The organism is Pseudomonas sp. TH34, assembly GCF_016650865.1.
GTDB classification, from domain to species: Bacteria; Pseudomonadota; Gammaproteobacteria; order Pseudomonadales; family Pseudomonadaceae; genus Aquipseudomonas; species Aquipseudomonas yamanorum.
Genome location: NZ_JAEKFB010000018.1, coordinates 1 through 57,671 on the forward strand (window position 1 = coordinate 1; position 57,671 = coordinate 57,671).

General features: G+C 59.2%; 49 protein-coding genes, 2 tRNA genes, 3 rRNA genes and 1 pseudogene (1 of these 55 running past the window's edge). 32 read left to right on the forward strand and 23 right to left on the reverse strand.

What is annotated here, in order from left to right:
• Positions 1–47: 47 nt before the first annotated feature.
• The 7 genes from rrf to JFU58_RS10755 form a co-directional block, all read right to left on the reverse strand.
• Positions 48–163, reverse strand: a 5S ribosomal RNA gene (gene rrf, locus JFU58_RS10725).
• A gap of 153 nt (positions 164–316) precedes the next feature.
• Positions 317–3,210: ribosomal RNA gene (locus JFU58_RS10730) — 23S ribosomal RNA — on the reverse strand.
• A gap of 234 nt (positions 3,211–3,444) precedes the next feature.
• Positions 3,445–3,520, reverse strand: a tRNA-Ala gene (locus JFU58_RS10735).
• Positions 3,521–3,550: 30 nt separating this feature from the next.
• Positions 3,551–3,627 (reverse strand) — tRNA-Ile (locus JFU58_RS10740).
• A gap of 82 nt (positions 3,628–3,709) precedes the next feature.
• Positions 3,710–5,246 (reverse strand): 16S ribosomal RNA (locus JFU58_RS10745).
• Together the 16S, 23S and 5S rRNA genes with 2 tRNA genes alongside form the textbook arrangement of a ribosomal RNA operon.
• A 639-nt stretch (positions 5,247–5,885) precedes the next feature.
• Positions 5,886–7,106 (reverse strand): CaiB/BaiF CoA transferase family protein, encoded by a 1,221-nt coding sequence (locus JFU58_RS10750; RefSeq protein ID WP_017478005.1) that lies wholly within the window; start codon positions 7,104–7,106, stop codon positions 5,886–5,888.
• Positions 7,107–7,119: 13 nt separating this feature from the next.
• Positions 7,120–8,301, reverse strand: coding sequence for an acyl-CoA dehydrogenase (locus JFU58_RS10755; RefSeq protein ID WP_010168706.1), 1,182 nt, complete (start codon positions 8,299–8,301; stop codon positions 7,120–7,122).
• 157 nt (positions 8,302–8,458) lie between these two features.
• Here JFU58_RS10755 and JFU58_RS10760 point away from each other — a divergent pair, with 157 nt between their 5' ends.
• From JFU58_RS10760 to JFU58_RS10810, 11 genes are all read left to right on the forward strand, one after another.
• Entirely contained in the window at positions 8,459–9,358 is a 900-nt protein-coding gene (locus JFU58_RS10760) for a LysR family transcriptional regulator (RefSeq protein WP_017478004.1), read from the forward strand.
• A 446-nt stretch (positions 9,359–9,804) separates the two neighbouring features.
• The gene (locus tag JFU58_RS10765) at positions 9,805–10,926 is read left to right on the forward strand and encodes a Re/Si-specific NAD(P)(+) transhydrogenase subunit alpha (RefSeq protein ID WP_017478003.1); all 1,122 of its coding nucleotides are present in this window, start codon (positions 9,805–9,807) and stop codon (positions 10,924–10,926) included.
• 15 nt (positions 10,927–10,941) lie between these two features.
• On the forward strand, positions 10,942–11,262 hold the full coding sequence (locus JFU58_RS10770; RefSeq protein WP_003187417.1) for an NAD(P) transhydrogenase subunit alpha: 321 nt from the start codon (positions 10,942–10,944) through the stop codon (positions 11,260–11,262).
• A complete protein-coding gene (locus tag JFU58_RS10775; RefSeq protein ID WP_201140640.1) occupies positions 11,262–12,698 on the forward strand; it encodes an NAD(P)(+) transhydrogenase (Re/Si-specific) subunit beta in 1,437 nt (478 codons plus the stop codon). Before JFU58_RS10770 ends, JFU58_RS10775 begins: the two co-directional genes overlap by 1 nt.
• Before the next feature lie 180 nt (positions 12,699–12,878).
• Positions 12,879–14,372, forward strand: a complete 1,494-nt coding sequence (locus tag JFU58_RS10780) for an acetyl-CoA hydrolase/transferase family protein (protein ID WP_177069799.1) — start codon at positions 12,879–12,881, stop codon at positions 14,370–14,372.
• 318 nt (positions 14,373–14,690) lie between these two features.
• The gene (locus JFU58_RS10785) at positions 14,691–14,906 is read left to right on the forward strand and encodes a DUF1127 domain-containing protein (RefSeq protein WP_003214752.1); all 216 of its coding nucleotides are present in this window, start codon (positions 14,691–14,693) and stop codon (positions 14,904–14,906) included.
• A 264-nt stretch (positions 14,907–15,170) separates the two neighbouring features.
• On the forward strand, positions 15,171–15,365 hold the full coding sequence (locus JFU58_RS10790; RefSeq protein ID WP_201140641.1) for a DUF1127 domain-containing protein: 195 nt from the start codon (positions 15,171–15,173) through the stop codon (positions 15,363–15,365).
• Positions 15,366–15,519: 154 nt separating this feature from the next.
• Complete coding sequence (locus JFU58_RS10795; RefSeq protein WP_017478000.1) at positions 15,520–15,840, forward strand: DUF2388 domain-containing protein; 321 nt, start codon at positions 15,520–15,522, stop codon at positions 15,838–15,840.
• Positions 15,841–15,947: 107 nt separating this feature from the next.
• On the forward strand, positions 15,948–16,256 hold the full coding sequence (locus JFU58_RS10800) for a DUF2388 domain-containing protein (protein WP_017477999.1): 309 nt from the start codon (positions 15,948–15,950) through the stop codon (positions 16,254–16,256).
• Between the two features lie 26 nt (positions 16,257–16,282).
• Positions 16,283–16,603, forward strand: a complete 321-nt coding sequence (locus tag JFU58_RS10805) for a DUF2388 domain-containing protein (RefSeq protein WP_003214760.1) — start codon at positions 16,283–16,285, stop codon at positions 16,601–16,603.
• Entirely contained in the window at positions 16,600–18,561 is a 1,962-nt protein-coding gene (locus tag JFU58_RS10810; protein WP_201140643.1) for a DUF7844 domain-containing protein, read from the forward strand. Before JFU58_RS10805 ends, JFU58_RS10810 begins: the two co-directional genes overlap by 4 nt.
• On the opposite strand, the gene JFU58_RS10815 is transcribed toward JFU58_RS10810, so the two are convergent.
• Positions 18,558–18,959 carry a GFA family protein gene (locus JFU58_RS10815; RefSeq protein WP_093203234.1) on the reverse strand — a complete coding sequence of 134 codons (402 nt, stop codon included), beginning with the start codon at positions 18,957–18,959 and terminating at the stop codon, positions 18,558–18,560. The two genes, JFU58_RS10810 and JFU58_RS10815, sit on opposite strands and share 4 nt — an antisense overlap.
• Before the next feature lie 272 nt (positions 18,960–19,231).
• On the opposite strand from JFU58_RS10815, the gene JFU58_RS10820 reads away from it, so the two are divergent.
• The 9 genes and pseudogenes from JFU58_RS10820 to JFU58_RS10860 all read left to right on the forward strand — a co-directional run bounded on the left by JFU58_RS10820 (position 19,232) and on the right by JFU58_RS10860 (position 29,353).
• Positions 19,232–20,539 (forward strand): CitMHS family transporter, encoded by a 1,308-nt coding sequence (locus tag JFU58_RS10820; RefSeq protein WP_017477996.1) that lies wholly within the window; start codon positions 19,232–19,234, stop codon positions 20,537–20,539.
• A gap of 65 nt (positions 20,540–20,604) precedes the next feature.
• Complete coding sequence (locus JFU58_RS10825) at positions 20,605–21,372, forward strand: TerC family protein (RefSeq protein ID WP_003214768.1); 768 nt, start codon at positions 20,605–20,607, stop codon at positions 21,370–21,372.
• 214 nt (positions 21,373–21,586) lie between these two features.
• Positions 21,587–23,244 (forward strand): annotated as a pseudogene (locus JFU58_RS10830) (Na/Pi cotransporter family protein).
• A 58-nt stretch (positions 23,245–23,302) separates the two neighbouring features.
• Positions 23,303–24,685: a M16 family metallopeptidase gene (locus JFU58_RS10835; RefSeq protein ID WP_201140645.1), complete on the forward strand. Its 1,383-nt coding sequence runs from the start codon at positions 23,303–23,305 to the stop codon at positions 24,683–24,685.
• A 72-nt stretch (positions 24,686–24,757) separates the two neighbouring features.
• Positions 24,758–25,801 carry a DUF5924 family protein gene (locus JFU58_RS10840; protein WP_017477993.1) on the forward strand — a complete coding sequence of 348 codons (1,044 nt, stop codon included), beginning with the start codon at positions 24,758–24,760 and terminating at the stop codon, positions 25,799–25,801.
• Between the two features lie 55 nt (positions 25,802–25,856).
• On the forward strand, positions 25,857–27,005 hold the full coding sequence (locus JFU58_RS10845; protein ID WP_201140647.1) for an ABC transporter permease: 1,149 nt from the start codon (positions 25,857–25,859) through the stop codon (positions 27,003–27,005).
• Positions 27,002–27,805 carry an ABC transporter ATP-binding protein gene (locus JFU58_RS10850; protein WP_017477991.1) on the forward strand — a complete coding sequence of 268 codons (804 nt, stop codon included), beginning with the start codon at positions 27,002–27,004 and terminating at the stop codon, positions 27,803–27,805. Before JFU58_RS10845 ends, JFU58_RS10850 begins: the two co-directional genes overlap by 4 nt.
• Before the next feature lies 1 nt (position 27,806).
• Positions 27,807–28,745, forward strand: a complete 939-nt coding sequence (locus JFU58_RS10855; RefSeq protein WP_063033691.1) for an MlaD family protein — start codon at positions 27,807–27,809, stop codon at positions 28,743–28,745.
• A complete protein-coding gene (locus JFU58_RS10860) occupies positions 28,742–29,353 on the forward strand; it encodes an ABC-type transport auxiliary lipoprotein family protein (protein ID WP_201140649.1) in 612 nt (203 codons plus the stop codon). The genes JFU58_RS10855 and JFU58_RS10860 overlap by 4 nt, the downstream gene beginning before the upstream one ends.
• Positions 29,354–29,445: 92 nt before the next feature.
• On the opposite strand, the gene JFU58_RS10865 is transcribed toward JFU58_RS10860, so the two are convergent.
• The 5 genes from JFU58_RS10865 to JFU58_RS10885 form a co-directional block, all read right to left on the reverse strand.
• Positions 29,446–30,675, reverse strand: a complete 1,230-nt coding sequence (locus JFU58_RS10865; RefSeq protein WP_003214785.1) for a nucleoside recognition domain-containing protein — start codon at positions 30,673–30,675, stop codon at positions 29,446–29,448.
• 100 nt (positions 30,676–30,775) lie between these two features.
• Complete coding sequence (gene gltP / locus JFU58_RS10870) at positions 30,776–32,107, reverse strand: glutamate/aspartate:proton symporter GltP (protein ID WP_063033694.1); 1,332 nt, start codon at positions 32,105–32,107, stop codon at positions 30,776–30,778.
• A 726-nt stretch (positions 32,108–32,833) separates the two neighbouring features.
• The gene (locus tag JFU58_RS10875) at positions 32,834–33,301 is read right to left on the reverse strand and encodes an inhibitor of vertebrate lysozyme family protein (RefSeq protein ID WP_177025291.1); all 468 of its coding nucleotides are present in this window, start codon (positions 33,299–33,301) and stop codon (positions 32,834–32,836) included.
• 2 nt (positions 33,302–33,303) lie between these two features.
• Complete coding sequence (locus tag JFU58_RS10880; RefSeq protein WP_003170804.1) at positions 33,304–33,468, reverse strand: DUF1328 domain-containing protein; 165 nt, start codon at positions 33,466–33,468, stop codon at positions 33,304–33,306.
• Between the two features lie 77 nt (positions 33,469–33,545).
• The gene (locus JFU58_RS10885; RefSeq protein ID WP_063033696.1) at positions 33,546–33,830 is read right to left on the reverse strand and encodes a hypothetical protein; all 285 of its coding nucleotides are present in this window, start codon (positions 33,828–33,830) and stop codon (positions 33,546–33,548) included.
• 409 nt (positions 33,831–34,239) lie between these two features.
• Here JFU58_RS10885 and algB point away from each other — a divergent pair, with 409 nt between their 5' ends.
• A complete protein-coding gene (algB, locus tag JFU58_RS10890) occupies positions 34,240–35,586 on the forward strand; it encodes a sigma-54-dependent response regulator transcription factor AlgB (RefSeq protein WP_003214793.1) in 1,347 nt (448 codons plus the stop codon).
• A gap of 10 nt (positions 35,587–35,596) precedes the next feature.
• A complete protein-coding gene (locus JFU58_RS10895; protein WP_063033697.1) occupies positions 35,597–37,384 on the forward strand; it encodes a KinB sensor domain-containing domain in 1,788 nt (595 codons plus the stop codon).
• 16 nt (positions 37,385–37,400) lie between these two features.
• Here JFU58_RS10895 and JFU58_RS10900 read toward each other — a convergent pair whose 3' ends face one another.
• The 6 genes from JFU58_RS10900 to JFU58_RS10925 form a co-directional block, all read right to left on the reverse strand.
• Positions 37,401–38,177 (reverse strand): N-acetylmuramoyl-L-alanine amidase, encoded by a 777-nt coding sequence (locus JFU58_RS10900; protein WP_093203252.1) that lies wholly within the window; start codon positions 38,175–38,177, stop codon positions 37,401–37,403.
• A gap of 98 nt (positions 38,178–38,275) precedes the next feature.
• Entirely contained in the window at positions 38,276–40,387 is a 2,112-nt protein-coding gene (locus JFU58_RS10905) for a GGDEF domain-containing protein (RefSeq protein WP_201140651.1), read from the reverse strand.
• On the reverse strand, positions 40,384–41,262 hold the full coding sequence (locus tag JFU58_RS10910; protein ID WP_003214803.1) for an endonuclease/exonuclease/phosphatase family protein: 879 nt from the start codon (positions 41,260–41,262) through the stop codon (positions 40,384–40,386). The genes JFU58_RS10905 and JFU58_RS10910 overlap by 4 nt, the downstream gene beginning before the upstream one ends.
• A gap of 10 nt (positions 41,263–41,272) precedes the next feature.
• Positions 41,273–41,911 (reverse strand): thiol:disulfide interchange protein DsbA/DsbL, encoded by a 639-nt coding sequence (locus JFU58_RS10915; protein ID WP_063033700.1) that lies wholly within the window; start codon positions 41,909–41,911, stop codon positions 41,273–41,275.
• Between the two features lie 169 nt (positions 41,912–42,080).
• Positions 42,081–42,686 carry a c-type cytochrome gene (locus JFU58_RS10920; protein WP_010168648.1) on the reverse strand — a complete coding sequence of 202 codons (606 nt, stop codon included), beginning with the start codon at positions 42,684–42,686 and terminating at the stop codon, positions 42,081–42,083.
• A 33-nt stretch (positions 42,687–42,719) separates the two neighbouring features.
• Positions 42,720–43,022, reverse strand: coding sequence for a c-type cytochrome (locus tag JFU58_RS10925; RefSeq protein WP_063033701.1), 303 nt, complete (start codon positions 43,020–43,022; stop codon positions 42,720–42,722).
• Positions 43,023–43,214: 192 nt separating this feature from the next.
• On the opposite strand from JFU58_RS10925, the gene yihA reads away from it, so the two are divergent.
• Positions 43,215–43,856: a ribosome biogenesis GTP-binding protein YihA/YsxC gene (gene yihA / locus JFU58_RS10930; protein ID WP_003214811.1), complete on the forward strand. Its 642-nt coding sequence runs from the start codon at positions 43,215–43,217 to the stop codon at positions 43,854–43,856.
• A 266-nt stretch (positions 43,857–44,122) separates the two neighbouring features.
• Here the strand turns inward: yihA and polA are convergent, their stop codons facing one another.
• Positions 44,123–46,915, reverse strand: coding sequence for a DNA polymerase I (polA, locus tag JFU58_RS10935; RefSeq protein WP_201140653.1), 2,793 nt, complete (start codon positions 46,913–46,915; stop codon positions 44,123–44,125).
• Between the two features lie 74 nt (positions 46,916–46,989).
• Between polA and JFU58_RS10940 the strand changes: the two genes are divergently transcribed.
• Together JFU58_RS10940 and JFU58_RS10945 are read left to right on the forward strand one after the other, a co-directional pair.
• Positions 46,990–47,280, forward strand: a complete 291-nt coding sequence (locus tag JFU58_RS10940; protein ID WP_017477978.1) for a DUF2782 domain-containing protein — start codon at positions 46,990–46,992, stop codon at positions 47,278–47,280.
• Positions 47,281–47,336: 56 nt separating this feature from the next.
• The gene (locus JFU58_RS10945) at positions 47,337–48,290 is read left to right on the forward strand and encodes a homoserine kinase (protein ID WP_177069817.1); all 954 of its coding nucleotides are present in this window, start codon (positions 47,337–47,339) and stop codon (positions 48,288–48,290) included.
• Between the two features lie 128 nt (positions 48,291–48,418).
• Here JFU58_RS10945 and JFU58_RS10950 read toward each other — a convergent pair whose 3' ends face one another.
• A complete protein-coding gene (locus JFU58_RS10950) occupies positions 48,419–49,348 on the reverse strand; it encodes a zinc ABC transporter substrate-binding protein (protein WP_342215248.1) in 930 nt (309 codons plus the stop codon).
• Positions 49,349–49,406: 58 nt separating this feature from the next.
• On the opposite strand from JFU58_RS10950, the gene zur reads away from it, so the two are divergent.
• Genes zur through JFU58_RS10970 form a run of 4 tightly spaced genes read left to right on the forward strand, consistent with a single transcriptional unit; the run spans position 49,407 to position 52,212 of the window.
• The gene (gene zur / locus JFU58_RS10955; RefSeq protein ID WP_026078035.1) at positions 49,407–49,889 is read left to right on the forward strand and encodes a zinc uptake transcriptional repressor Zur; all 483 of its coding nucleotides are present in this window, start codon (positions 49,407–49,409) and stop codon (positions 49,887–49,889) included.
• Positions 49,889–50,674 (forward strand): zinc ABC transporter ATP-binding protein ZnuC, encoded by a 786-nt coding sequence (gene znuC / locus JFU58_RS10960; RefSeq protein ID WP_017477974.1) that lies wholly within the window; start codon positions 49,889–49,891, stop codon positions 50,672–50,674. Before zur ends, znuC begins: the two co-directional genes overlap by 1 nt.
• Positions 50,667–51,455 (forward strand): zinc ABC transporter permease subunit ZnuB, encoded by a 789-nt coding sequence (gene znuB, locus JFU58_RS10965; RefSeq protein ID WP_017477973.1) that lies wholly within the window; start codon positions 50,667–50,669, stop codon positions 51,453–51,455. The genes znuC and znuB overlap by 8 nt, the downstream gene beginning before the upstream one ends.
• A 37-nt stretch (positions 51,456–51,492) precedes the next feature.
• The gene (locus tag JFU58_RS10970) at positions 51,493–52,212 is read left to right on the forward strand and encodes a PA5502 family lipoprotein (protein ID WP_003214825.1); all 720 of its coding nucleotides are present in this window, start codon (positions 51,493–51,495) and stop codon (positions 52,210–52,212) included.
• 112 nt (positions 52,213–52,324) lie between these two features.
• Here the strand turns inward: JFU58_RS10970 and katE are convergent, their stop codons facing one another.
• On the reverse strand, positions 52,325–54,466 hold the full coding sequence (gene katE / locus JFU58_RS10975; RefSeq protein WP_201140657.1) for a catalase HPII: 2,142 nt from the start codon (positions 54,464–54,466) through the stop codon (positions 52,325–52,327).
• Between the two features lie 268 nt (positions 54,467–54,734).
• Between katE and JFU58_RS10980 the strand changes: the two genes are divergently transcribed.
• Genes JFU58_RS10980 through JFU58_RS10990 form a run of 3 tightly spaced genes read left to right on the forward strand, consistent with a single transcriptional unit; the run spans position 54,735 to position 57,241 of the window.
• A complete protein-coding gene (locus JFU58_RS10980; RefSeq protein ID WP_201140659.1) occupies positions 54,735–55,742 on the forward strand; it encodes an ATP-binding cassette domain-containing protein in 1,008 nt (335 codons plus the stop codon).
• Entirely contained in the window at positions 55,742–56,416 is a 675-nt protein-coding gene (locus JFU58_RS10985; RefSeq protein WP_063033708.1) for a methionine ABC transporter permease, read from the forward strand. Before JFU58_RS10980 ends, JFU58_RS10985 begins: the two co-directional genes overlap by 1 nt.
• 51 nt (positions 56,417–56,467) lie before the next feature.
• Positions 56,468–57,241: a MetQ/NlpA family ABC transporter substrate-binding protein gene (locus JFU58_RS10990; RefSeq protein WP_017477968.1), complete on the forward strand. Its 774-nt coding sequence runs from the start codon at positions 56,468–56,470 to the stop codon at positions 57,239–57,241.
• A gap of 201 nt (positions 57,242–57,442) precedes the next feature.
• Here the strand turns inward: JFU58_RS10990 and JFU58_RS10995 are convergent, their stop codons facing one another.
• Positions 57,443–57,671: the 3' end of an SCO family protein gene (locus tag JFU58_RS10995; RefSeq protein ID WP_201140661.1), read on the reverse strand. 407 nt of this gene lie beyond the right edge of the window; only the last 229 of its 636 coding nucleotides appear in the window; its start codon lies off the right edge, out of view — the gene reads right to left on this strand; it ends in the stop codon at positions 57,443–57,445.

Here is a 57,671-nt window from a genome sequence, read left to right on the forward strand (position 1 = left end):
AAACAAAACCCCTGATTGCGTTAGCAATCAGGGGTTTCAGAATTTAATCTTGACGATGACCTACTCTCACATGGGGAAACCCCACACTACCATCGGCGATGCATCGTTTCACTGCTGAGTTCGGGATGGGATCAGGTGGTTCCAATGCTCTATGGTCGTCAAGAAATTCGGGTACTGAGTCGTGACCAGTTGGCCTCGCTTCAGCAAATTGGGTATGTGATAGCTTCGGTGTTTTGTGAGTTTCTCGAACTTTCGGTTCGTTTCGTCTTCACACACCGCAATCTGGTCTCTTCGACTCAAATTGCTTGGGTGTTATATGGTCAAGCCTCACGGGCAATTAGTATTGGTTAGCTCAACGCCTCACAGCGCTTACACACCCAACCTATCAACGTCGTAGTCTTCGACGGCCCTTCAGGGAACTCAAGGTTCCAGTGAGATCTCATCTTGAGGCTAGTTTCCCGCTTAGATGCTTTCAGCGGTTATCTATTCCGAACATAGCTACCCGGCAATGCCACTGGCGTGACAACCGGAACACCAGAGGTTCGTCCACTCCGGTCCTCTCGTACTAGGAGCAGCCCCTCTCAAATCTCAAACGTCCACGGCAGATAGGGACCGAACTGTCTCACGACGTTCTAAACCCAGCTCGCGTACCACTTTAAATGGCGAACAGCCATACCCTTGGGACCGGCTTCAGCCCCAGGATGTGATGAGCCGACATCGAGGTGCCAAACACCGCCGTCGATATGAACTCTTGGGCGGTATCAGCCTGTTATCCCCGGAGTACCTTTTATCCGTTGAGCGATGGCCCTTCCATACAGAACCACCGGATCACTAAGACCTACTTTCGTACCTGCTCGACGTGTCTGTCTCGCAGTCAAGCGCGCTTTTGCCTTTATACTCTACGACCGATTTCCGACCGGTCTGAGCGCACCTTCGTACTCCTCCGTTACTCTTTAGGAGGAGACCGCCCCAGTCAAACTACCCACCATACACTGTCCTCGATCCGGATAACGGACCTGAGTTAGAACCTCAAAGTTGCCAGGGTGGTATTTCAAGGTTGGCTCCACGCGAACTGGCGTCCACGCTTCAAAGCCTCCCACCTATCCTACACAAGCAAATTCAAAGTCCAGTGCAAAGCTATAGTAAAGGTTCACGGGGTCTTTCCGTCTAGCCGCGGATACACTGCATCTTCACAGCGATTTCAATTTCACTGAGTCTCGGGTGGAGACAGCGCCGCCATCGTTACGCCATTCGTGCAGGTCGGAACTTACCCGACAAGGAATTTCGCTACCTTAGGACCGTTATAGTTACGGCCGCCGTTTACCGGGGCTTCGATCAAGAGCTTCGCGTTAGCTAACCCCATCAATTAACCTTCCGGCACCGGGCAGGCGTCACACCCTATACGTCCACTTTCGTGTTTGCAGAGTGCTGTGTTTTTAATAAACAGTCGCAGCGGCCTGGTATCTTCGACCGGCATGAGCTTACGGAGCAAGTCCTTCACCCTCACCGGCGCACCTTCTCCCGAAGTTACGGTGCCATTTTGCCTAGTTCCTTCACCCGAGTTCTCTCAAGCGCCTTGGTATTCTCTACCCAACCACCTGTGTCGGTTTGGGGTACGGTTCCTGGTTACCTGAAGCTTAGAAGCTTTTCTTGGAAGCATGGCATCAACCACTTCGTCATCTAAAAGATAACTCGTCATCAGCTCTCGGCCTTAGAATCCCGGATTTACCTAAGATTCCAGCCTACCACCTTAAACTTGGACAACCAACGCCAAGCTGGCCTAGCCTTCTCCGTCCCTCCATCGCAATAACCAGAAGTACAGGAATATTAACCTGTTTTCCATCGACTACGCTTTTCAGCCTCGCCTTAGGGACCGACTAACCCTGCGTCGATTAACGTTGCGCAGGAAACCTTGGTCTTTCGGCGTGGGTGTTTTTCACACCCATTATCGTTACTCATGTCAGCATTCGCACTTCTGATACCTCCAGCAAGCTTCTCAACTCACCTTCACAGGCTTACAGAACGCTCCTCTACCGCATCATCCGAAGATGATACCCGTAGCTTCGGTGTATGGTTTGAGCCCCGTTACATCTTCCGCGCAGGCCGACTCGACTAGTGAGCTATTACGCTTTCTTTAAAGGGTGGCTGCTTCTAAGCCAACCTCCTAGCTGTCTAAGCCTTCCCACATCGTTTCCCACTTAACCATAACTTTGGGACCTTAGCTGACGGTCTGGGTTGTTTCCCTTTTCACGACGGACGTTAGCACCCGCCGTGTGTCTCCCATGCTCGGCACTTGTAGGTATTCGGAGTTTGCATCGGTTTGGTAAGTCGGGATGACCCCCTAGCCGAAACAGTGCTCTACCCCCTACAGTGATACATGAGGCGCTACCTAAATAGCTTTCGAGGAGAACCAGCTATCTCCGAGCTTGATTAGCCTTTCACTCCGATCCACAGGTCATCCGCTAACTTTTCAACGGTAGTCGGTTCGGTCCTCCAGTTAGTGTTACCCAACCTTCAACCTGCCCATGGATAGATCGCCCGGTTTCGGGTCTATTCCCAGCGACTAGACGCCCTATTAAGACTCGCTTTCGCTACGCCTCCCCTATTCGGTTAAGCTCGCCACTGAAAATAAGTCGCTGACCCATTATACAAAAGGTACGCAGTCACAGAACAAAGTCTGCTCCCACTGCTTGTACGCATACGGTTTCAGGATCTATTTCACTCCCCTCTCCGGGGTTCTTTTCGCCTTTCCCTCACGGTACTAGTTCACTATCGGTCAGTCAGTAGTATTTAGCCTTGGAGGATGGTCCCCCCATATTCAGACAAAGTTTCTCGTGCTCCGTCCTACTCGATTTCATGACTAAGAGATTTTCGCGTACAGGGCTATCACCCACTATGGCCGCACTTTCCAGAGCGTTCCGCTAATCTCAAAGCCACTTAAGGGCTAGTCCCCGTTCGCTCGCCACTACTAAGGGAATCTCGGTTGATTTCTTTTCCTCAGGGTACTTAGATGTTTCAGTTCCCCTGGTTCGCTCCATACACCTATGTATTCAGTGTAAGGTAACCATCTTATGATGGCTGGGTTCCCCCATTCAGACATCTCCGGATCAAAGTCTGTTTGCCGACTCCCCGAAGCTTTTCGCAGGCTACCACGTCTTTCATCGCCTCTGACTGCCAAGGCATCCACCGTATGCGCTTCTTCACTTGACCATATAACCCCAAGCAATCTGGTTATACTGTGAAGACGACATTCGCCGAAAATTCGCAATTACTCACAAATTTTACCTTAGCCTGATCCGTTACCAGTGAAAGTAACGTTCAGTCTATCTTTCTATCACATACCCAAATTTTTAAAGAACGATCTAATCAAAGACTAGAAATCAACATTCACCATCACAACGATGGAATGCTCATTTCTAAGCTTTCATAACGTAGAAGCAGTAGTGGTGGAGCCAAACGGGATCGAACCGTTGACCTCCTGCGTGCAAGGCAGGCGCTCTCCCAGCTGAGCTATGGCCCCGTATTTCTACAGGCGTTTCCCACACAAAATTGGTGGGTCTGGGCAGATTCGAACTGCCGACCTCACCCTTATCAGGGGTGCGCTCTAACCAACTGAGCTACAGACCCAATTTCGGGCTGCTTCTTATCGTCTTCTTCAATGAATCAAGCAATTCGTGTGGGAACTTATGGAGCAGCTGATGTCGTCGATTAAGGAGGTGATCCAGCCGCAGGTTCCCCTACGGCTACCTTGTTACGACTTCACCCCAGTCATGAATCACACCGTGGTAACCGTCCTCCCGAAGGTTAGACTAGCTACTTCTGGTGCAACCCACTCCCATGGTGTGACGGGCGGTGTGTACAAGGCCCGGGAACGTATTCACCGCGACATTCTGATTCGCGATTACTAGCGATTCCGACTTCACGCAGTCGAGTTGCAGACTGCGATCCGGACTACGATCGGTTTTCTGGGATTAGCTCCACCTCGCGGCTTGGCAACCCTCTGTACCGACCATTGTAGCACGTGTGTAGCCCAGGCCGTAAGGGCCATGATGACTTGACGTCATCCCCACCTTCCTCCGGTTTGTCACCGGCAGTCTCCTTAGAGTGCCCACCATGACGTGCTGGTAACTAAGGACAAGGGTTGCGCTCGTTACGGGACTTAACCCAACATCTCACGACACGAGCTGACGACAGCCATGCAGCACCTGTCTCAATGTTCCCGAAGGCACCAATCTATCTCTAGAAAGTTCATTGGATGTCAAGGCCTGGTAAGGTTCTTCGCGTTGCTTCGAATTAAACCACATGCTCCACCGCTTGTGCGGGCCCCCGTCAATTCATTTGAGTTTTAACCTTGCGGCCGTACTCCCCAGGCGGTCAACTTAATGCGTTAGCTGCGCCACTAAGAGCTCAAGGCTCCCAACGGCTAGTTGACATCGTTTACGGCGTGGACTACCAGGGTATCTAATCCTGTTTGCTCCCCACGCTTTCGCACCTCAGTGTCAGTATCAGTCCAGGTGGTCGCCTTCGCCACTGGTGTTCCTTCCTATATCTACGCATTTCACCGCTACACAGGAAATTCCACCACCCTCTACCATACTCTAGCTCGTCAGTTTTGAATGCAGTTCCCAGGTTGAGCCCGGGGATTTCACATCCAACTTAACGAACCACCTACGCGCGCTTTACGCCCAGTAATTCCGATTAACGCTTGCACCCTCTGTATTACCGCGGCTGCTGGCACAGAGTTAGCCGGTGCTTATTCTGTCGGTAACGTCAAAACAGCAAAGTATTAATTTACTGCCCTTCCTCCCAACTTAAAGTGCTTTACAATCCGAAGACCTTCTTCACACACGCGGCATGGCTGGATCAGGCTTTCGCCCATTGTCCAATATTCCCCACTGCTGCCTCCCGTAGGAGTCTGGACCGTGTCTCAGTTCCAGTGTGACTGATCATCCTCTCAGACCAGTTACGGATCGTCGCCTTGGTGAGCCATTACCCCACCAACTAGCTAATCCGACCTAGGCTCATCTGATAGCGCAAGGCCCGAAGGTCCCCTGCTTTCTCCCGTAGGACGTATGCGGTATTAGCGTCCGTTTCCGAACGTTATCCCCCACTACCAGGCAGATTCCTAGGCATTACTCACCCGTCCGCCGCTCTCAAGAGAAGCAAGCTTCTCTCTACCGCTCGACTTGCATGTGTTAGGCCTGCCGCCAGCGTTCAATCTGAGCCATGATCAAACTCTTCAGTTCAAACATCTTTGGGTTTTTAAGAAACCCTAAACTTGGCTCAGCAATCGTTGGTTACATCTTTGATTTCTCGCGGAGTAACTTGTGATGCTGATAATCTTGTTGACTATCAGTCTGACTCCACAAGCACCCACACGAATTGCTTGATTCAGTTGTTAAAGAGCGGTTGGTTAAGATCTTTCGTCTCAACCGAGGCGCGCATTCTACAGCAGCCTCTGTTGCTGTCAAGCGGTTTTTTAAGAAGTTTTCAAAGTTTCCTTTGTAACTTCAACCACTTGCGCTTCCGATCTCTCGTTAGCGGGAGGCGAATTCTACAGCGTTACACGCTGCTGTCAACACCTCTTTTTCTCCGCTTTCGACCGAGAAGATCGAACCGTTAATAGGGCTAAACAACACTGCCTTACTAACTCCTTCTGGGCTTCGATGATCTGAAGCAGCTCGCTGTCGAAACCTACATAACTCTTTGTTTACCAAGGAGTTTTCCGTTTCGACTGCGCCGGAAGTGGGGCGAATTATAGACTTCCAGAATCTGCCGTCAACCCTTAATTCAGGATTTCTATCAAATAGGCACTTCTGACTAAAATTCGACCAACTCTCTTCTCTATAGAGAGCCTAAACAGCCCTCTATATAGAAGAGGGCCCTCAGATGACTCCAGCCTCCTTTAGAGCCGATACACTCGCAGGCGTCAAACCCAGCACTTGCTGCAGCACCTGATGGGTATGCTCACCCAATAGGGGCGGCGCACTACGATATTCAACGGGCGTCTTGGACAAGCGCATAGGACTGGCCACTTGGGGCACCATCCCAGCCAACGCATGAGGCAACTGCATCGCCAACCCACGCGCCTTTACCTGAGGATCGGCAAACACCTGCGCCAAATCATTGATCGGCCCACAAGGCACGCCCACCCGCTCCAGCTGAGCGACCCATTCAGCAGTGGTCTTGAACACAGTAGCCTGACGAATCAACGGGATCAGCGTCGCTCTATTGGCCACTCGCAGCTTATTAGTGGCAAACCGAGGATCATCCGCCCACTGGGGCTGCCCAGCCACCTCGGCGAACTTGCGGAACTGCCCGTCGTTACCCACAGTAAGAATGAAGTCGCCATCCGCCGTAGGAAAATCCTGATACGGCACAATATTCGGATGAGCGTTACCCAAACGCTTGGGAGAGACTCCCGTCGTCAGGTAGTTCATTGCCTGATTGGCCAGACAAGCCACCTGCACATCCAGCAGCGCCATATCGATATGCTGACCACCGCCGTCATGATCTCGGTGAGCCATGGCCGCCAGAATCGCAACCGTTGAATAGAGTCCCGTAAGAATATCCGTCAGCGCTACACCCACCTTGACCGGCCCGGCGCCGTCTTCACCCTCAGGGCGGCCAGTCAGACTCATCAGCCCGCCAAGCCCCTGGATCATGAAGTCGTAGCCCGCCCTCGTCGCATAGGGCCCAGTCTGGCCAAATCCGGTAATAGAGCAGTAGATCAACTCCGGATTGATCTCCTTGAGCGACTCATAGTCCAGCCCATAGGCCGCCAAGCCCCCAACCTTGAAGTTCTCGATCAGAATGTCGGACTTCGCCGCTAGGTCACGCACCAGCTTCTGACCCTCCGGCCGCGTGAAGTCGATCGTCACCGATTCCTTGTTGCGATTGGCCGACAAGTAATACGCCGCCTCAGTGGTGTTCTCCCCATAGGCATCCTTGAGGAAGGGCGGCCCCCAGGCACGAGTGTCGTCGCCGTTGCCGGGCCGCTCGACCTTGATCACTTCAGCGCCGAGGTCCGCCAGTATCTGCCCGGCCCAAGGGCCCGCCAGCACTCGCGACAAATCCAGTACCCGCAGGTGCGATAGCGCGCCCATGGTCGTCCTCCTATTAATAGAACGCCTGAATACCGGTTTGCGCGCGCCCCAGGATCAACGCATGCACGTCGTGGGTACCCTCATAGGTGTTTACCACCTCAAGGTTGACCAGGTGACGGGCAATGCCGAACTCATCGGAGATGCCGTTCCCACCAAGCATGTCACGCGCCATCCGGGCAATGTCGAGGGACTTGCCACAGGAGTTGCGCTTCATGATCGAGGTGATTTCCACAGCCGCAGTGCCTTCATCTTTCATGCGACCCAACCGCAGGCAACCTTGCAGGGCGAGGGTGATCTCAGTCTGCATGTCTGCGAGCTTCTTCTGGATCAACTGGGTAGCCGCCAATGGGCGCCCGAACTGTTGACGATCAAGGGTGTACTGACGCGCGGTATGCCAGCAGAACTCTGCAGCCCCCAACGCCCCCCACGAGATCCCGTAGCGTGCCGAGTTAAGGCAAGTGAACGGTCCTTTCAGGCCACGCACATCCGGGAAGATGTTCTCCTCAGGAACAAACACGTTATCCATGACGATTTCACCGGTGATCGAAGCGCGCAATCCGACCTTGCCGTGGATCGCCGGAGCACTCAGGCCTTTCCAACCCTTTTCCAGGACGAAGCCGCGGATGTCGCCCGCATCGTCCTTGCCCCACACGACGAACACATCGGCAATCGGGCTGTTGGTGATCCACATCTTGCTGCCAGTGAGGCTGTAGCCGCCATCCACCTTACGCGCACGAGTAATCATCGCTCCCGGGTCGGAACCATGGTTAGGTTCTGTCAGACCAAAGCAGCCAATCCATTCGCCAGAGGCCAGCTTCGGCAGGTATTTCTGCTTTTGCGCTTCGGTGCCGAACTCATTGATAGGCACCATCACCAACGAGGACTGCACACTCATCATCGAACGGTAGCCGGAGTCCACACGCTCGACCTCACGTGCGATCAGGCCATAGCTGACGTAGTTCAGACCGCTGCCACCGTACTGCTCCGGAATCATCGCCCCCAGCAAGCCGGTCTCGCCCATTTCGCGGAAGATCGCAGGGTCAGTCTTTTCATGGCGGAAAGCTTCGAGCACACGCGGCGCCAGCTTGTCCTGGGCGAACTGCTCGGCACTGTCGCGCACCATGCGCTCTTCTTCGGTGAGCTGTGAATCCAGCAGCAGTGGATCGATCCAGTTGAAGCTTGCCTTACCGCCCATGAGTGAGTCCTCGCGAAGTAAATCAAAAGTCGTGCATGGAGCCTAGGCCGGCCAGGCGAGGAGGGCAAACGAGGTTTTTGCATAGCCTTGTGCTAATTTCTCACTCCGTAACATCCAGAACCGCCATGGATGACTTTTACTTGTGAGGCTACGGTATATGCGCAGAAAGATTCCCAGCACCACGGCGCTGGTCAGTTTTGAGGCAGCAGCCCGCCACGAGAGCTTTACCAAGGCTGCGCAGGAGCTTTCGATCACTCAGGGCGCAATCTGCCGACAGATCGCCAGCCTCGAGGACTTTTTGAGTGTCGAGCTGTTTCGACGCTCGCGCCGAGGCGTAAAACTGACGGAAGCCGGGCTTTCCTACAGCCGCCGAGTGGCTACGCAGCTGGACGCGGTCGAGCGCGACACCTTATCGGTCATGGGCCAGCAGGGCACCAACGTTATCGAACTGGCGGTGGTACCGACCTTCGGCACCCAATGGCTGATTCCGCGCCTCAAGGACTTCCAGCGCAAACACCCCGAAGTCACCGTCAACCTCACCAACCGCACACGGCCTTTCCTGTTCGCCGATACCGAATTTGATGCCGCGATCTACTTTGGCGATGCCGACTGGTCCGGTACCGAATCCCACAAACTGATGGGAGAAAACCCGCTTCCGGTATGTAGCCCACGCTTGCTGGGTGAGCGAACGCACTTCTCCGCGCAGGAAATTGCCGAACTGCCTCTCCTGCAGCAAACCACACGACCCTACGCCTGGCGCCAATGGTTCAACGCGCAACAGCTGGACATACCCCGCGACATGACAGGCCCGCGTTACGAGCTATTCTCCATGTTGTCCCAGGCAGCCATGCACGACATGGGCGTCGCACTGATCCCGCCGTTCCTTATTCAGAGGGAATTGAAGGAAGGGCACCTGGTGGTCGCCAGCCCTCAGGTATTGGCGAGCTCGAAGGCTTACTACCTGATGATTCCCGAGAGAAAAGTCGAATCTGCCTCTCTCCACGCATTCAGAGACTGGCTGATCGACCAGTCACAACGCTATAACCTCAATATTTAAAGGGGAAACCCAACAAGCTGACCCTGTAGTCAAATATTGTAAATACCTACATATGTATATATATGTCGCAATTTAGAAGACCGTAGTTTTTGCCTCTAAACAAGCCTTAAAGCCATGCATATATTGGCCTGTAGCCATAAAGTCCCAGCGATACACAGCCATTCACATCGGCGATGGAAAACAGCTCACATTTCAGCTATAAGCCTTTAACCACCTGTATTTTAAAGATTTATTAGTAAGTATTGCGACAATCAGTCACAGGGTGACTTGTAGTTAATTTTTCGTCACCCGTCATAATCTCTTGAAGGCCGTAAAGTTCGCCTGCAAAATGCCGCGCCCCGCTGTATTTCAGCGGGATCGTGCTGATCGGCCGCCCAGATGCACCTCTTGCGGTGCACTGGCCTTTTTACAAAATCAAAGCAAAAAGATCATGCAGGAGATTTGACGTGCACATTGGTGTTCCTCTCGAAACCCAGACCGGTGAAACGCGGGTGGCTGCCACCCCGGAAACCATCAAGAAGCTGATCGGCCAGGGCCACAAGGTCACTGTGCAAAGCGGAGCAGGCGTCAATGCCAGTGTCGTCGACAGTGCTTATGAAGCGGCAGGCGCAACCATTGGCAGCGCCAGTGATGCATTCGGCGCCGAGTTGATCCTCAAGGTGGTCGCCCCCAATGACAGCGAACTGACGCTGATCAAAAGCGGCGCCGTGCTGGTGGGCATGCTCAATCCGTTCAGCAACGAAACCATCACCCGCTTGGCCGAGCATGGCGTTACGGCCTTTGCCCTTGAGGCAGCGCCGCGCACCTCCCGCGCGCAGAGCTTGGATGTGCTGTCTTCCCAAGCCAACATCGCCGGCTACAAGGCCGTGTTGCTCGCCGCCCATCATTACCCTCGCTTCATGCCAATGCTGATGACTGCCGCCGGCACAGTGAAAGCCGCCCGCGTGCTGATTCTCGGCGCGGGCGTAGCAGGGCTGCAGGCGATCGCTACCGCGAAACGTCTGGGTGCGGTCATCGAAGCGTCCGACGTGCGTCCGGCCGTAAAGGAACAGATCGAATCCCTGGGCGCCAAGTTCGTCGACGTGCCCTACGAAACCGACGAAGAGCGTGAGTGCGCCGTCGGTGTCGGCGGCTACGCACGCCCGATGCCAACAAGCTGGATGCAGCGTCAGGCCCTGGCCGTGCATGAGCGTGCCAAGCAAGCCGACATCGTCATCACCACCGCATTGATCCCGGGCCGCAAGGCACCGACCTTGCTCAGCGCCGAGACCGTGGCACAGATGAAGCCAGGCTCAGTGGTCATCGACCTCGCTGCTGCCCAAGGCGGCAACTGCCCGCTGACCGTGGCAGACCAGGTGGTGGTGGAACACGGCGTGACCATCTGTGGCCCGACCAACCTGGCGGGCGCCGTCGCAGCCGACGCCTCGGCGCTGTATGCGCGCAACCTGCTGGACTTCCTGAAGCTGGTCTTCACCAAGGAAGGGCAGTTTGAAATCAACCTCGAAGACGACATCGTCGCCGCGTGCCTGATGTGCCGCGACGGCCAAGTCATCCGCAAAAACGCCTAAGCAGGGATTCAGACGATGGAAGAGCTTATCTCCCCCGGTATCTACAACCTGATCATCTTCGTGCTGGCAATTTATGTCGGTTATCACGTGGTCTGGAACGTTACCCCGGCCCTGCATACCCCGCTGATGGCCGTGACCAACGCGATTTCGGCGATCGTGATCGTCGGCGCCATGCTGGCAGCCGCACTCACCGTAACGCCGCTGGGCAAGACCATGGGCACCCTGGCCGTAGCCCTCGCCGCGGTCAATGTGTTCGGTGGCTTCCTAGTTACCCGCAGGATGCTTGAGATGTTCAAGAAGAAAGCCCCGAAAGTAAAAGAAGAGGCGCCCAAGTAATGAGCATGAATCTGGTCACGACGCTCTACCTGATCGCGTCGATCTGCTTTATCCAAGCCCTCAAAGGCTTGTCACACCCAACCACTTCACGGCGCGGCAACCTGTTCGGCATGCTCGGCATGGCGCTGGCGGTCCTTACCACTGTGGGCCTCATCTATAAGCTCGGCGCCGAACTGGCGACTGCCGGCATCGGCTACGTCATCGTTGGCCTATTGGTCGGTGGTACCGCTGGCTCAATCATGGCCAAGCGCGTGGAAATGACCAAGATGCCGGAGCTGGTAGCGTTCATGCACAGCATGATTGGCTTGGCAGCGGTGTTTATTGCGATTGCCGCCGTAGTCGAGCCGCAATCCTTGGGCATCGTCAAACACCTGGGGGATTCGATCCCCGCCGGCAACCGCCTGGAGTTGTTCCTCGGTGCAGCCATCGGTGCAATTACCTTCTCCGGCTCGGTCATCGCCTTCGGCAAGCTGTCGGGCAAGTACAAGTTCCGCCTGTTCCAGGGCGCACCGGTACAGTTCGGCGGTCAGCACAAACTGAATCTGGTGCTGGGTCTGTTGACGCTGGGCCTGGGCCTGGCCTTCATGTTCACCGGCAACCTCAGCGCTTTCGCATTGATGCTGGCCCTGGCATTCGTGCTGGGCGTGCTGATCATCATCCCGATTGGCGGCGCCGATATGCCGGTGGTCGTCTCGATGCTCAACAGCTACTCAGGCTGGGCGGCGGCGGGTATCGGCTTCTCGCTGAACAACTCGATGCTGATCATCGCCGGCTCGCTGGTGGGCTCAAGCGGCGCAATCCTGTCGCACATCATGTGCAAGGCGATGAACCGCTCCTTCTTTAATGTGCTGCTCGGCGGTTTCGGCAACACGGCAGACGCCGCTGGCCCGACTGGTTCGAAAGAAGCGCGCCCGGTGAAGTCCGGCTCGGCTGACGACGCGACCTTCCTGCTGACCAACGCCGACACCGTTATCATCGTACCGGGCTACGGCCTCGCGGTAGCCCGGGCGCAACATGCGCTGAAAGAGCTGACCGAGAAGCTGACTCACCGCGGCGTGACCGTGAAGTACGCGATCCACCCGGTTGCCGGCCGTATGCCTGGCCACATGAACGTGCTGCTGGCCGAGGCAGAAGTGCCTTACGACCAGGTGTTCGAGATGGAAGACATCAACTCCGAGTTCGGCCAGGCCGACGTGGTGCTGGTGCTCGGCGCCAACGACGTGGTCAACCCGGCCGCCAAGAACGATCCCAAGTCGCCCATTGCGGGCATGCCGATCCTCGAAGCGTTCAAGGCCAAGACCATCATCGTCAACAAGCGCTCGATGGCCAGCGGCTATGCTGGCCTGGACAACGAACTGTTCTACCTGGACAAGACCATGATGGTCTTCGGCGATGCCAAGAAGGTCATCGAAGACATGGTCAAGGCCGTCGAATAAACACTGCGCCAGCGCAATACCCAAAACCCTGGCCTTTAGTAGGCTGGGGTTTTTTATTGCTGATAGAAAACCGACAAAAGGCTCTAAATCGCTGCCTGGCATTCGACCATGGTAGCGGGACGAAACTTTTTGAAATCACTAGACTGCGCATCTTGCTTCCGTAGCCCGAGATAACAATCCATGTACCGTGATCGTATCCGCTTGCCTTCGTTGTTGAACAAGGTCATGAGCGCGGCTGACGCTGCCGCACTGATCCAGGACGGCATGACCGTCGGCATGAGCGGCTTCACCCGCGCCGGTGAAGCCAAGGCCGTGCCTCACGCCTTGGCCGAACGCGCCAAGACATCACCGCTGAAAATCACCCTGATGACCGGCGCCAGCCTGGGCAACGATCTGGACAAGCAACTGACCGAAGCCGGTGTACTGTCGCGACGCATGCCATTCCAGGTAGATAGCACCCTGCGCAAGGCGATCAATGCCGGCGAGGTGATGTTTATCGACCAGCATTTGTCGGAGACCGTCGAGCAACTGCGTAACAATCAGCTCAAGCTGCCGGACATTGCGGTAATCGAAGCCGTAGCGATCACCGAGCAAGGCCACATTGTGCCGACCACTTCCGTTGGCAACTCCGCCAGTTTCGCGATTTTCGCCAAGCAGGTGATCGTCGAGATCAACCTGGCACATAACCCGAACCTGGAAGGTCTGCACGACATCTATATCCCAAGCTATCGCCCGACTCGCACACCGATTCCGTTGGTGGCCGTGGACGACCGCATCGGCAGTACCGCGATCCCGATCCCGCCGGAGAAGATCGTCGCAATCGTCATCACCAATCAGGCGGATTCGGCCTCCACCGTGACGCCGCCCGACAGTGACACTCAGTCGATCGCCAATCACCTGATCAACTTCCTTAAAGAAGAGGTCGACGCCGGGCGCATGACCAATAAGCTCGGCCCGCTGCAGGCAGGCATCGGCAACATTGCCAACGCGGTGATGTGTGGCTTGATCGAGTCGCCGTTCGAAGACCTGACGATGTATTCGGAAGTCCTCCAGGATTCCACGTTCGACCTGATCGATGCCGGCAAGCTGAGCTTTGCCTCAGGCAGCTCGATCACATTGTCGGAACGGCGCAACGCCGACGTGTTCGGCAACCTGGACCGCTATAAAGAGAAGCTCGTGCTGCGGCCCCAGGAAATCTCCAACCACCCGGAAGTGGTGCGTCGCCTGGGCATCATCGGCATTAACACTGCGCTGGAGTTCGACATCTACGGCAACGTCAACTCCACCCACATCTGCGGCACCCGGATGATGAACGGGATTGGCGGCTCGGGCGACTTTGCGCGCAACGCGCACCTGGCGATCTTTGTCACCAAGTCGATTGCCAAGGCCGGCGCGATTTCCAGCGTGGTGCCAATGGTCAGCCATGTGGACCATACCGAGCATGACGTCGATATCCTCGTGACCGAGGTCGGCCTGGCCGACTTACGGGGCCTGGCGCCGCGGGAGCGGGCTCGGGTCATCATCGACAACTGTGTGCATCCGGCGTACCGCGATGCCCTGAATACCTACTTCACCCAAGCCTGTGCGCTGGGCGGTCACACCCCGCATATCTTGCGGGAAGCACTGAGTTGGCACATCAACCTGGAAGAAACCGGGCATATGCTGAAGGCGTGATTGATACAGATTCGGACTGATGCAAACACAGTTTCATCAGTCCGGGTTTCCAAACTCAACTTTTATAAAAAACTGTACTGCTGTACCGGTAATTTCCTACCGAAATATCCTACCCCAATCTCCAAAACCGCCTAAAACGCACCGTAAAAGTGCCGACAGGTACAGTTGCTCCAATTTCGTACAGTACAGCCCCTATAAACAGTTAACTGGCCCCTCACAATACAGGTGAACTGTATCTAGAGAGTCTTGCGCCGGAGGAGGATCATTGGCATCAGTTAAACCACTACCTAATCCCGCCACAAGCGGAAGGATGTCATCATGGAACGTACACTCAGTTCCGATCTGTTCTTCGAAGAAAAAGCTGTAAACACCCAGGCTTCCCTGCCTCTGCGCGTTCTCGCCAACCTGATGTTGTGGCAGCGCCGCATCTCCAGCCGCCATCAACTGGCTCGTCTGGATTCGCGTCTGCTGGCTGACGCCGGTATCAGCGAAGCACAACGCTACGAAGAGCTGAGCAAGCCGTTCTGGCGCTAATTAGCGTCCGCTGGCCCTGACCCACCGGGTCCACCGCCAGCACTCTGAATTGTGAAAACAAAACCCGCCCCGGGTAACCGGAGGCGGGTTTTGTCGTTTCTGGGATCTGGGTTTTTTGAGAGTGAAAACAGTCGGCTTTTATATGGATAGGTACAGTTTAAAAAACATAACAATTAAGCAGTACAATTAAGACTTAGTGTATCTGTACTGGTATTACCTTCCAGCCCAACATGGTGTTCCAGAACCTCATGAAAGGCGCTCGCCATGAATACCCAAATCCAGCAACGCCCTCTGTTGATACGGCTACTCAAGCGCACGGCCGCAGCGCTTGCTCGCTGGGAGCAACGTTCCCGCACCCGCTGGCTGCTGGCCCAGTTGGATCCGCGGGAATTGTCTGACGCTGGCATCAGTCACGGCGACCGAGCAGCTGAGCTGTCCAAGTCGTTCTGGAGTGAGTAATCGCTTCGGGTGGCTATCCGAACAGATAAACGGCGGCTTAATATCCATTTACCACGTGGCGAACCCTGTAGAACGGGCGTCTGATGCCCATGGTCCTGCTGCTCACTTAGCGGCTTTGTGCCACCCTTATTCGTTCATCTACAGGAGTCACCCCATGTCCCGTCTTCGCCTGCTGAGCACTGCAGCCCTGCTGGCCCTGGCTGCCAATGCCAACGCCTCCAGCCTGATCGTGACCACGGACTCGATCGTCGGCGCACTGAAAGCCACCTCAGATGCGACTTCCGACGCCACATCCTCCTTGCGTGACAACAAGGTCGTGCGTGCTGCCCGAGACGACGCCGCCAGCTTCGTCGCCAGCGAGGGCGCGATCCGTGGCGTGAAGCTGGAAAGCGCCCTGGCCCAGATCCGCCAACAGGCCCCGCAACTGAACACCGCGACTGACGCTCAACTGGCCCAAGCGATCCTGGCCATCTGACCGCAGGCGAGGAAGAGGGGAGCGCCAAGCGCTCCTTGAACCCTCCGCGCTGGCTCTCGCACGGGCATTACGCTAGCCTTGGCGCTCGTTTTCAGTTGTCGAGTCCCATGGCTTTTTCATACCGCCTGTTGATCGTTCCCGTACTATTTTGCGCCTGCTGGTCCACGCAGGTTCTGGCCTTTGACCTGTCCACCCAGAGCCTCGTTGTCAGTGCGTACGCCACCAGCAAAGTGACCTCCGCACCGTTCGACCATAAACTGATACTGGCTGCCCAGGATGACGCTGCCGCTTTCATTGCCACTGACGGCCAATGGCGGGGAGCCCGACTGGAATCAGCGCTGGATTATCTGCGCCATACCCAGCCAAAACTTAACGCCAGTGACCTTGAACTGGCGCAAGCAATTCTCGTCCAATAATCATCTTTGTATTTCGGAGTCATTCCATGCGTAGCCCGCTGATCGCCGCCGCTCTTGGCCTGCTGTTATTGGCCGGTGTTGCCCAGGCACAAACCCTGAAGGCCACCAGTAACATCATCGTCCGCGCTTCGGCCCGTACCATCGATTTCACGTCGGACACCACCACGTCCATCCGGGACTCCAAAGTCGTACGCGAAGCCCATGACGATGCCGCCAGTTTCGTCGCCAGCAATGGTGAGATTCGCGGCGCTCAACTGGAAGCCGCCTTCGACACCCTGCGGACCCGCGTGCCGGAAGCCCGCGACGCCAGCGACCAGGTCCTCGCCGAAGCTATCCTCTCTCTGTGAGGCGCATTGCCGCCTGGCTACTGGCCGGCACCTTGCTGCTGGGCGCCAGCGCGGCTCAGGCCGCTCTGCAACTACGGCTCAAGACCGATGGCTTGAGCCCGGCCCAGCAGCAGGCCAGCCAGGCATTGCTGGATGAAGCGATGCTGGCGTTGCCGCCACGCTTCATTGAGCAACTGGACCGGACCATCGACTTCGGCTGGACCGATAAGATGCCCGAGAACGCCTACGGCCAGGCCTCGCTGGTGTCCGAACTGGACCTCAACAGCAACCTGTTGGAAAGCCTCACCGACGGCAGCGCCGCGACGCAAAAAACCAATCGCCCCCACGGCACCGTGCGCCGGGAAATGCTCGCCACCGTGCTGCATGAACTGACCCACATCTACGACCGTGCCCGCCTGTGGTCCAGCGCTGACCGCAAGCTGATCCAGCGTTGCAGCCGCCAGAACAACATCACCGGCCTGATCGGCCTGCCCGATCAATGCCGGGGCCAGAACGACCGTCGCTTTACCCTCAGTGATGACCCGCGCCTGCTGGACCTCGCAGGGTGGCCGCAATACGTCGGGCGCCGCGGCGAACGTGAACAGAACAACCACCAGGTGGCTCGCAGCCCGGACATCTACGAAACCACCAGCGCGCTGGAGTTCGTCGCGGTCAACATGGAGTACTTCCTCCTCGATCCGAGCTACGCCTGCCGTCGGCCTTCGCTGTACCGCTATTACAAGGAACACTTTGGCTGGGCACCGCCCGCCAAGGACACCTGTGCGAAAACCTACGCCTTCCTCAACGCCGGCAACGACTTCGCCAAGACGCCACTGGGCCAGGTCGACCCCGAGCGGGTCTATGAAGTCGACTACCTGCTGGCCGAAGCCAACCAGAACCTGGTGAGCCGCTGGGGCCACAGCATGCTGCGCCTGGTGATCTGCGCCCCGGGCCGGCCACGGGGCCCGGATTGCCGGCTGGACCTGGATCAGCACCTGGTTCTGTCCTACCGCGCGTTTGTCGGTGACGTACAGCTTTCAAGCTGGGACGGCCTGATCGGCAAGTACCCGTCGCGGCTGTTCGTGCTGCCGTTGTCCCAGGTCATCGACGAGTACACCAAGACCGAACTGCGTGGCCTGGCCTCGGTGCCCCTGAAACTGACGCGCCAGGAGATCAACGACACCGTCGAGCACGCCGCCGAAATGCACTGGAGCTACGACGGCAACTACTTCTTCATCTCCAACAACTGCGCAGTGGAGAGCCTGAAACTGTTACGCAGCGGCAGCGCCAACCCGCAGTTGACCGGCCTGGACAACATCACGCCCAATGGCCTGCTGGAAGTCCTCAAGGGCCGGGGCCTGGCCGATACCAGCGTGCTGGATGACAAAAAACGCGCGCTGCGCCTGGGCTATCACTTCGACTCCTTCCGCGAGCGTTACCAGGCGATGTTCGAGGTCCTGAAAAAGCGCCTGCCGATCAAACAGGCTGAAGTGGAGGATTGGTTGTCCCTGAGCGCCGAGGAACGTCGCCCATGGTTTGCCGAAGCCGACCTGCGCACCAGCGCGGCCTTGCTACTGTTGGAGCAGGCGAGTTTCCGCAAGCAACTCATGCTGGCCCAGGATGAAGTCAAACAGCGCTACCTCGGCGCCCGGGAGCTGAAGAACGGCGGCATGGAAAAGGCCAACGCCACCTTGCAGCAGATCCTCGCCAACAGCGGCTTCCTCAGTCGCCCGGCAGAGCTGCTGGGCACCAGCGGTTACGGCTTGCCCCAGCCGACAGAATCCAAACGCCTGGAGTCAGAAAGCGCCGCGCGCCAGAAGCAGTTACAGTCGCTGACCGGCGATCTGGACAAAGAGGTGAGGGCGCTGCTGGAACCAGCCCGCGCGGCGGAGATTGCCGCATGTGAAGCCAACCTCAAGCAACTAGGCGAGCACTTGCGCGCACTGCACAAGGCCTCCGGCGGGTTCGAACTGCCCTAGAGCGTTTCTCCGTCTTCTTCCGGTAGTTGCTCATCCAGATGCAACCACGGCAATCGGCTCTCTACCCAGATGTGCCGATCTGCCGGGGCCAGCTCCGGGTGATCCAGGGTTGCGATGGTCACATCGATACTCTCGGAACTCAGCTGCGTCACCAGCGCCAAGTGCGCCCCACAGTTAGAACAGAAATACCGCACCCACGTCGACGAAGAATCGTACTGCGCCGGCGTTCCCGCCACCCAGACGAACGCGGAACGGGGCAGGGTGATCCAGGTTGTCACCAAGCCGCCGCTGACCCGCCGGCAAATCGAACAGTGGCAGTGGGCAATATCCACCAACGCCCCGCTGAACTGATAACGCACCCGCCCGCAATGGCAGCCGCCTCGGTGTTGCTCATGCATGCTCTGTCTCCCACGTCCTTATTTCATACAGGACCAGTCGTCCATTCAACGTAGCCCGTTTCTTAAGCGAAAGCTGGCTGAAAGCTTCCGGGACTAGGATCGCCCACCACTACCGGCAACAGACCGGTTGTTAACAACAACAATGGTGATTCCCGATGTCCGCTCGTACCCGCCTCTTTGCCCCGACTCCACCCGTACGCCTCGTGCTGTTCGTTCTGCGCTGACCCAACCGGTTCGCCATTCCCTAGCCGCGCTACGCCTGGAGTATTCCTATGCTGACTTTCCTTGGCTTTGCCATGGTCATCACGTTCATGTTCCTGATCATGACCAAGCGCCTGTCTGCGCTGATTGCCCTGATCATCGTACCGATCCTGTTCGCGCTGTTCGGCGGCTTTGCGCCGAAGATCGGCCCGATGATGCTCGAAGGCATCACCAAGCTCGCGCCGACCGGCGTGATGCTGATGTTCGCCATTCTCTACTTTGCCCTGATGATCGACTCCGGCCTGTTCGACCCGGCTGTGCGCAAGATCCTCAAACTGGTCAAGGGCGACCCGCTGAAGGTCTCGGTCGGCACCGCCGTACTGGCCCTGGTGGTCTCGCTGGACGGTGACGGCGCCACCACCTACATGATCTGCGTGGCCGCCATGCTGCCGCTGTACAAGCGCATCGGCATGAGCCCGCGGATCATGGCCGGCCTGATCATCCTCGCCGGCGGCGTGATGAACATGACCCCGTGGGGCGGCCCGACGGCCCGCGCGGCCAGCGCGCTGCATGTAGATCCGTCGGATATTTTCGTACCGATGATCCCAGCGATGCTGGCGGGTGTGGTTGCGATCCTGGTAATTGCCTACATGTACGGCAAACGCGAACGCGCGCGCCTCGGCGAACTGCACCTGCACGGCGACGAGATCGACCACAGCGAAATCAGCGTTTCACAGTACCCGGATGCCCGCCGTCCAAAGTTGATCTGGTTCAACGGCGCCTTGACCCTGGCCCTGATGTGCACCCTGATCGCCGGCCTGCTGCCGCTGCCCGTGCTGTTCATGGTGGCCTTCAGTATCGCGATGATCGTCAACTACCCGTGCCTGCAGCAGCAGAAAGACCGCGTCGCCGCCCACGCCGGCAGCGTATTGGCGGTAGTCGGGTTGATCTTCGCCGCCGGTATCTTCACCGGCATCCTGTCCGGCACCGGCATGGTCGATGCCATGTCCAAGAGCCTGCTGGCGGTCATCCCTGATGCCCTGGGCCCTTACCTGGCCGTGATCACCGCGCTGGTGAGCATGCCGTTTACCTTCTTCATGTCCAACGATGCCTTCTACTACGGCGTTCTGCCGGTACTGGCCGAAGCCGCCAGCCACTACGGCATCACCGCCGTGGAAATGGCCCGTGCCTCGATCGTTGGCCAACCCGTGCACTTGTTGAGCCCATTGGTTCCATCCACCTACCTGTTGGTGGCCCTGGCGGGTATCGAGTTTGGCGATCACCAGCGCTTCACCCTCAAGTGGGCGGTGCTGGTGTGCCTGTGCATAATGGTCGCCGCTTTGCTGATGGGGATTTTTCCGCTGTTCAGCACTCTATAATCGTACAACTCACTGCGCCGGCTCTTAAGGCTGGCGCGGTCTAACACTCGCTCAAAGGAATACACATGGAATGGCTGACCAATCCGGAAATCTGGATTGCTTTCTTCACCCTGACGGCCCTCGAGATCGTCCTGGGCATCGATAACATCATCATGATTTCGATCCTGGTCAGCCGCATGCCCAAGCACATGCAGGCACGTACCCGGATCTTCGGCCTGGCCCTGGCAATGGTCACGCGGATCCTGTTGTTGCTGTCGATCACTTGGGTGATGCGCCTCACCGACGACCTGTTCGTGGTGTTCGGCCAGGGCATTTCCGGCCGCGACCTGATCCTGTTCTTCGGTGGCCTGTTCCTGCTCTGGAAAAGCTCCCAGGAGATGTACCACGCCCTGGAAGGTGAAGACGAAACCCACGACGAGCCGAAAGGTGCCGGTGGCAAGTTCATCTACACCATCATCCAGATCGCGATCATCGACATCGTATTCTCCCTGGACTCGGTGATTACCGCCGTTGGTATGGTTTCCCACGTACCGGTGATGGTGGCCGCGATCATTGTCGCCGTACTGGTGATGATGCTGGCCGCTGGCACCATCAGCGATTTCATCGACAAACACCCGTCGCTGAAGATGCTGGCGCTGTCGTTCCTGCTGGTGGTGGGTACCGTGCTGATCGCCGAAGCCTTCGATGTTCACGTACCAAAAGGCTACGTTTACTTCGCCATGGCGTTCTCCCTGGCGGTAGAAGCGGTGAACATCAAGATGCGCACTGCCATCGCGAAAAAGAAGAAACAGCAGGACCCTGTGAAACTGCGCAAGGACATTCCGGGTCAATAACGTTGACCCGCTGCTGAAGAAGGGGCTCTCGAGCCCCTTTTTTTCATCTGCAAAAAGCTGATTTCATGACAGTTTTGTTTCAATCCCGACTTTAGCTATGCGATGCTGGCGCCGAGCCCATTCGCCAACTACAGCTTAAGTACAAGACGTAGAAAGGCACGCGGCACTATTCACTGGCTCCGATTGGAGCGCGACTCAACACAGGGGGCCCAGCATGCTGACCCTGCTCAATCTGCTTTCTGCGGTAACCCTGCTGATCTGGGGCACGCACATCGTCCGTACCGGCATCCTGCGGGTCTACGGCTCCAACTTGCGCCAGGTCATCGGGCAGAACATGTCCAAGCGCTGGCTGGCGTTTATCGCCGGCATCCTGGTGACGGCCATGGTGCAAAGCAGCAACGCCACGGCGATGCTGGTGACCTCGTTTGTCGGCCAGGGCCTGATGGGCCTGATGCCCGCCCTGGCGACCATGCTCGGTGCCGACGTCGGTACGGCGTTGATGGCCCGGGTACTGACCTTTGACCTGTCATGGCTGTCACCGCTGCTGATTTTCCTCGGGGTGATTTTCTTCCTGTCGCGCAAACAGACCCGCGCCGGGCAGATGGGCCGCGTCGGGATCGGCCTCGGGCTGATCATCCTCGCGTTGCAATTGATCGTCGAAGCCGCGGGCCCGATTACTCACGCGCAGGGCGTTAAAGTCCTGTTCGCCTCGCTGACCGGCGACATCTTGCTCGACGCCCTGGTCGGCGCGCTGTTCGCGATGATTTCCTACTCCAGCCTGGCCGCCGTCCTGCTGACCGCGACCCTGGCCGGTGCCGGCGTGATCGGCCTGCACGTGGCCATCGGCCTGGTGATCGGCGCCAACATCGGCAGCGGTGTGCTGGCCTTCCTCAGCACCAGCATGCAGAACGCCGCCGGGCGCCAAGTGGCCCTGGGCAGCCTGCTCTACAAGCTGATCGGCTTGTTGCTGATCATCCCGGTACTCGACCCGCTGGTCGGCTGGATGGACACTCTGGACTACAGCCCCCAAGGCATGGTGATCACCTTTCACCTGCTCTATAACGTTATCCGCTGCCTGATTCTGCTGCCGACCATCGGCCCGATGTCCCGCCTATGCGCCTGGCTGTTACCGGAACGCGAGGAGGTCAACGGTCTGGCCAAGCCGCGCCACCTGGACCTGGCAGCACTCGCCACCCCAAGCCTGGCACTGGCCAACGCCGCCCGCGAAACCCTGCGCCTGGGCGATCTGATCGACAACATGCTGACCTCGATGCTGGAAGTGCTGCGGGGCAAGCAAACCGCCATCACCCAGGAAATGCGCAGCCTGAGCGACGATGTCGAGGCGCTCTACAGCGCGATCAAGCTCTACCTCGCGCAAATGCCCCGGGAAGACCTCAGCGAGCAAGACAGCCGACGCTGGGCCGAGATCATCGAGCTGTCGATCAACCTGAAACTGGCCGGCGACCTTATCGAACGCATGCTGCGCAAGGTCCAGCAGCAAAAACCTCCCAGCGCCGCTCGTTCTCCGAAGTCGGCCTGGAAGAGCTGGCCGGCCTGCAAACCCAGCTGATTGCCAACCTGCGCCTGGGCCTGTCGGTGTTCCTCAGCGCCGACCCGGAAAGCGCCCGGCAACTGCTGCGGGAAAAACGTCGCTTCCGCGCCCAGGAGCGTCGCCTGGCCCACGCCCACGTGAGCCGCTTGCAACGTAAAATCGTACAGAGCCTGGAGACCAGTTCCCTGCACCTGGAGCTGATTGCCGACATGAAGCGTCTGAACTCGCTGTTTTGCAGCAGCGCTTATGTGGTGCTGGAAACCACCGACACCGGCGCCCTCTCGGCGGACGATATTGCCGACATCACCCATTCGCCCTGAACGTACGACGGCGAGTGAAGTCAGTTAACAACGGACCTCACTCGCCAGGAAGCCTGTTATGCGTCGCCTGCTATTCGCCTGCCTGCTCATGGGCTCGGCACACACCTTTGCCTTTGACCGCCTGCAAGTCGAGGGCTACACCCTGCCCAACGGCCTGCAGTTGCTGCTCAAGCCGGGCACTGAACGCGGCCACGTGGCCATTCGCCTGGTGGTGGGTGTGGGCCTCGATGACTTCAGTTGCGAAGACAAGGAGCTGCCACACCTGCTGGAACACCTGCTGTTCAGCGGTATCGACGGCGGTGGTGAAGGTGAGCTGGAAGAACGCATGCAAGCCCTCGGCGGTGACTGGAACGCCTACACCAGCAACGCCGACACCACCTTCGTCATCGAGGCCCCGGCGCAAAACCAGCGCAAGGTACTCGACCTGCTGCTGGCCATCATCACCCGCACCCAGCTGACCGACGCCAACATCAACGCCGCCAAACAGGTGGTGGAGCGCGAAGACGGCGGCCATTACTCACACCTGCAACGCCTGCTGGACCGCCAGGACCTCGGCCACAAGGCCAGCAGTCAGCTTGCCGTCGAGCTGGGCCTCAAATGCGCCGAGCGGGCCGAAGTCGAGCACCTGACTCGCGACCAGTTGGAAAAGCTGCGCAAGGCCTGGTACGCCCCCAACAACATGACCCTGATCATCGTCGGCGACCTCGACAAGCTGCTGCCGGCCTATCTCGAACGCACCTATGGCGCGCTTGATCCGGTTGATCCCAGCGAACATCGCCCACTGCCGGACATTCAACACGCCGCCGCCATTCGCCGCGACCTGATCCACGGCTGGGTCGGTGATAACGCCAAACTGCACTGGTTATTCCCCGAGCCGGTACTGGACGACCAGTACGATGAAACCTTCGACCTGCTCAAGGACTACCTGGACTGGGCGCTGTATCGCCAACTGCGGCTGCAGCATGGTTTGTCCTACGGCCCATGGAGCGAGCGCGAAGTGCTGGGCGGTGTCGGCTTCATGAGCCTCAACGCCGACCTTGAACGCGACAACCTGCCCGAAGCCGAGCACGTACTGGAGACCCTCAGGGCCCAGTTGCTCAAGGACGGCCTCGACCCGGCCACCTTCGCCCGCCTGCAACAAGCCGCCATCGCCCGCCAGGCTTGGGCCGTTCAAGGTAATAGCGCGTTGGCCGACTATTACTGGAGTGCCTCGGGCGACTACGCCAAAGGGCGTTTCAGCGACCCGGCCAAGCGCATCAAGGCGGTCAGCCTGGAGCAAGCCAACCAGGCCATGCGCGAACTGCTCAAGCAGAACGGCTACTGGCGCATCGAGAAACCGTTGTTCAGCTACGACACCCTCAACTGGATCGCCGCCGGCGCACTGGGGCTGCTTGCAATTGTGTTGCTGGGCGTGTGGCGTTATCGCAAAGGGATTGCGTAATCAGGCCCCGAGAAAATGGCTAAAACGTTATTCTGTCTGGGATTTTTTCCTACAAAAACTGTGAACTGCCGAATGCCTAACCTGACCCACTACATCCAGCGCATCCTCGAGCTGATGAAGCGCTACCCAGGGGTGATTGCACTCGGCGGCTTCATCTCGGGTGTGAGCAGCTTCATCCTGGTGGATCGCCAGCAAGGCATGGCCAGCTGGATCGCGATCATTATGCTGGTGAGCTGGTTATGGCTGATGCTCGAAAACAGCCTCACCCAACTGTTCAGCAAAGTCTTCAAACGGGAAATCCCCGAACCGCTGCTGCGCTACGCCACGCAGATGATCCACCAGGAAAGCCTGTTTTTTGTTCTGCCGTTCTTTTTTGTCACCACCACCTGGAACAGCGGCCAGTCGATTTTTACCGGCCTGCTGGGCGCGGCGGCGCTGGTCTCCATCACCGACCCGCTGTACTACAAATGGCTGGCGCCCAAACGCTCGCTCTTTCTGGCACTGCACACCCTGACCCTGTTTGCGGCCCTGCTGACCGCGCTGCCGATCATCCTCCACCTGACCACCGCCGAGAGTTACAAACTGGCCCTCGGCGTGGCAATGCTGCTGTCGATCCCGAGCCTGGCCGTGAGCCTGCCGCTGCGCAGCATCAAGGGCTGGGCGATGCTGTTGGGGGTTACCGCGGCGATTGGTTGCGCCGGCTGGTTCCTGCGCACGTGGGTGCCGCCCGCTACCCTGTGGATGACCGAAGTGGCCATCAGCACCCAATTGCAAGACCGCACACCCGGCGATGACCTGAAAGAAGTCAGCGCCGCCCAACTGCGCAGCAGCGGGCTGTATGCCTACACCGCGATCAACGCGCCGCGCGGCCTGGATGAGCGGATCTACCATGTGTGGAAGTTCAACGGCAAGGAAGTCGACCGCATCGCCCTGGACATCCATGGTGGGCGCAAGGAAGGCTATCGGGCCTGGACCCACAAGCAGAACTTCCCCCCCGACTCGGTGGGACGCTGGCAGGTACGGGTGCTGACCGAAGATGGCCAAGTGATCGGTGTGTTGCGCTTCAAGGTGACTGACCCCGGTCAGGACGCCACAACGCCAGACGCGCCAAAGTAGGCAGGATCGTGCTATTACGTAGGAATTCTGGAATAGCCAAACAAGCTCGGAGCTTATGACCAGTAGCACAACGGCCGGTGCAGCCCACCTGGACACGTCCACCCAACCTCCACTGTTGAGGATTACGGGAGATTGGACGCTGGCCCACTATGCCAACCTGAAGAAGCTGTCGGAAAAGCTCGACGGCCAGTACGACGCGGGCGCACGCATCGACCTTAACGGCCTCGGCGCCCTGGACACCGCCGGCGCCTCGCTGCTGGTGGAGTTGCTCGGCCCCGAGCGTATCGAACAATCCGCCGAACAGACCGACTGCAGCCTCTCGACCGCCGACCGCGCATTGCTGAAAACCGTCTACCGCTCCCTGAACGACTTCTGTGTGCCGGTCAAAGAACCGGAAGAAGCCGCCGGCATCATATTGCTCGCGCGCATTGGCGGCGCGGTCTACACCGTCTGGCAAGACGGCATGAAACTGCTGGGTTTTATCGGCCTGATCCTCGAAACCTTCGCCCGTGGCGTATTCCAGCCCAAGCGCTGGCGCGTGACGCCAATGGTCGCGCATATCGAACAAACCGGTCTCGACGCGGCCCCCATCGTGGCCTTGCTGACCTTTCTGGTGGGCGCGGTGGTGGCGTTTCTCGGCGCCACGGTGCTGGCCAGTTTTGGCGCGAGCATTTTTACCGTAGACCTGGTGGCGTTCTCCTTCCTGCGGGAATTCGGCGTATTGCTCACCGCGATCCTGATGGCGGGCCGCACCGCCAGTGCCTTCACCGCACAGATCGGCTCGATGAAGGCCAACGAAGAGATCGACGCGATTCGCACCCTGGGCCTCGACCCGATGGAGTTGCTGGTGCTGCCCCGGGTGCTGGCATTGCTGGTGGCGCTGCCGATGCTGACGTTCCTCGCGATGCTCTCGGGGATTATCGGTGGTGGTGTGGTGTGCGCCGTGGCCCTGGATATTTCACCGGCGATGTTCCTCTCACTGCTGCAATCGGACATCGGTGTGCAGCACTTTATCGTGGGTATGATCAAGGCGCCGATCTTCGCATTCCTGATCGCCGCCATCGGCTGCCTCGAAGGTTTCAAGGTCAGCGGCAGCGCCGAATCCGTCGGTGCCCACACCACCTCCAGCGTGGTGCAATCGATTTTCGTGGTGATCGTACTGGATGCGGTCGCCGCACTGTTCTTCATGGAGATGGGCTGGTGAGTCGTCTGCGCCGTGCGCCCACTGAGGCGGTGATCGAAGTCCGCGGGCTGTGCAATCGCTTTGGTTCGCAAAGCGTGCACGAGAACCTCGACCTGGACTTGTACAAGGGCGAGATCCTCGCCGTCGTCGGAGGCTCCGGCAGCGGCAAGTCGGTGCTGCTGCGCAGCATCATTGGCCTGCGTCAGCCCAGCGAAGGGGAAGTGCGGGTGTTCGGGCAGAACTTGCCGAGCCTCTCGGAGCATGAGCGGTCGATGGTGGAGCGGCGTTTCGGCGTGCTGTTCCAGAAGGGCGCGCTGTTTTCCTCGCTGACGGTCACCGAGAACGTTGCCTTGCCGCTGATCGAACATGCCGGCCTCAGCCGTCCCGATGCCGAACACCTGGCGGCGGTAAAGCTGGCGCTGGCCGGGTTGCCGCTGTCGGCCGCGGATAAATATCCATCGTCACTCTCCGGCGGCATGATCAAGCGCGCGGCCCTGGCCCGTGCCCTGGCGCTGGACCCGGACATTCTGTTTCTCGACGAACCCACCGCCGGCCTCGATCCGATCGGCGCCGCCGCCTTCGATCAACTGATCCTGACCCTGCGCGATGCGTTGGGCCTGAGTGTCTTCCTGGTCACCCACGACCTCGACACGCTGTACACCATCACCGACCGCGTGGCGGTGCTGGCGCAGAAAAAGGTACTGGTGGCAGATGCCATCGATGTCGTCTCGGAAACCGACGACGCCTGGATTCACGAATACTTCCATGGCCCACGGGGCCGCGCGGCATTGGATGCCGCTCAACTGCTCAACGAGGTATGACATGGAAACCCGAGCCCATCATGTGATGATCGGTCTGTTCAGCGTGATCGTCGTGGTCGGCGCCATGCTGTTTGGCCTGTGGCTGGCCAAATCCAGCGTCGACAGCGCCTTTCAGGATTACGAAGTGATCTTCAACGAGGCGGTCAGTGGTTTGTCCCAAGGCAGCGCCGTGCAGTACAGCGGGATCAAGGTGGGCGACGTCACCAGCCTGCGCCTCGACCCGAAAGATCCGCGCCGGGTATTGGCACGCATCCGTCTGGCCGGGCAAACACCGATCAAGGAAGACACCCAGGCCAAGCTGGCCCTGACCGGCATCACCGGCACCTCGATCATCCAGCTCAGCGGCGGCACGCCCCAAAGCCCGGAACTCAAGGGCAAGGACGGCGAGTTGCCGCAAATCATCGCCTCACCGTCACCTATCGCTCGCCTGCTGAACAACAGCAATGACCTGATGACCAGCATCAACTTGCTGCTGCACAACGCCAACCACATGTTCTCCCGGGAGAACGTCGAGCGCCTCAGCAATACCCTGGACAACCTGCAACAGACCACCGGCGCGATTGCCGACCAACGCGGCGACATCAAGGTGGTGATGCAGCAATTGATGCAGGTGAGCAAACAGGCCAGCGCCACCCTGGAGCAAACCACCGCACTGATGCGCAACGCCAACGGTTTACTCAATGATCAGGGCAAGCAGGTGTTCGGCAGTGCTGAAAAGGCCATGCAGTCCCTTCAACAAAGCACGGCCACCCTCGACACCTTGCTGACCAACAACAAGGACTCCCTCAACAGCGGCATGCAGGGTCTCAACGAACTGGCACCTGCGGTGCGCGAGTTGCGGGAGACCTTGGGCTCGTTGCGCGCCATTTCCCGCCGCCTGGAAGCCAACCCCAGCGGTTACCTGCTGGGCAGCGACAAGAACAAGGAGTTCACGCCATGAAGCGTGTTTACCAAGTGATCGCCCCCGTTGCCCTGGCATTGGTCAGTGCGTGTTCGATCTTACCCAAGGCGGACCCTTCGGACGTGTACCGGCTGCCCTCGGCGCAGACCACCGCGCAGGCCAGCCCTGTGGCCTGGTCGCTGCGAGTGGCCAAGCCGCAGACCAGCGAATTCCTCGACAGCCCGCGGATTGCCGTAGTGCCTAACGGTGACCTGATCAGCAGCTACGCGAATTCCCGCTGGAGCGATCCGGCACCGGTGCTGTTGCGTAACCGGTTGCTGGACGGGTTCCAGCGTGACGGACGGGTGACACTGCTCAGTACCGATGAGACCAATCTCCAGGCGGACTTTGAGCTGGGCGGGCAGTTGCAGGCGTTTCAGAGTGAGTATCGCGGCAGTACGGTTGAGGTAGTGATACGGCTGGATGCGCGGCTGGTGCGCGGCAGTGATCAGCGGATTATTGCCAGCAAGCGGTTTGAGGTGAGACAGCCGGTGGGGGATACCAAGGTGCCGGCGGTGGTGGCCGGGTTTGGTCAGGCTGGGGATGCACTGAATAAACAGGTGGTAGATTGGGTGGTGGGCCAGGGCAATACAGCACCAAAACGCTGAAGGCCTCATCGCAGGCAAGCCAGCTCCCACATTTGAAGGTATTCACAAATCAAAATGTGGGAGCTGGCTTGCCTGCGATAGCAATTTAAGCCTTAGCCGAAGAACCAGTAGCACACCGCAATCGCCGCCACGACGCCAGCAAACTCCGCCAACAACGCACACCCCACCGCATGCCGCGCCCGCTGGATCCCCACCGAGCCAAAGTACACCGCCAACACATAAAACGTGGTCTCGGTACTGCCCTGAATCGTCGCTGCCACCAACGCCGGGAAGCTGTCCACGCCCTGGGTCTGCATCGTCTCAATCAGCATCGCCCGCGCCGCGCTGCCGGAGAACGGCTTGACCATCGCCGTCGGCAACGCATCGACAAAGCGGGTGTCCATGCCGGTCCATGCCACCACATGGCGAATCCCTTCCAGGCCGAAATCCAGCGCGCCGGACGCCCGCAACACACCCACGGCACAGAGCATCGCCACCAGGTACGGCAGCAGGTTCTTGGCCACGTCGAAACCTTCTTTGGCGCCTTCGACAAACGCCTCGTAGACCTTCACCTTGCGCAGCGCGCCGATCACCAGGAACAGCATGATCAGCCCGAACAGCGTGAGATTGCCGAGGATCGACGACAGGCCCGCCAGCGCAGTGGCTGAGAGCGTCGCCAGCAAGGCCATGAACCCCCCCAGTACCAGCGCACCCGGAATCAGATACGCAAGCACCACCGGGTCCCACAGCCGCAGGCGTTGCATCACCGCCACCGACAGCAGGCCCACCAGGGTCGAGGCGCTGGTGGCCAGCAGGATCGGCAGGAACACCAGCGTTGGGTCCGCTGCACCTTGTTGGGCGCGGTACATGAAGATGGTGACCGGCAGCAGGGTCAGGGAAGACGCGTTGAGCACCAGGAACAAAATTTGCGCATTACTGGCGGTGTTGGGGATGGGATTGAGCTCTTGCAGCGCCTTCATGGCCTTGAGGCCGATGGGCGTGGCGGCATTGTCGAGGCCCAGGCCGTTGGCGGCGAAGTTGAGGGTGATCAAGCCGATGGCCGGGTGGCCGGCGGGCACTTCCGGCATCAGGCGCCGGAACAGAGGGCCAAGGGCCTTGGCCAGCCAATCGACGATCCCGGCTTTCTCGGCGATGCGCAGGAAGCCCAACCACAAGGTCAGGGTGCCGAACAGCAACACCATCACCTCGACCGACAGCTTGGCCATGGCGAAAATGCTTTCCACCATCGCCGCAAAGATGCCGGCGTTACCGCCAATCAGCCATTGCGCCAGCGCGGACACCATCGCCACGATAAAAAAGCCAAGCCACAGGCCATTGAGCATCAGTTGAATCCCCCGAAAGATGGGGCGAATGATAGCGGGGCTGGCAGAAACGACAAACCCCGGAATTTTCCGGGGTTTGTGTAGGAGCCAACTCTGGCGATCAGCCGCGAGTGGTCTCGCCGGCCGGCATCACTTGCTTGGTGCGCCAGTGCGGCAGGGAGTTCCAGTAGCGCTCGCCCTTGGCATCGTCGTACATGCCTTCCCAGCGGGAGATGACCAGTACGGCCAAGGCGTTACCGATCACGTTCAGTGCGGTACGCGCCATGTCCATGATGCGGTCGACACCGGCGATGAACGCCAGGCCTTCCAGCGGAATACCCACGCTGCCCAGGGTCGCCAGCAATACCACGAACGACACACCCGGTACGCCGGCGATACCTTTGGAGGTGACCATCAAGGTCAGCACCAGCATCAGTTGCTGGCCAATCGACAGGTCGATGCCATACAGCTGCGCGATAAAGATCGCCGCGATGCTCTGGTACAGGGTCGAACCGTCGAGGTTGAACGAGTAGCCGGTCGGCACCACAAAGCTGCAGATCGCCTTCGGCGCGCCGTAGGCTTCCATCTTCTCGATCACACGCGGCAGCACGGTTTCGGAACTGGCGGTGGAGTAGGCCAGCACCAGCTCATCCTTGAAGATGCGCATCAACTTGATCACCGAGAAGCCGAACAGGCGGGCGATCAGGCCGAGGACCACAAAGGCGAAGAACAGGATGGCGACGTAAACCAGGATCACCAGCTTGGCCAGCGGCAGCAGCGAGGCGAAACCGAAGTTGGCGACGGTCACCGCGATCAGGGCAAATACACCAATCGGGGCGTATTTCATGATCATGTGGGTGACTTTGAACATGCTCTCGGACACGCCCTGGAACATGGTTACCAGGGGCTCGCGCAGTTCAGGCTTGAGGCTCGACAAGCCGAGGCCGAACAATACCGAGAAGAAGATGATCGGCAGCATGTCGCCACGGGCGACGGCGGCGAAGATGTTCGACGGGATCAGGTTGAGGATCGTCTCGATGAACGCATGCTCATGCTGGACCTCGGCGGCGGTGGCCGTGTATTTGGAAATGTCGACGGTACCCAGGGTACTCATGTCGATGCCGGTACCCGGATGGAACAGGTTGGCCAGCAGCAGGCCGACCACAATGGCGATGGTGGTGACCACTTCGAAGTAAAGGATGGTTTTAACGCCGATCCGACCGAGCTTTTTCGCATCCCCAACACCGGCGATTCCGACAATCAGCGACGAAATCACGATCGGGATAACGATCATCTTGATCAGGCGGATAAAGATATCGCCAGCGGGCTGCAATACGTTGCTGATCCACCAGGCCTTTTCAGCACTGAAATGGTTAAGCACCGCACCGATTGCAATCCCCAGCACCAGACCGATGAGGATCTGCCAGGCGAGGCTTAGCTTTGCCTTCTTCATGTCATTACCCTTACTTCAAGTGGACTCAGGCAGATGCGCCAGCAGCTGGAACGCTCGAGAGCGAAAAAGTGTGTGCATCTGCCCCCGTAGAAGGTCACCGCAGTTGGCCGATATGGCTCACTGGCAGGCGAAAAAAGGCGCAACTATTCCGATGCAAGCAGGCGACGTCTAATGCCGTAAACGCCTACCCTATGCCGAATCGGCATGAGTTTTTTTGAGTTTTTCTGTCTGAACGGTCAGTTCGAATACGACATTTCGGCAGGCATAAATGCCGCGAACCTGCCATTTCAGGCTTGCGCAGGGTTTTTTGAAAATCTACGGTCGCGGTTGAAAACCCCTGAAATTTCCTACGCATACCATCGAAAAACTCGTCTGGCAGAAGACAAACTTTCTCGATAGATGGTCACGCGGAAACACCAAGAAATGGTTGGGGCGACGCAAAAAGGAAAATGGCCGCTATGGGCGGCATGACTGAAGCGGGCATAAGAGCCGCAAGCCCGTCGCAAGTTCCACAAACCATTGGCTTGGGAACTTGCGTCGCAGCTTTTCACCTGACCCGGCCCTTGCGCAGGCACTCCCTGTCCCCGTAGGTCACGCCGATCCGATCGATCAGAGCAACCCGGCCCCTTGGTCATGCACCGCCCTTGTCGGGCGGTGCAAACAGAAAGAAGCATGGCGCTTCTTTCTATGGACGATACGGTAGACGACAGCGTCGTCAGACCGAACCTAGTACCAATTCGGATCTTTCTTGAGCTGTTCCATCAGCAGCTTCTGCATGCCTTCGTTCGGCTTGCCAAGAAAACGGTAGTCGGCGTGCCGTGTTGGCGATTTGTCCGCAGGCAGGCCCGCAGGAACTTCCACCAACATGGCGTAGGCATCTTCCTTATCGAAGCTGAAAGCGACGATCAGGCGCTTGTTCAGGCACGTGTCTGCGGTCTCGCAGAGCGGCCCTACCAAGTACTTGTCGCCATCCTCTTCAACGGCATTCATTTGTTCAGCGCTGCCCGACAGGTTCAACACCCATTCCGGCAAGCGCTCTTCCTTCTTGACCACGCTCTGCCAGGTTTCGCGGTACTGCGGGTTCGCACTCAGCAGTTCGTTGGCCCGAGTCTGGCCGTCATTGGCAGCCAGCACCAAGCCGCTGCCGCCCAACAACAGGGCGGCAGCCAGGACTTTAAGAGACGAATTGAACATGTTCAGCCTCGGCCACGACGACCAAAGAAGAAGGAAGCGATAAACATCACCAGGAAGACCACAAACAGAATCTTGGCGATACCCGTGGCGGTGCCCGCGATACCACCGAAGCCCAGGACTGCAGCCACAATGGCGATGATCAGAAATGTGATTGCCCAACTCAACATGGTGATTCTCCTTACGCTTCTTTTAGGGGTAACAGCGGTGGTGCCTGCGGTCGCTCGATTAAAGGACCGTGTCTTGCTTAGAACACCCAGCGTTCCTGATAAGGCAGGTCGCCGAGGGTGGAATCCTGTTCAACCGCCGTCAGTTGCGGGGTTGTCACGTTGGCGGCGGTGCTGCCAACGGAGCGGAAATGGGTCTGGGTCATCATCGGGCGTTCAAAATGCGCGGCTACTTGCTGCTGACTCTGCCAATGCGCCAATTGCTGACCGCCAATCAGGGTCACCATCAGGGCCAGGCTGGCAAACAGCCCCTGTTGCAGACGCAGTGGCGATACACGCAGTTGGGTCAGGCTTTGGCGAGTCATGCTGTATCTCTCCCGCATTCTGATTATTCGTTTATGAAACTCATATGAGGTGTATTGCATATGAGGTGTATTGCAGCCTGCGTGCCAGTTTTTTAACAAAATAAAACCCAATAAAATCAACAGGTTGAAAACAAAAGCGCTTTGACACCACGAGCATCCTGCACGATGCCCCTATCCTTGCCGTGCGAAATGCACGATGGTCACTGGTCGGATCAAGGGATAGGAAGGCAGCGGTCGACTGCCGAATGGACAAGAAGGCGATAAAAACGCCTCAAAATGGCGTCTCTTTAAGAAGAAGCGCAGATAGCTGCGCGGTGACGGCTTTAATCAATCAGAATAAACCATGCAACTTGCCCGATTATTCCGGGACTAAACAACATCATTCATTCTTAGTGGGAGCGCGGGACAGATGGAATCAGCCAAGGAACTTCAAGGCCGCATTCTTTTAGTGGATGACGAATCCGCGATCCTTCGCACCTTCCGTTACTGCCTGGAAGATGAAGGCTACACCGTAGCCACCGCCAACAGCGCCGCCCAGGCCGATGCCCTGTTGCAACGCCAGGTGTTTGACCTGTGCTTCCTGGACCTGCGCCTTGGCGAAGACAACGGTCTCGATGTACTGGCGCAAATGCGTATCCAGGCACCGTGGATGCGCGTGGTAATCGTCACTGCCCATTCGGCCGTCGACACCGCCGTGGATGCGATCCAGGCCGGCGCGGCCGACTACCTTGTCAAACCTTGCAGCCCCGACCAATTGCGCTTGGCCACGGCCAAACAGTTGGAAGTACGCCAGCTCTCGGCGCGCCTGGAAGCCTTGGAAGGCGCAGTGCGCCAGCCCAAGGACGGTCTGGACTCCCACAGCCCGGCCATGATGGTAGTGCTGGAAACCGCACGCCAGGTGGCGGGCACTGATGCCAACATCCTGATTCTTGGCGAGTCCGGCACCGGTAAAGGTGAGCTGGCCCGAGCGATCCACGGCTGGAGCAAGCGGGCGAAAAAATCCTGCGTCACCATCAATTGCCCGTCGCTGACGGCGGAGCTGATGGAAAGCGAGCTGTTCGGCCATAGCCGTGGTGCGTTTACGGGCGCCAGTGAAAGTACCCTGGGCCGGGTCAACCAGGCAGATGGCGGCACGCTGTTTCTCGACGAGATCGGCGACTTTCCACTTACTTTGCAACCCAAGTTGCTGCGTTTTATCCAGGACAAGGAATACGAGCGCGTCGGTGACCCAGTGACTCGCCGTGCTGACGTGCGAATTCTTGCCGCCACCAACCTGAACCTGGAAGACATGGTTCGTGACGGTCGTTTCCGCGAAGACCTGCTGTACCGCCTGAATGTCATCACCTTGCACCTGCCACCTCTGCGCGAGCGCAGCGAAGACATCCTGACCCTGGCCGACCGCTTCCTGGCGCGCTTCGTTAAGGAATATGCGCGGCCGGCTCGCGGCTTCAGCGATGAAGCCCGTGAGGCGCTGCTCAACTACCGCTGGCCGGGGAACATCCGCGAACTGCGCAACGTGGTGGAGCGAGCCAGCATCATCTGCCCGCAGGAAAAGGTTGAGATCAGCCACCTCGGCATGGCCGAACAGCCAACCAACAACGCCCCGCGCATCGGTGCGGCGTTGAGCCTGGATGAATTGGAAAAGGCGCATATCGGCGCCGTGCTGGCCACCAGTGACACCCTGGACCAGGCAGCCCGCACCCTTGGCATTGATGCGTCAACGCTGTACCGCAAACGCAAACAATACAACCTGTGAGCTGTAGCCTATGAAGCTTGCGATGAAGCTGCGCACTCGGCTGTTCCTGAGCATCTCCGCGCTGATCACCGTTGCCCTGCTGGGGTTGCTGCTGGGCCTGGTGAGTGTCATGCAAATGGCCAAGACCCAGGAATCGCTGATTCGCAGCAACTTCATCACCCTGGACCTGGGCCTCAAGCTTCGGCAGACCCTCGGCGACCAGTTGATGATCATGCTCAACGAACAGCCGAACACTGCTGCGCTGGAAGACTCCAAGCAACGCTATTTCGCCCTGCTGCAGCAAGGCATCGAACACGAACAAAAGGACGCGGCAACCAGCGGTTTTACTCAGGCCAAATCCGACTACCTGAGTTTTCTCGAGGCATTCGATAAAAAGGAAAATGCTCCAGCGCAGCTGCGCAACAACAACGAGCTGACCGAGCGCTTCAATATCTTGCGCAACGGCCTGATCGCCGAGCATAAGAAAGCCCTGGATAACATCAACGACACCGAACACAAGTCCCGCGAACGCGCGTTGTTGATCGCCGGCCTGCTGGGTCTGGTCGGGCTGGCAGTGCTGATCATCGGCTTCATCACCGCCCATGGCATTGCCCGACGCTTTGGCGGGCCGATCGAAGCGCTGGCCAAGGCCGCCGACAAGATCGGCCAGGGCAACTTCGAAGTCACACTGCCCATTTCGTCGGCGGCGGAGATGAACCTGCTGACCCGACGCTTCGGCATCATGGCCGAGGCGTTGCGCCAACATCAGGCAACCAATGTCGATGAACTGCTTGCCGGGCAGCAACGCCTGCAGGCGGTGCTCGACAGCATCGACGACGGCCTGCTGATGATTGACCGCCAGGGTCGACTGGAACACCTTAACCCGGTGGCACAGCGCCAACTGGGCTGGGACGAGAATCGCCTGGGCCAAGGCCTTGGCGAAGCCCTGGGCCGGCCGGAACTGGACGAACAACTGCACCTGGTACTGCGCGGCGGCAACCTGGAGCGTGCACCTGAAGACCTGGAAGTGGAGGTTGAGGGTGAGCTGCGCCTGCTGACGTATAGCCTGACACCGGTCAGCCATACCCAGGGGCACATTCTGGGCGCGGTAATGGTGCTGCATGACGTCACCGAACAGCGCGCCTTTGAACGAGTGCGCAGTGAGTTCGTGTTGCGCGCGTCCCATGAGTTACGTACGCCTGTCACAGGCATGCACATGGCATTCGGCTTGTTCCGGGAACGGGCGAAGTTTCCCGCGGAATCCCGCGAAGCGGACCTGCTGGATACGGTCAACGAGGAAATGCAGCGCCTGATGCAGTTGATCAACGACTTGCTCAACTTCTCGCGCTACCAGAATGGCTTGCAGAAACTCACCCTCGGCCCGTGCGACATCAGCGACCTGCTCGAACATGCTCGCGCCCGCTTCGCGGAACAGGCGAATGCGCAGAACATCGAACTGCTGGTTGAGGAGCAATCCCCGCTACCGAGGTTGCATGCCGATCGGGCGCAGTTGGAGAGGGTACTCGACAATTTGCTGGGCAATGCCCTTCGGCACACTGCCGACGGTGGGCAGATCCGCTTGCAGGCGCGCCGCCATGGCGAACGGGTGATTGTCAGCGTCGAGGACAACGGTGAAGGCATTGCCTACGGCCAGCAAGGGCGGATCTTCGAACCGTTTGTGCAGGTAGGCCGCAAGAAAGGCGGCGCCGGGCTGGGCCTGGCGCTGTGCAAGGAGATCGTGCAATTGCACGGTGGCCGCATGGGGGTTTATTCACGGCCGGGGCAGGGAACTCAGTTCTATATGGCGCTGCCCCTGTAGGATCACGCGCCAACCGTTATTGGTGATTCAACGCCCGCAAGATCGCGGCACTCTCGGCATCCGGCGTCCCATCAAACAGCGACGCGCGGAAATGCATCTGGAACGCGGCCAACACATGCCGTGTCGCCACATCCAACTCACCCGTCTGCGGCGTCGGATAACCCAGCTTCGCCAACTCTTCCTGGAACCAGGTAATGCTCGGCAGATCGGCCGCGTACTGTACCTGGTAACGGGCAACCGCCTTGGCGTCCGGCCACATGCCCAGCCCTTCATCTGCCAGGCGCTTCCAGGGGAATAACGGCCCCGGGTCCAGCTTGCGCAGCGGGGCAATGTCGCTATGGCCAATGATATTTCGCGGGTCGATACCGTTACGCTTGCTGATGTCCTTGAGCAGCACCACCAGCGACTGCACCTGAGCCTCGGAGTACGGATACCAGACGCGGCCCGTCGGCAAATCGCGATAACCCGGGTTCACAATCTCGATCCCGATCGAACTGGAGTTGAGCCAGGTACGGCCCATCCATTCGCTTTCTCCGGCATGCCAGGCGCGCTGGCTCTCATCCACGAGCTTATAGATGGTGGCCGAGGCATCATCACCGATCAGGTAATGGCTGCTGACCTGGCCATGGGTCAACAGCGCCAAGGAACGCTCAAGGGACGCCGAGGTGTAGTGCACGACGACGAATTGCACACGATTGTCGTGGTTCACCGACGGATGGCTGGTGTCCAGGCGAGGGCCACTCGCGCAACCGGCGAGCAGGAGAAGCAGAAAGGCAGAACACAGAAGTTTCATGGCAGCAGACAATACGCTTAAGACGATAATGCAACAGTGTAACGTACCATTTGCTGCCAGGCGGCCAAATGCGAAGCTTTAAACAAAATGGAACATTTTCAGGCCGCCTGCACCTGATTGCGTCCCGCCGCCTTGGCACGGTACAGCGCCTCGTCAGCGCGTTTGAGCGCCAGGTCACTGCGTTCACCCGGCTGAAATTGCGCCATGCCCATGGATACCGTGATGGTCACCGGCTTGCCCTTGAAGTGAAACGGGCAGGCTTCGATGGCGGCGCGCAGGGTTTCACCTACGGCCAAGGCATCGGACAGTGAGGAGTTGGGCATCAGCAACACAAACTCTTCACCGCCAAAGCGTGCAATGAAGTCGTTGGGGCGCAAGCGTTTTCGGAGCACCGTGGCGATGATCTTCAGCACCTTGTCGCCGGCCAGATGACCATAGCCGTCGTTGATACGCTTGAAGTGATCCAGGTCCAGCATCGCCAGTGACAGGTTATTCCCACGCTGGTGCCAGGCGTTGACCTCTTGCTCCAGGCGTTCGCTCCAGGCCGCGCGGTTGGGTAAACCGGTGAGCGGGTCGATCAGGGCTTTCTGGCGCTGAACCTCGAGATGCTCACGGTAGCCCTGGGCCTCATGTTCCATATTGGCGACCCGTTCGGCCAGGCTTTTGAGGCGTGCAGCCACTTCCTGCTCGCGCTGGTCACGCTGGTGCTGGTGTTCGTCCATGGTACCCAGCAGACCCTCAAGATGGCTCTCCAGCACGTGCTTGAGGCTATCCAGGTCCGCCGCGTCCTGCACGCTGGTTTGCAAACCATCCACCTGCTCGCGGATCTGGGTATCCAACTCCCTGGCAGCCGAGCGGCTGTCCGCGTGGCCGTCACTGGCGACCTGCAGGTGCCCCTGGAACGCCTCGAGACGCTCGTTGAGTTGCTTGAGGTAGGCTTCAAACTCGTGCTGGCCGCTGTCGGTGATCGCCAGCATCAACACCGCCAGGTCATCGAGAATCGGCAGCAGTTCGTACCAGTTCAACCCATGGGTCAGGCGCTCGCGCATGGCTTCGGCCTGGGGCCGATAACGCTCGGGCAGCGACAGGTCTTCCAGCAAGCCGAGCAGGGTGTCTTCGATGTGTTTGGCCACCGAACTGTAAGACGGCTCGGGGGTGTCGGGCAGGGCGTAGGTCTGATCCGCTTGCAGCTCGTCGGGGTTCAGCTCTGCCAGCTCGGGCGCCTCTTGCGACTCGTCGGCCAGGACCGGTGGCAGGGAGAGACTGCCGATCTCTGTCCGCTCCGGCTCACGGACCTGCACCTCTGGCGCTTCGACCATGGCGGCGAGGGCACTCTCGAGCTCAACCTCCGTTTCGATCGGTTGTTCGGGCTCCGGCATTTCGATAATCGCAGCGGGCGCCTCGATGACGGGCGCCGCAGCCACGACGGCGGGGGCAACTGGCGCCGCTTCGCTGACAGCTTCTTCAGCAGCCGTTACTTGCGGTACGGGCTCAGGAGGCGACTCGACAGGGGCCGGGGCCTTCGGCTGCGGTGCAAATGCCCGCAGCGCCTGGGCCAGCTCCGCCGACTGCGCCGGCGCTTCAGGCTCATCCACCGGCTTGGGCTTTGGCGCAGCAGGCGCAGGAGCGGTCGGGCGGGGTGCCGTGGGTGAGTCGACCTCCGGGGCTTCGGCCGCGGCATCTTTGGCGCCAAACAGTCGCTGCAACAGCCCCGGGCCCGAACGGTTGGTTTCGCCCTCCGGCTCCAGGTTACTCAACGCCTGCCCCTGGAGGCCGCTCAGCTCACTCAGCAACAGCGGGATCTCCCGCGCCTGGCCGACCCGACCGTCCAGCTGCTTGGCGAACGCCTTCAGCGGGCGACTCACTTCCCGCGGCAAGGGCAGTTTCTGCAACTGAGTGACCAGGGCCGTCAACGCGCTGCCGATCTGGTCAACCCGGGTTTCGCGGCGTTGCTCCGAATCCAGCACGGCCTTTTCCAGGCGCGGCAGCAATGCAGCGAGGGCAGCGTCCATGTCGTCGGTGCGCACCACATCACGCATTTCCTTCATGCATTGGTCAACCGCACGGTCGGTCCCTTCTGCCGCCAGGGTGCTGCGTACCAGCCCCCGGCGCAGCAGGTCGAGGCGGGCGGCCCAGCGACGTTCGAGCTTTTCTTGTTGCTCGACGCTTTTAAGGTATTTTTCTTTCCAACGCTGGGCGTCGTCGCTCATGCAAGAGGTCCGCGAGGGCCGGGGCTCAACGCGGGCAATGCATCAGCCGTGAGCGAACCCGGCAGACGAATCTCTACCGCGACGGGCAGGTGATCGGAGATGGGCTGCGCCAGTACCTGCACACTTTCGAGTGTCAGGGTCGGGCTAAGCAGGATGTGATCAAGACAACGTTGCGGACGCCAACTGGGAAAGGTGGCTTCGACTTGCGGCGCCAGCAACCCAAGGTCGCGCAACGGGGAATTCTGTAGCAGGTCGCTGGCGTGGGTGTTCATGTCCCCCATCAGCACTTGGTGTTTGTAGTTGCCAATCAACTCGCGGATGTAGGCCAACTGCAGGGTGCGGGTTCGTGCCCCCAACGCGAGGTGCATCATCACCACGACCAACGCTTCCGGCCCTTCGCCGAACCGCACGAGAATCGCCCCGCGGCCTTTTGGCCCGGGCAACGGGTGATCCTCGATCGCCCACGGTTTCAGGCGGCTGAGCACACCATTGCTGTGCTGGCCGAGTTTGCCGAGGTTGCGATTGAGTTGTTGATACCAGTAGGGAAAAGCACCGAGCTGGGCAAGATGCTCGACCTGGTTGATGTAGCCCGAACGCAGGCTGCCACCGTCGGCCTCCTGCAGGGCTACCAGATCGAAGTCGCCCAGCAGGTCGCCGATCTTTTGCAGATTACCGGCACGCCCGTTGTGGGGCAGCAGGTGCTGCCAGCCACGGGTCAGGTAATGCCGGTATTTCTCGGTACTGATGCCCACCTGGATATTGAAACTGAGCAGGCGCAGCCGACTGTCTGCCGGCAGGCCCGTGGATTCAAGGTGGTGCTCGTTGACCTTAGGGTCATGCAGGCCAACGACACGTTCAGTACCCCAGCGACGCATGACGGGCCCCTTACTTGGCTGCGCGCTCTTTGGCGATCAACTGGTCGGCCACGTTCAGCGCTTGCTCTTCGCCGCCGGCACTGCCGATGTCAAAGCGGTATTTGCCGTTGACGATCAGCGTCGGTACGCCTTGCACGCCGTATTTCTGGGCCAGTTCCTTGTATTGGGCCATCTTGCCCTTCACAGCGAACGAGTTGAATGTCTCCAGGAACTTGGTTTTGTCGACGCCTTGGGTGGCGACGAAATCGGCCATGTCTTCAGGCTTCACCAGGCGCTTGCCTTCTTTCTGGATGGCATTGAACACAGCCGCGTGAACCTTGTGTTCTACACCCATGGTGTCCAGGGTAATGAACAGCTGGCCGTGGGCGTCCCATGGGCCGCCGAACAGGGCAGGAATACGTTTGAAATTCACGTCCTGAGGCAGCTTATCGACCCACGGATTGATGACTGGCTCAAAAGCGTAGCAATGCGGGCAGCCATACCAGAACAGCTCCACCACTTCGATCTTGCCCGGTACGGAAACCGGCACAGGATTGGCCAGCTCAACGTAGGTTTTACCGGCTTCAAGCGGCACATTATCGGCAGCTTGTGCGGTCATGCCGAAAAGGCTGGCAGTGACGAGAGCGGCGCTGAGGATCAGATTACGCATGCTTTACTCCTGGACAAATAAAGTCGCCTCACGCGACCTTTGTTGTGACAGGTCTACGCGGGCATGAGTTCGTTAGTGTAACGGCACCGGCCGCAAAAAAGGGCAGCCTAAGCCACCCTTTTTATGCTTGCATCGACGGATTAATCGAGCGTTAACGTAGCCGGGGCAATTAGTGCAGGCCCTGGATGTATTGGGACACGGCTTCGATGTCCTTGTTGCTGAGTTTCCCGGCGATGCTCTGCATGATTTTGGTATCGCCGTCGTTGGTACGATTGCCTTCGCGGAAGTCCGTCAGCTGTTTGCCGATGTACTGGGCATGTTGGCCGCTCAAGTGCGGGAAGCCAGCAGCAGCGAGGCCCGCGCCGTTAGGCGAGTGGCAACCGATGCAGGAAGGCATGCCTTTTTCCAGGTTACCGCCACGGAACAGTTCTTCACCGTGGGCCACCAATTTCGGATCAGCAGCCCCCACGCTGCCCTTTTGGCTGGCAAAATACGCCGCGATATCCGCCAGGTCCTGATCGCTGAGGTTGGTCAACAAGCCGGTCATTTCCAGGACCGTACGCTTGCCGTCCTTGATGTCGTGCATCTGCTTGGTCAGGTAACGCTCACCCTGGCCGGCCAGTTTTGGAAAGTTTGGCGCCGGGCTATTACCGTCCGGTCCATGGCAAGCACCACATACGGCGGCTTTCGCCTGGCCGGCAGTGGCGTCGCCTGCGGCATGGGCAACACCGGTGATGCCCAAGGTCAACAGCAGACTCACGATCAGTTTGTTCATCAGCTAATCCAACTACGGCTAAGGGTTAAAGAGTTATGGACCGGGTTTACTCACCATCAACTGAATGACGGCATGGTAATCCTCGGTACTGCAGTCCATGCACAAACCACGCGGCGGCATCGCCTTGAAACCCTGGGTCACGTGTTGCACCAGCGTGTCCATACCTTGAGCCAATCTTGGCTTCCAGGCTGCCTGGTCACCCCGTCTAGGGGCGTTGGGCAACTGTCCGGCATGGCAGGCCCCGCAAACGCGGTTGTACACAGCCTCCGGTTCCTGTGTAGCCTGAGCACTGTAAAGTGGCATCAAGACACCGACGGCTAGCAGCCACTTGGTCATACATCGACCTTTTCAGGGTTTGAGAGCGTTTTGCGTTCTAATGCGCAATAAAGGTCTATCGCTCCCGTGAACTTCATCCTTCGCTGGGACAAAGCACACACAAAATCTGCGGCATTATATACTGGCGCTACTGAAACGGAAACGACACCGCTTGCCGCACCTATTCCCGGCACCGCCCACATCGGAAAACTCATGCAACTCAAGAATCCCATCCTCGGCCTGTGCCAACAGTCCACCTTCATGCTCAGCGCCGCCAAAGTCGACCAATGCCCCGATGACGAAGGCTTCGAAGTCGCATTCGCCGGCCGTTCCAACGCCGGCAAATCCAGCGCGCTGAACACCCTGACCCACGCCAGCCTGGCCCGCACCTCGAAAACCCCGGGGCGCACACAGCTCCTCAACTTCTTCAAGCTAGACGATGATCGGCGTCTGGTCGACCTTCCGGGCTACGGTTATGCAAAAGTACCTATCCCGCTGAAGCTGCACTGGCAGCGTCACCTGGAAGCCTATCTGGGTGGCCGGGAGAGTTTGAAGGGTTTGATTCTGATGATGGACATCCGTCATCCAATGACCGACTTCGACCTGTTGATGCTCGATTGGGCCGTCGCCAGCGGCATGCCGATGCACGTCCTGCTGACCAAGGCCGACAAGCTGACCTACGGCGCAGCCAAGAACACCCTGCTCAAAGTGCAGGCAGAAATCCGTAAGGGTTGGGGCGACGCGGTGACTATCCAGCTGTTCTCGGCGCCAAAACGCATGGGCCTGGAAGACGCCTATACGGTACTGGCAGGCTGGATGGAACTGGCTGACAAAGGTTCGGAAGCCGCCGAGTAAAAACTCGGGGCAAAAAAAACCCCGGACTTCGTATGGGGAGGGGAAGTTCGGGGTCCAAGTTCCGGACCGCTAGGGCGGGGTCCAGATATCTGCCAACACTTAACACAACATAGGAGCATTGAAGGGCTTCACCACCCATTCAGTAACTCTGAGTAGCAGTTCACGGGTTAAGTTCCGGCACGTTCAAAAAACTATTGGAAATAACCCGCCGCGTTTTCCGATCTAAAGCGCTGCCGCAGCATGATGCCGCGGCCCAAGCCCCAGGCTTAGTGCGCCTCGTCCCAGTTGTCGCCCACGCCGACGTCCACCACCAGTGGCACATCCAGCTTCGCCGCATCACTCATGTGCTCACGAATCTTCGCGCTGACTTCAGCTACCAGGTCTTCACGCACCTCCAGCACCAATTCATCGTGCACCTGAAGGATGACCTTAGCGTCCAGGCCCGAGGCCGTCAGCCAGTTGTCGACCTTGACCATGGCCTTCTTGATGATATCGGCCGCGGTACCCTGCATCGGCGCGTTGATCGCCGTACGCTCGGCGCCCGCACGTTCCTGAGGCTTGTTGGAGTTGATCTCCGGCAGGTACAGGCGGCGCCCGAACAAGGTTTCCACGTAGCCCTGGTCAGCCGCCTGGGCACGGGTGCGCTCCATGTACTCGCGGACCCCCGGGTAGCGGGCGAAGTACACATCGATGTAAGCCTTGGCGGTCTTGGTGTCGACGCCGATGTCCTTGCCGAGCTTCTGGGCGCCCATGCCGTAGATCAGGCCAAAGTTGATCGCCTTGGCGCTGCGACGCTGATTGGATGTGACCTCAGCCAACTCAACCTTGAACACCTCAGCCGCCGTGGCGGTGTGCACGTCGAGGTCGTCGCGGAACGCATTCAGCAACCCTGCGTCCTTGGACAAATGCGCCATGATGCGCAGCTCGATCTGGGAATAGTCCGCCGCCAGCAGCTTGTAGCCCTTGGGCGCGACAAACGCCTGGCGAATACGCCGGCCTTCGGCAGTACGCACCGGAATGTTCTGCAGGTTTGGATCGCTGGAGGACAGCCGCCCGGTAGCTGCGACGGCCTGGTGATAGGACGTGTGAACCCGCCCGGTACGCGGGTTAATCTGTTCGGGCAGACGGTCGGTATAGGTGCTTTTCAGCTTGCTCATGCTGCGGTACTGCATCAGCACTTTTGGCAGCGGGTAGTCGTCTTCAGCCAATTTGGCCAAGACTTCCTCGGCCGTCGAGGCCTGGCCCTTGCCGGTCTTCTTCAACACCGGCAGCCCGAGCTTCTCGTAGAGGATCGCGCCCAACTGCTTGGGCGAGCCCAGGTTGAACTCCTCGCCGGCGATTTCATACGCCTGGCGCTCCAGGTCCACCATCTTGTTGCCCAGCTCGATGCTCTGGATACCCAGCAGGGCAGCATCCACCAAGGCGCCCTGACGCTCAATGCGCGCCAAGACCGGCACCAGCGGCATCTCGATGTCGGACACGACGCTGGCCAAGGCAGGAATCGCAGAGAGCTGCTTGTGCAGTTCCTGATGCAAGCGCAGGGTCACATCGGCGTCTTCCGCTGCGTAAGGTCCCGCCTGCTCAAGGGGAATCTGGTCAAAGGTCAGCTGCTTGGCGCCTTTGCCGGCGATGTCCTGGAAGCTGACGGTGTCGTAGTCCAGGTACTTCTTCGCCAGGCTGTCCATGTCGTGGCGAGTCGCCACGGAGTTCAGCACGTAGGATTCAAGCATGGTGTCGAAGGCGATGCCGCGCACGGTGATGCCGTGTGCCGGGTCGCCACCGATGGCGCAATTGGCCAGGATGTTCATGTCGAACTTCGCATGCTGGCCGACCTTGAGTTTTTCCGGGTCTTCGAGCAACGGCTTCAGGGCCAGTAGCACGGTGTCCCGATCCAGCTGTTCCGGCGCGCCGATGTAGGAGTGGGTCAGCGGAATGTAGGCTGCTTCATGGGCCTGCACGGCAAACGACACACCCACCAATTGCGCTTTCTGAGCGTCGATCCCGGTGGTTTCGGTATCAAAGGCGAACAGCTTGGCGTCGTTGAGCTTCTTCAGCCAGACATCAAACTGAGCCTGGGTGAGGATGGTTTCGTACACCGGCTCTACAGAAACCGGAGCGACTGTTTCAATCGCTTCGTCCACGACTGCGGCCGATGGTGCGGCGCTCAGCTCAACACGCTTTGCATCGCGCTGAATCTCGTCAATCCAGCTCTTGAACTCCAGCAGCGTGTACAGCTCCAGCAGCTTCTCGCGATCCGGCTCGATCAGGTGCAAGTCGTCCAGGCCCACATCCAGCGGCACATCGATCTTGATCGTCGCCAACTCGTAGGACAGGAACGCACTCGCCTTATGCTCTTCCAGTTTGGCGACCAACGTCTTGGCACCACGAATCGGCAAGGTCGGCACGATATCGAGCTGCTCGTAGAGCTCTTTCAAACCGCCGTTCACGCCTACCAACAGGCCGGAAGCCGTCTTCGGACCAATGCCCGGAACGCCCGGGATGTTGTCGGACGAGTCGCCCATCAACGCCAGGTAATCGATGATCTGCTCGGGAGCGACACCGAATTTCTCCTTCACGCCCTCAACGTCCATGGCGCTACCGGTCATGGTGTTGACCAAGGTAATGTGCCCGTCCACCAACTGCGCCATGTCCTTGTCACCGGTGGAAATCACCACCGGCCGGTCGGCGGCCGCGCTGCTGCGGGCCAGGGTGCCGATCACGTCGTCCGCTTCCACGCCTTCGACGCACAGCAGCGGGAAGCCCAGGGCGATCACGCTCTGGTGCAGCGGCTCGATCTGCACGCGCATGTCATCGGGCATGCTCGCGCGGTTGGCCTTGTATTCGGCGTACAGCTCATCGCGAAATGTCCCGCCCTTGGCGTCGAACACCACCGCGAACGGACTGTTCGGGTACTGTTTGCGCAGGCTTTTGAGCATGTTCAGCACGCCCTTGACCGCGCCGGTAGGCAGGCCTTTGGAAGTGGTGAGCGGCGGCAGCGCGTGAAAGGCGCGGTAAAGGTAAGAAGAACCGTCCACCAGGACGAGGGGGGCTTGGCTCATGAGCAGGATCAACCTTTTCGGCGGGTCAGGCGCTAGAATAGCCGGACCAATGACGACAAAGGGACAAGGTTATCATGCGTACAGTAAATCGCTTGTTGTTGACCGGCTTGATTGCATTCCTTCCGCTGGCCGCCATGGCAGCCGACGGAGCGCCTTCGGCAGATCCGGAGGTCACCATTCGCACGGAAGGCGACAAGACCATCCAGGAATACCGCCAAAATGGCTTCCTGTACGCAATCAAGGTGACTCAGAAAGGCTTTCCGCCTTACTTCCTGGTGCGCGCGGACGGAACCGATGCGAACTTCATCCGCTCTGACCAGCCGGATATGCTGATCCCGTCATGGAAGATCTTCGAATGGAAATGATTTCTTAACTTTAATCGGCGCTGCTCCCCGCAGCGCCCGTAACGGCAGTTTTAACCATGTCTGTGTTCACCCCCCTGGCTCGGCCCGAGCTGGAAACCTTTCTTGCCCCTTACGGGCTCGGCCGCCTGCTTGATTTCCAGGGGATTGCCGCTGGTAGTGAAAACACCAATTTCTTTATCAGCCTGGAACAGGGCGAGTTTGTCCTGACCCTGGTCGAGCGCGGCCCCGTGCAGGAAATGCCGTTCTTCATCGAACTGCTGGACGTGCTCCACGACGCCGACCTGCCAGTGCCTTACGCCCTGCGTACCACCGACGGCGTGGCCTTGCGCGAGTTGGCAGGCAAACCGGCGCTGTTGCAACCGCGCCTGGCGGGCAAGCACATCAAGGAAGCCAACGCCCAGCATTGCGTGCAAGTGGGCGAATTGCTCGGTCACCTGCACTTGGCCACCCAAGGCGACAAGGTACTGGAACGCAAGACCGATCGCGGGCTGGACTGGATGCTCAGCGAAGGCGCGCAACTGATTTCACACCTCGACGCTGAACAACAACGCCTGCTGCAAGCTGCGCTGGATGAGATCGAGGCGCACAAGGTGCAGATCCTTGCGCTGCCCCGGGCGAATATCCACGCCGACCTGTTCCGCGACAACGCGATGTTCGAAGGTACGCACCTGACCGGGCTGATCGACTTCTACAACGCCTGCTCCGGGCCGATGCTGTACGACGTGGCGATTGCCCTGAACGACTGGTGCTCGGACGCCGACGGCGTGATCGACGGCCAGCGGGCACGGGCATTGTTGGGGGCTTATGCGGGCTTGCGACCGTTCACCGCCAAGGAAGCGGAGCTGTGGCCGACGATGTTGCGCGTGGCCTGTGTGCGGTTCTGGCTGTCACGCCTGATTGCGGCTGAATCGTTCGCCGGGCAGGACGTGCTGATTCACGACCCGCGAGAGTTTCAAGTGCGCTTGGCGCAACGCCAGCAGGTCAAGACCCCGCTGCCGTTCGCGCTGTAAAGATCGTACGCGGTCAAAAATGTGGGAGCGGGCTTGCTCGCGAAAGCGGTGGATCAGTCAATGCATCTGGTGCCTGACACTCCGCCTTCGCGAGCAAGCCCGCTCCCACATTTGATCTTCGCTGAGCCTTACAGGGACTCCAGGCACCCAGCCAGGTCATTCCCCAGCTTCTCCAGCACCTGCTCATACCCTTGGGCGGAGGCCGGCGTGTAACCGCCCAACGCATCCAGCTCGGCCAGCTTCACCGGCAAACCCGCCACCAGCGTTTCCGCCAGGCGAGGGCGCAGCGGCGGCTCGCTGAACACACAAGTCTTGCCCACTTCCTGCAACCGCGTGCGCATCGCCGCCACATGCTGGGCGCCCGGCTGCACTTCTGCGGCAACGCTGAACACACCAGTGTGCTTGAGGCCGTAGGCATCTTCGAAGTAATCGAACGCCTCATGGAATACGAAGTAAGGCTTGCCGGCGACATCCGCCATACGTGCTTTCAAGCGCGCATCCAACGCGTCCATACGGCCATCAAAGGCCTTCACGTTGCTCTGGTAACGCTCGGCGTTGGCCGGATCAGCAGCAGTGAGGTCCGCAGCCATACGGTTGGCGATCACTCGGGCGTTGACCGTCGACAACCACAAATGCGCATCCAGGCTGCCTGGGCGATGATCGTGATCATGCTCGTCGGCATCTTCAGCATGGGAGTGGCTATCTTCGGCGAACCGGCGCAATTTCATTCCTGGCAGGTCCTGCACGGCCACCGTCGGCAAGCTGCGACCTTTCAATACGCGTGGCAGAAAGCTTTCCATGTCCGGGCCGATCCAATACAGCAGGTCCACCGACTGCACGCGCCGTACGTCGGAAGGACGCAACGCATAGTTATGGGGCGAGGCGCCCGGCGGCAGCAATACCTCAGGAATCGCCACGCCATCCTGCACGGCGGCGGCAATCAGCTGTAACGGTTTGATGCTGGTCAGCACCCGAACCTCCGCCTGAGCGGCACCGGCAAGCAGCAAACTGGTGACAAATACGACAAAAACGGGAAAAAGTCTGGACACGATGACCACTCAAGGAGGCAGGAACAGGTAACATAATAACGTCTCTCACAAATATCTGTCGCCGCTCATGCCTAAAACACCGCTTGCCAGCCGTCCCCATGACCACTCTCACTGCGTGCACACCGCGCTGTCAGAGGCCGACGCCTTGTGCGCGCGCCAAGGCCTGCGCCTGACCGCCCTGCGTCGCCGGGTGCTGGAGCTGGTGTGGCAAAGCCATAAGCCGCTGGGTGCATACGACATCCTCGGCGTGCTCAGCGAGCAGGATGGCCGCCGCGCCGCGCCGCCCACGGTGTACCGCGCGCTGGACTTCCTGCTGGACAACGGCCTGGTGCACCGCATCTCTTCGCTCAATGCCTTTGTCGGCTGCAACCACCCGGAACACGCGCACCAGGGCCAGTTCCTGATTTGCCGCGAATGCCACGCCGCCATCGAGCTTGAGCAAAAAAGCATCAGCGACAGCATCATCAAGAGCGCCGGCGACGTCGGCTTCAAGGTCGAAGGGCAAACCGTCGAAGTGGTCGGTGTGTGCTCGGGCTGCCAGGGGGCTTGATGAGCACTGCGTTAATCCGCCTGGAGCAGGTCGGGGTCACGTTCGCCGGGCAAAACGTGCTGGACAACATCGCCCTGAGCGTCGAGCCAGGTCAGATCGTCACGCTGATCGGCCCCAACGGCGCCGGCAAGACCACTCTTGTGCGCGCCGTGCTCGGCCTGCTCAAACCCGACAGCGGCAGCGTGTGGCGCAAGCCTAAACTGCGAGTGGGCTACATGCCGCAAAAGCTGCATGTGGACCCGACCTTGCCCCTGTCAGTGCTGCGCTTCCTGCGCCTGGTGCCAGGCGTAGACCGCGCCCGCGCGCAGTCCGCCCTTAAGGAAGTCGGCGCCGAACAGGTGATCGACAGCCCGGTGCAAAGTATCTCCGGCGGCGAAATGCAGCGTGTGCTGCTGGCCCGTGCCCTGTTGCGCGAGCCGGAACTGCTGGTACTCGATGAACCCGTGCAAGGTGTCGACGTGGCCGGCCAGGCCGAGTTGTACAGCCTGATCACCCGCCTGCGGGACCGCCATGGCTGCGGCGTGCTGATGGTCTCCCACGACCTGCACCTGGTGATGAGCACCACCGACCAGGTGGTGTGCCTTAATCGCCACGTGTGCTGCTCCGGCCACCCGGAACAGGTCAGCGGCGACCCGGCTTTCGTCGAGCTGTTCGGCAAGAACGCCCAGAGCCTGGCGATTTATCACCACCATCACGACCATGCCCATGACCTGCATGGCGCTGTTGTCTCTGACCCCGCCACACCCCATACCCACGTTCATGGAGATAGCTGCAAGCATGGCTGATTTTCTGCTCTACGCCCTGCTGGCAGGCTTGGCTCTGGCGCTGGTGGCGGGTCCACTGGGCTCGTTCGTGGTCTGGCGGCGCATGGCCTATTTTGGCGACACCTTGTCCCACGCTGCGCTGCTGGGCGTGGCCATGGGCTTTCTGCTGGATGTGAGCCCGACCATTGCCGTCACAGTCGGCTGCCTGTTGCTGGCGGTGCTGCTGGTGACCCTGCAACAGCGCCAGCCGCTGGCTTCCGATACGCTGCTGGGCATCCTGGCCCCAAGCACCTTGTCCCTGGGCCTGGTGGTGCTGAGCTTCATGCATGAAGTGCGTATCGACCTGATGGCCTACCTGTTCGGCGACCTGCTGGCGATCAGCCCCACCGACCTGGCGTGGATCCTCGGCGGCAGCGCGGCGGTGCTGGTGCTGCTGGTGACGCTGTGGCGCCCGCTGCTGGCGATCACCGTCCACGAAGAACTCGCCACTGTCGAAGGCTTGCCCGTGGCCGCGCTGCGCATGACCCTGATGCTGCTGATCGCCGTGGTGATTGCTGTCGCGATGAAGATTGTCGGCGTATTGTTGATCACATCACTGCTGATCATCCCGGCGGCAGCGGCCCAGCGTCATGCCCGCTCGCCGGAGCAAATGGCGATCGGCGCCAGCCTGTTGGGGATGCTTGCGGTGTGCGGTGGCCTGGCGCTGTCCTGGTTCAAGGACACCCCGGCCGGCCCGTCGATTGTGGTCACGGCGGCCGCCCTGTTTCTGCTGAGTTTTGTCCTGCCCCGTCGTGGGGTGTAGACTTGCTCGCTTTTTGCGCAATTAGAGAGTCGCAGGAATGAAGCTGTTCAACGCCCGTTATCTGCTCCTTGCCGCATTTTCCTTGCTGCTGGGCGCCTGCCAAAGCACCCCGCCCGCCGCCCCCCAGGCGCCGGACGCGCGCGCTGCGGCCATCGCACAGCTGGAGCAAAACCTCGCCAGCAGTGAACTGGCCACCGCCGAAGACGAGCTGGCCGCCTTGCAGGCCCAGTCGCCCAACGACCCGGCGCTGGAGCCTTATCAGCGCCAACTGGCCGAAGCCTACTTGCAGCGCAGTCAGATCGTCCTGCAAAAAGGTGACGTCAATGCAGCTGCCACGGCCTTGAGCCGCGCACGGGCTTTAATGCCCAAGGCGCCGGCGCTGACCGGTGGCGTCAACAGCGCGATTGCCCACGCCCGTAAAGTCGAGTTGGATAAAGCCGAGGCTGCCTTGAAAGCCGCTGAGGCCAAGCCGCCCGCCAAGGTCATCGACCCTGCGGCGCCAAGCACCACGGTTGCGCTGAACCTCACCGATATTGAAGCGCTGCGCCATCAACTGGATGAGATCGCCACCGATGTGGTGAATTACCAGTGCGATGTGAGCATCCAGGCACCGCGCACCGAAGATTATCCATGGCTGGCCACGCTGCTGACCAAACGGGTGAAGCGCATTGATTCGGGGTATGACCTGAAGATTCACCGGCAGATCCTGAAGAAGGTTCCGGCGCAGGTTGTACTGATTCCGCGTAAGACTGAATAACGCCATTCGCGAGCAAGCCCGCTCCCACATTTAACCGAGTTCCAACTTTGAAATGCGGTCAAATGTGGGAGCGGGCTTGCTCGCGAAAGCGGTCTAACAATCAACCAATGACTTAAGCCGGAACAGCTTTAGCCTTCGGCTTCCGATCCCAGACCCGATGCTGGGCAATCGCTGCAAAAAACGCCTTCAACGCCTTCGCATCACCGCCCACTATCAGCCCCGCATCTGCCTCAAGCTTCAGCACATCCAGCAACTGCTTTGCCTCTCCGGCCAAGGCAATCGCCTTCAGATGCTTGTACGCCTCCAGCAGGTAATGCAACGCAACGCCGTCGCCACTCAGTGCCTGAACCGACTTGGCACCACCCGGCACAAACACCGCATCGAACGCCACTGACGGCAAACCTTCCATGGATGCATCCACCGGCAGGCTCTTGCCATCCGCCGTCGTCACCGGTGCCGATGTCGGCCCGAGCAGCTTCGCATGCGCACCCTCGGCTTCCAGCGCCTTCTTCAAGGCATCAATCGCCGCACCATCAACGCCGTTCGCCGCCAGGATCGCGACCTTGCGGGTCTTGATATCACCCGACAGCAAATTGGCCTGGCTCAGCGCTGGTGAACGTTCCGGAGACGTCTTGCGCTCTGGCACCGTGCCTTTCTTCGGTGCCGGCAAGCCCAGGTTCTGCGCCACGCGTTTGGCCAGTTCGAGGTCGATGTTGGCGAGGATCTCGTTCACCTGCCGAGCCCGGATGAATTCACGCTCCACCTTGCCCAGCTCGAAGCTGTAAGCCGCGATGATGTGCTCTTGCTCGTGCTTGCTCATGCTGCGGAAAAACAAGCGCGCCTGGGAGAAGTGATCACCGAACGACTCGCTGCGCTCACGGATCTTGTGGGCGTCGATTCGCTCCGGATAAGTCTCAAAACCACCGTTCTGCGCCGCAGGCGGAGTTTCTTTCGGCCAGCCGCCATCAATGGAGTTCGGCTCGTAGGACGCGCGACCCTTGTCGATGGTGGTGCGGTGCATGGCATCACGCTGGCCGTTATGGAACGGCGCGACCGGACGGTTGATCGGCAACTCGTGAAAGTTCGGGCCGCCGAGTCGGCTGATCTGCGTGTCGGTGTAGGAAAACAGGCGGCCTTGCAGCAGCGGGTCATTGGAGAAATCGATACCCGGCACGATATGCCCCGGGCAGAACGCCACTTGCTCGGTCTCGGCAAAGTAGTTGTCCGGGTTGCGGTTGAGCACCATCTTGCCCAGCGGCGTGATGGGCACCAGCTCTTCGGGGATCAACTTGGTCGGGTCGAGAATATCGAAGTCGAACTTATGCTCGTCTTCTTCGGCGATGATCTGTACGCCCAATTCCCATTCCGGGTAATCGCCACTTTCAATGGATTCCCACAGGTCACGACGGTGGAAGTCCGTGTCTTTGCCCGCCAGCTTCTGCGCTTCGTCCCACACCAGGGAGCAGGTGCCGACGGTAGGACGCCAGTGGAATTTGACGAAGTTGGATTTCCCCTCGGCATTCACCAAACGGAAGGTATGCACGCCAAAACCCTGCATGGTCCGCAGGCTTTTCGGAATCGCCCGGTCAGACATGGCCCAGATCACCATATGCGCTGACTCTGGCTGCAGCGAAACAAAATCCCAGAACGTATCGTGGGCCGAGCCGCCTGTAGGAATCTCGTTATGCGGCTCAGGTTTTACCGCATGCACGAAGTCAGGAAACTTGATCGCGTCCTGAATGAAAAACACCGGCATGTTATTGCCCACCAGGTCGAAGTTACCTTCGTCGGTGAAGAACTTTACGGCAAAACCGCGCACGTCACGCACGGTATCACCCGAGCCGCGAGGGCCCTGCACCGTGGAGAAACGCGCAAATACCGGGGTTTTGTGTTCGGGGTTACGCAGGAACCCGGCCTTGGTTAGCGCCGAATGGTTTTCATAGGTCTGGAAATAACCATGGGCACCGGTACCCCGGGCATGAACGATGCGTTCCGGGATGCGCTCATGGTCAAAGTGCGTGATTTTTTCACGCATGATGAAGTCTTCCAGCAGCGAAGGACCCCGGGAGCCGACCTTCAAGCTGTTCTGGTTGTCGGAAACCTTCACGCCCTGGTTGGTGCGCAGCGCCTGGCCGGTAGCGTCAGAGCGAAATGTTTCCAGGCTTTGCAGCTTGGCGTTGGTGTTACCACGGTCCAGAGTGTCGGTACCCGCAAGTTCGCTCTTGGGCGGGGTGACTGGCTTTTTAGTGCTCATCAGACAAAAACTCCTCGTTTGCGTAGGCCAGAGCGATCCCCGGCTCTTCTTGAGCAAAACCCCAGGCACGGCACCTGGGAATTTCGAGTTGCTTATGTAGTGACTGACACGGTTTTGTACCGTTCCTTTTTTATGACCTTTGATCGCGTTATTGCCAAATCGCTGGTCGGATGAGAAATAAATGCTAAGAAACGCTATACGGACAGGCTAAAATGCGCGCCCGGCTAACCGCTGATCCCTTTTTAATGCGCCCCACAAGGTTCGCTACGTGATCGAGTTTCATAACGTCCATAAAACCTACCGGGTCGCCGGTAAGGATATCCCCGCCCTGCATTCCACCAACCTGCGCGTCGAAAATGGCCAGGTGTTTGGTCTGATCGGCCATTCCGGTGCGGGAAAAAGTACTTTGCTGCGCCTGATCAATCGCCTGGAAGAACCCAGCGGTGGCCAGATCAAGGTCGATGACGAAGAAGTCACCGCCCTCGATGCCAACGGCCTGCGCCGTTTCCGGCAACAGGTCGGGATGATCTTCCAGCACTTCAACCTGCTGGCCTCCAAGACCGTCGCCGACAACGTGGCGTTGCCGCTGACCCTCGCGGGCGAACTTTCCCGCAAGGAAATCGACCTGCGCGTGGCCGAACTGCTGGCCCGGGTTGGTCTGTCCGACCATGCCAAAAAGTATCCGGCGCAGCTGTCCGGCGGCCAGAAGCAGCGCGTCGGCATCGCCCGCGCCCTGGCCACCAAGCCAAAGATCCTGCTGTGCGACGAAGCCACCAGCGCCCTCGACCCGCAGACCACCGCCTCGGTGCTGCAACTGCTGGCCGAGATCAACCGTGAGCTGAAGCTGACCATCGTGCTGATCACCCATGAAATGGACGTGATCCGACGGGTCTGCGACCACGTGGCCGTGATGGACGCCGGCGTGATCGTCGAGCAAGGCACCGTCGCCGACGTGTTCCTGCACCCCAAACACCCGACCACCAAGCGCTTCGTGCAAGAGTCCGAGCAGGTTGACGAAGGCGAGCAGCGTGATGACTTCGCTCACGTGCCGGGCCGCATCGTGCGCCTGACGTTCCAGGGCGAAGCGACCTACGCACCGCTGCTGGGTACCGTCGCCCGTGAAACGGGTGTGGACTACAGCATCCTTGCCGGTCGTATCGACCGCATCAAAGACATTCCCTACGGGCAACTGACCCTCGCCGTCACCGGTGGTGACATCGAGGCCGCGTTCGCCGCCTTCACCGCCGCAGACGTCCACATGGAGGTGCTGCGCTAATGGAAATCTTCTTGAGCTTTTTCTCGAACATCGACTGGTCCGAAATCCTGTTGGCCACCGGCGACACCATGACCATGCTGTTCGGCTCGCTGCTGTTCACCGTGCTGCTGGGCCTGCCGCTGGGGGTACTGCTGTTCCTGTGCAGCCCGCGCCAGCTCTTCGAACAAAAAGGCCTGTACGCGATGCTGTCGCTGATCGTGAACATCCTGCGTTCGCTGCCGTTCATTATTCTGCTGATCGTGATGATCCCGTTCACGGTGCTGATCACCGGCACCTCGCTGGGTGTTGCCGGTGCGATTCCGCCGCTGGTGGTGGGGGCCACGCCGTTCTTTGCGCGCCTGGTGGAAACCGCGTTGCGCGAAGTGGACCGCGGGATTATCGAAGCGACCCAGGCCATGGGCGCCACTACCCGGCAGATCATCACCAACGCCTTGCTGCCCGAAGCCCGCCCCGGCATCTTCGCGGCGATTACGGTGACGGCGATTACACTGGTTTCCTACACGGCCATGGCTGGTGTGGTGGGTGCCGGTGGCCTGGGTGACCTGGCGATCCGCTTCGGTTATCAACGCTTCCAGACCGACGTGATGGTGGTCACCGTGGTGCTGCTGTTGATCCTGGTACAAATTCTGCAAACCGTCGGCGACAAGCTGGTGGTGCACTTTTCTCGAAAATAACGGCTATTGCCGGCGCGAAGCCGGCCAATTCCCGAACAAGGAGCTTGTTGAATGAAAAAACTACTGGTTGCTTTCGCCGCCGTTGCCGCGTTCTCCGCCCACGCCGCCGAAACCCTGACCGTGGCCGCATCCCCGGTGCCCCACGCTGAAATCCTCGAATTCGTGAAGCCGGTTCTGGCTAAAGAGGGCGTGGATTTGCAGGTCAAAGTCTTCACCGACTACGTCCAGCCAAACGTACAGGTTGCCGAAAAACGCCTGGACGCCAACTTCTTCCAGCACCAGCCGTACCTGGATGAATTCAACAAAGCCAAGGGCACTCACCTGGTGAGCGTCGGCGCTGTGCACCTGGAACCTCTGGGCGCCTACTCCAGCAAGTACAAAAAGCTGGAAGACCTGCCAAGCGGCGCCAACGTCGTGATCCCGAACGACGCCACCAATGGCGGCCGCGCGCTGTTGCTGCTGGCCAAGCACAACCTGATCACCCTGAAGGACCCGACCAACATCCTGTCGACCATCAAGGACATCACCGGCAACCCGAAAGACCTGAAATTCCGCGAACTGGAAGCCGCCACCCTGCCGCGCGTGCTGACCCAGGTCGACCTAGCGCTGATCAACACCAACTACGCCCTGGAAGCCAAGCTGGACCCCTCCAAGGACGCGCTGGTGATCGAAGGCAACGACTCGCCTTACGTGAACATTCTGGTGACCCGCGAAGACAACAAGGATTCGGATGCGGTGAAGAAGCTGGTAGCAGCCCTGCACACACCGGAAGTGAAAGCGTTCATTCTCGAGAAGTACAAAGGCGCGATCCTGCCAGCGTTCTGATCCAAGGCCGAAACCCCGATCGATCGTTCCCACGCTCTGCGTGGGAACGCATCCTGTGACGCTCCGCGTCACGACCTCAAAAGCGGACGCAGAGCGTCCAGTGCGGCATTCCCACGCAGAGCGTGGGAACGATCTAAACCAATGTGGGAGCAGGCTTGCTCCCACATTTGATTTGTGTCGCTCAGGAAATGGTCGGCAGGCTTATTTACGCTGCAATAACTCCGGGAACTGCGCCACCAGCTTCTGGTTGTTCAACGGCGCCCGGATAAACCCGCGCTGGGTGCCGTCCGGCCCGATCAGCGCGAGGTTGCCGCTGTGGTCGACGGTGTAGTTGGGCTTGCTGGTGTCCGCCGGAATAAACGGAATGCTCACCGCGTTCGAGACTTTCTGCACATCCTCCACATTCGCACCGGTCAGACCTTCAAACTGT

Bases quoted from the DNA above. Each gene is read 5' to 3' on its own strand.
- JFU58_RS10970 (WP_003214825.1), top strand. From the start codon at position 51,493: ATGAAGCTGTTCAACGCCCGTTATCTGCTCCTTGCCGCATTTTCCTTG.
- JFU58_RS10875 (WP_177025291.1), bottom strand. From the start codon at position 33,301: ATGTTCAATTCGTCTCTTAAAGTCCTGGCTGCCGCCCTGTTGTTGGGC.
- JFU58_RS10815 (WP_093203234.1), bottom strand. From the start codon at position 18,959: ATGCATGAGCAACACCGAGGCGGCTGCCATTGCGGGCGGGTGCGTTAT.
- JFU58_RS10985 (WP_063033708.1), top strand. From the start codon at position 55,742: ATGGAAATCTTCTTGAGCTTTTTCTCGAACATCGACTGGTCCGAAATC.
- JFU58_RS10885 (WP_063033696.1), bottom strand. From the start codon at position 33,830: ATGACTCGCCAAAGCCTGACCCAACTGCGTGTATCGCCACTGCGTCTG.
- JFU58_RS10945 (WP_177069817.1), top strand. From the start codon at position 47,337: ATGTCTGTGTTCACCCCCCTGGCTCGGCCCGAGCTGGAAACCTTTCTT.
- JFU58_RS10795 (WP_017478000.1), top strand. From the start codon at position 15,520: ATGTCCCGTCTTCGCCTGCTGAGCACTGCAGCCCTGCTGGCCCTGGCT.
- katE (WP_201140657.1), bottom strand. From the start codon at position 54,466: ATGAGCACTAAAAAGCCAGTCACCCCGCCCAAGAGCGAACTTGCGGGT.
- JFU58_RS10865 (WP_003214785.1), bottom strand. From the start codon at position 30,675: ATGCTCAATGGCCTGTGGCTTGGCTTTTTTATCGTGGCGATGGTGTCC.
- JFU58_RS10925 (WP_063033701.1), bottom strand. From the start codon at position 43,022: ATGACCAAGTGGCTGCTAGCCGTCGGTGTCTTGATGCCACTTTACAGT.
- zur (WP_026078035.1), top strand. From the start codon at position 49,407: ATGCCTAAAACACCGCTTGCCAGCCGTCCCCATGACCACTCTCACTGC.
- JFU58_RS10915 (WP_063033700.1), bottom strand. From the start codon at position 41,911: ATGCGTAATCTGATCCTCAGCGCCGCTCTCGTCACTGCCAGCCTTTTC.
- JFU58_RS10780 (WP_177069799.1), top strand. From the start codon at position 12,879: ATGTACCGTGATCGTATCCGCTTGCCTTCGTTGTTGAACAAGGTCATG.
- JFU58_RS10790 (WP_201140641.1), top strand. From the start codon at position 15,171: ATGAATACCCAAATCCAGCAACGCCCTCTGTTGATACGGCTACTCAAG.
- JFU58_RS10775 (WP_201140640.1), top strand. From the start codon at position 11,262: ATGAGCATGAATCTGGTCACGACGCTCTACCTGATCGCGTCGATCTGC.
- JFU58_RS10905 (WP_201140651.1), bottom strand. From the start codon at position 40,387: ATGAGCGACGACGCCCAGCGTTGGAAAGAAAAATACCTTAAAAGCGTC.
- JFU58_RS10770 (WP_003187417.1), top strand. From the start codon at position 10,942: ATGGAAGAGCTTATCTCCCCCGGTATCTACAACCTGATCATCTTCGTG.
- JFU58_RS10990 (WP_017477968.1), top strand. From the start codon at position 56,468: ATGAAAAAACTACTGGTTGCTTTCGCCGCCGTTGCCGCGTTCTCCGCC.
- JFU58_RS10835 (WP_201140645.1), top strand. From the start codon at position 23,303: ATGCGTCGCCTGCTATTCGCCTGCCTGCTCATGGGCTCGGCACACACC.
- znuB (WP_017477973.1), top strand. From the start codon at position 50,667: ATGGCTGATTTTCTGCTCTACGCCCTGCTGGCAGGCTTGGCTCTGGCG.
- JFU58_RS10920 (WP_010168648.1), bottom strand. From the start codon at position 42,686: ATGAACAAACTGATCGTGAGTCTGCTGTTGACCTTGGGCATCACCGGT.
- JFU58_RS10860 (WP_201140649.1), top strand. From the start codon at position 28,742: ATGAAGCGTGTTTACCAAGTGATCGCCCCCGTTGCCCTGGCATTGGTC.
- JFU58_RS10755 (WP_010168706.1), bottom strand. From the start codon at position 8,301: ATGGGCGGTAAGGCAAGCTTCAACTGGATCGATCCACTGCTGCTGGAT.
- JFU58_RS10785 (WP_003214752.1), top strand. From the start codon at position 14,691: ATGGAACGTACACTCAGTTCCGATCTGTTCTTCGAAGAAAAAGCTGTA.
- JFU58_RS10825 (WP_003214768.1), top strand. From the start codon at position 20,605: ATGGAATGGCTGACCAATCCGGAAATCTGGATTGCTTTCTTCACCCTG.
- JFU58_RS10800 (WP_017477999.1), top strand. From the start codon at position 15,948: ATGGCTTTTTCATACCGCCTGTTGATCGTTCCCGTACTATTTTGCGCC.
- yihA (WP_003214811.1), top strand. From the start codon at position 43,215: ATGCAACTCAAGAATCCCATCCTCGGCCTGTGCCAACAGTCCACCTTC.
- polA (WP_201140653.1), bottom strand. From the start codon at position 46,915: ATGAGCCAAGCCCCCCTCGTCCTGGTGGACGGTTCTTCTTACCTTTAC.
- JFU58_RS10805 (WP_003214760.1), top strand. From the start codon at position 16,283: ATGCGTAGCCCGCTGATCGCCGCCGCTCTTGGCCTGCTGTTATTGGCC.
- JFU58_RS10900 (WP_093203252.1), bottom strand. From the start codon at position 38,177: ATGAAACTTCTGTGTTCTGCCTTTCTGCTTCTCCTGCTCGCCGGTTGC.
- JFU58_RS10880 (WP_003170804.1), bottom strand. From the start codon at position 33,468: ATGTTGAGTTGGGCAATCACATTTCTGATCATCGCCATTGTGGCTGCA.
- JFU58_RS10820 (WP_017477996.1), top strand. From the start codon at position 19,232: ATGCTGACTTTCCTTGGCTTTGCCATGGTCATCACGTTCATGTTCCTG.
- algB (WP_003214793.1), top strand. From the start codon at position 34,240: ATGGAATCAGCCAAGGAACTTCAAGGCCGCATTCTTTTAGTGGATGAC.
- JFU58_RS10750 (WP_017478005.1), bottom strand. From the start codon at position 7,106: ATGGGCGCGCTATCGCACCTGCGGGTACTGGATTTGTCGCGAGTGCTG.
- JFU58_RS10895 (WP_063033697.1), top strand. From the start codon at position 35,597: ATGAAGCTTGCGATGAAGCTGCGCACTCGGCTGTTCCTGAGCATCTCC.
- JFU58_RS10910 (WP_003214803.1), bottom strand. From the start codon at position 41,262: ATGCGTCGCTGGGGTACTGAACGTGTCGTTGGCCTGCATGACCCTAAG.
- JFU58_RS10845 (WP_201140647.1), top strand. From the start codon at position 25,857: ATGACCAGTAGCACAACGGCCGGTGCAGCCCACCTGGACACGTCCACC.
- gltP (WP_063033694.1), bottom strand. From the start codon at position 32,107: ATGAAGAAGGCAAAGCTAAGCCTCGCCTGGCAGATCCTCATCGGTCTG.
- JFU58_RS10855 (WP_063033691.1), top strand. From the start codon at position 27,807: ATGGAAACCCGAGCCCATCATGTGATGATCGGTCTGTTCAGCGTGATC.
- JFU58_RS10760 (WP_017478004.1), top strand. From the start codon at position 8,459: ATGCGCAGAAAGATTCCCAGCACCACGGCGCTGGTCAGTTTTGAGGCA.
- JFU58_RS10840 (WP_017477993.1), top strand. From the start codon at position 24,758: ATGCCTAACCTGACCCACTACATCCAGCGCATCCTCGAGCTGATGAAG.
- znuC (WP_017477974.1), top strand. From the start codon at position 49,889: ATGAGCACTGCGTTAATCCGCCTGGAGCAGGTCGGGGTCACGTTCGCC.
- JFU58_RS10940 (WP_017477978.1), top strand. From the start codon at position 46,990: ATGCGTACAGTAAATCGCTTGTTGTTGACCGGCTTGATTGCATTCCTT.